Annotated in this window: 56 protein-coding genes, 1 tRNA gene and 1 pseudogene (2 of these 58 cut by a window edge); 34 read left to right on the top strand and 24 right to left on the bottom strand. The window is 68.6% G+C overall.

Annotation, left to right across the window (positions count from 1 at the left end):
• The 3 genes from JAN5088_RS09890 to JAN5088_RS09900 all read right to left on the bottom strand — a co-directional run.
• Positions 1-1143 carry the 5' portion of a TRAP transporter substrate-binding protein gene (locus tag JAN5088_RS09890; RefSeq protein WP_055682657.1) on the bottom strand. It extends 90 nt beyond the left edge of the window, so only the first 1143 of its 1233 coding nucleotides appear in the window; its start codon is at positions 1141-1143; its stop codon lies off the left edge, out of view.
• An 88-nt stretch (positions 1144-1231) separates the two neighbouring features.
• Complete coding sequence (locus JAN5088_RS09895; RefSeq protein ID WP_055682658.1) at positions 1232-4177, bottom strand: L-glutamate gamma-semialdehyde dehydrogenase; 2946 nt, start codon at positions 4175-4177, stop codon at positions 1232-1234.
• A 60-nt stretch (positions 4178-4237) separates the two neighbouring features.
• Positions 4238-4444, bottom strand: coding sequence for a hypothetical protein (locus JAN5088_RS09900; RefSeq protein WP_055682659.1), 207 nt, complete (start codon positions 4442-4444; stop codon positions 4238-4240).
• Between JAN5088_RS09900 and JAN5088_RS19820 the strand changes: the two genes are divergently transcribed.
• The 5 genes from JAN5088_RS19820 (at position 4376) to JAN5088_RS09920 (ending at position 7726) form a co-directional block, all read left to right on the top strand.
• Positions 4376-4630, top strand: coding sequence for a hypothetical protein (locus JAN5088_RS19820; protein ID WP_483403477.1), 255 nt, complete (start codon positions 4376-4378; stop codon positions 4628-4630). The two genes, JAN5088_RS09900 and JAN5088_RS19820, sit on opposite strands and share 69 nt — an antisense overlap.
• A 146-nt stretch (positions 4631-4776) precedes the next feature.
• Positions 4777-6054 carry a flagellin N-terminal helical domain-containing protein gene (locus JAN5088_RS09905; protein ID WP_055683311.1) on the top strand — a complete coding sequence of 426 codons (1278 nt, stop codon included), beginning with the start codon at positions 4777-4779 and terminating at the stop codon, positions 6052-6054.
• Positions 6055-6166: 112 nt separating this feature from the next.
• The gene (gene flaF / locus JAN5088_RS09910; RefSeq protein WP_055682660.1) at positions 6167-6535 is read left to right on the top strand and encodes a flagellar biosynthesis regulator FlaF; all 369 of its coding nucleotides are present in this window, start codon (positions 6167-6169) and stop codon (positions 6533-6535) included.
• 1 nt (position 6536) lies between these two features.
• Positions 6537-6941 (top strand): flagellar biosynthesis repressor FlbT, encoded by a 405-nt coding sequence (locus JAN5088_RS09915; RefSeq protein ID WP_055682661.1) that lies wholly within the window; start codon positions 6537-6539, stop codon positions 6939-6941.
• A complete protein-coding gene (locus tag JAN5088_RS09920; RefSeq protein WP_055682662.1) occupies positions 6938-7726 on the top strand; it encodes a DUF1217 domain-containing protein in 789 nt (262 codons plus the stop codon). The genes JAN5088_RS09915 and JAN5088_RS09920 overlap by 4 nt, the downstream gene beginning before the upstream one ends.
• 268 nt (positions 7727-7994) lie before the next feature.
• Here the strand turns inward: JAN5088_RS09920 and JAN5088_RS09925 are convergent, their stop codons facing one another.
• Positions 7995-9353 carry a FliI/YscN family ATPase gene (locus tag JAN5088_RS09925; protein WP_055682663.1) on the bottom strand — a complete coding sequence of 453 codons (1359 nt, stop codon included), beginning with the start codon at positions 9351-9353 and terminating at the stop codon, positions 7995-7997.
• Between the two features lie 97 nt (positions 9354-9450).
• Between JAN5088_RS09925 and JAN5088_RS09930 the strand changes: the two genes are divergently transcribed.
• From JAN5088_RS09930 to JAN5088_RS09970, 9 genes are read left to right on the top strand one after another with little or no spacing between them, the layout of a single operon-like run.
• Entirely contained in the window at positions 9451-9810 is a 360-nt protein-coding gene (locus tag JAN5088_RS09930; protein WP_055683312.1) for a flagellar basal body protein, read from the top strand.
• Between the two features lie 2 nt (positions 9811-9812).
• Positions 9813-10205 carry a flagellar basal body rod protein FlgC gene (gene flgC / locus JAN5088_RS09935; protein ID WP_055682664.1) on the top strand — a complete coding sequence of 131 codons (393 nt, stop codon included), beginning with the start codon at positions 9813-9815 and terminating at the stop codon, positions 10203-10205.
• A 38-nt stretch (positions 10206-10243) separates the two neighbouring features.
• On the top strand, positions 10244-10501 hold the full coding sequence (gene fliE / locus JAN5088_RS09940; RefSeq protein WP_055682665.1) for a flagellar hook-basal body complex protein FliE: 258 nt from the start codon (positions 10244-10246) through the stop codon (positions 10499-10501).
• 7 nt (positions 10502-10508) lie between these two features.
• Entirely contained in the window at positions 10509-10775 is a 267-nt protein-coding gene (locus JAN5088_RS09945) for a flagellar biosynthetic protein FliQ (protein WP_055682666.1), read from the top strand.
• Between the two features lie 2 nt (positions 10776-10777).
• Positions 10778-11491 (top strand): flagellar hook-basal body complex protein, encoded by a 714-nt coding sequence (locus JAN5088_RS09950; protein WP_055682667.1) that lies wholly within the window; start codon positions 10778-10780, stop codon positions 11489-11491.
• A gap of 10 nt (positions 11492-11501) precedes the next feature.
• Positions 11502-12287, top strand: a complete 786-nt coding sequence (gene flgG, locus JAN5088_RS09955) for a flagellar basal-body rod protein FlgG (RefSeq protein ID WP_055682668.1) — start codon at positions 11502-11504, stop codon at positions 12285-12287.
• Entirely contained in the window at positions 12284-12697 is a 414-nt protein-coding gene (flgA, locus tag JAN5088_RS09960) for a flagellar basal body P-ring formation chaperone FlgA (protein WP_055682669.1), read from the top strand. Before flgG ends, flgA begins: the two co-directional genes overlap by 4 nt.
• A gap of 24 nt (positions 12698-12721) precedes the next feature.
• A complete protein-coding gene (flgH, locus tag JAN5088_RS09965) occupies positions 12722-13453 on the top strand; it encodes a flagellar basal body L-ring protein FlgH (protein ID WP_055682670.1) in 732 nt (243 codons plus the stop codon).
• Positions 13454-13455: 2 nt separating this feature from the next.
• Positions 13456-13917: a hypothetical protein gene (locus tag JAN5088_RS09970; protein WP_055682671.1), complete on the top strand. Its 462-nt coding sequence runs from the start codon at positions 13456-13458 to the stop codon at positions 13915-13917.
• 32 nt (positions 13918-13949) lie between these two features.
• On the opposite strand, the gene JAN5088_RS09975 is transcribed toward JAN5088_RS09970, so the two are convergent.
• The 9 genes from JAN5088_RS09975 to JAN5088_RS10015 form a co-directional block, all read right to left on the bottom strand.
• Positions 13950-14279, bottom strand: coding sequence for a hypothetical protein (locus JAN5088_RS09975; RefSeq protein ID WP_055682672.1), 330 nt, complete (start codon positions 14277-14279; stop codon positions 13950-13952).
• Complete coding sequence (locus tag JAN5088_RS09980) at positions 14276-15349, bottom strand: EscU/YscU/HrcU family type III secretion system export apparatus switch protein (RefSeq protein WP_055682673.1); 1074 nt, start codon at positions 15347-15349, stop codon at positions 14276-14278. Before JAN5088_RS09980 ends, JAN5088_RS09975 begins: the two co-directional genes overlap by 4 nt.
• The gene (locus JAN5088_RS09985) at positions 15346-16098 is read right to left on the bottom strand and encodes a flagellar biosynthetic protein FliR (protein ID WP_055682674.1); all 753 of its coding nucleotides are present in this window, start codon (positions 16096-16098) and stop codon (positions 15346-15348) included. Before JAN5088_RS09985 ends, JAN5088_RS09980 begins: the two co-directional genes overlap by 4 nt.
• Positions 16095-18155 (bottom strand): flagellar biosynthesis protein FlhA, encoded by a 2061-nt coding sequence (locus tag JAN5088_RS09990; protein WP_055682675.1) that lies wholly within the window; start codon positions 18153-18155, stop codon positions 16095-16097. The genes JAN5088_RS09985 and JAN5088_RS09990 overlap by 4 nt, the downstream gene beginning before the upstream one ends.
• A 62-nt stretch (positions 18156-18217) precedes the next feature.
• Positions 18218-19972: a serine/threonine-protein kinase gene (locus JAN5088_RS09995; protein WP_055682676.1), complete on the bottom strand. Its 1755-nt coding sequence runs from the start codon at positions 19970-19972 to the stop codon at positions 18218-18220.
• Positions 19969-20832: a flagellar motor stator protein MotA gene (gene motA, locus JAN5088_RS10000; protein WP_055682677.1), complete on the bottom strand. Its 864-nt coding sequence runs from the start codon at positions 20830-20832 to the stop codon at positions 19969-19971. The genes JAN5088_RS09995 and motA overlap by 4 nt, the downstream gene beginning before the upstream one ends.
• 3 nt (positions 20833-20835) lie before the next feature.
• Positions 20836-21408: a MotE family protein gene (locus tag JAN5088_RS10005; protein ID WP_055682678.1), complete on the bottom strand. Its 573-nt coding sequence runs from the start codon at positions 21406-21408 to the stop codon at positions 20836-20838.
• Entirely contained in the window at positions 21405-21806 is a 402-nt protein-coding gene (locus JAN5088_RS10010; RefSeq protein ID WP_055682679.1) for a hypothetical protein, read from the bottom strand. Before JAN5088_RS10010 ends, JAN5088_RS10005 begins: the two co-directional genes overlap by 4 nt.
• 1 nt (position 21807) lies before the next feature.
• Positions 21808-22302 carry a flagellar basal body-associated FliL family protein gene (locus JAN5088_RS10015; RefSeq protein ID WP_055682680.1) on the bottom strand — a complete coding sequence of 165 codons (495 nt, stop codon included), beginning with the start codon at positions 22300-22302 and terminating at the stop codon, positions 21808-21810.
• Between the two features lie 124 nt (positions 22303-22426).
• Between JAN5088_RS10015 and fliF the strand changes: the two genes are divergently transcribed.
• From fliF to JAN5088_RS10040, 5 genes are read left to right on the top strand one after another with little or no spacing between them, the layout of a single operon-like run.
• A complete protein-coding gene (fliF, locus tag JAN5088_RS10020) occupies positions 22427-24046 on the top strand; it encodes a flagellar basal-body MS-ring/collar protein FliF (RefSeq protein ID WP_055682681.1) in 1620 nt (539 codons plus the stop codon).
• Positions 24043-24654 (top strand): hypothetical protein, encoded by a 612-nt coding sequence (locus tag JAN5088_RS10025; protein WP_055682682.1) that lies wholly within the window; start codon positions 24043-24045, stop codon positions 24652-24654. Before fliF ends, JAN5088_RS10025 begins: the two co-directional genes overlap by 4 nt.
• A gap of 16 nt (positions 24655-24670) precedes the next feature.
• Entirely contained in the window at positions 24671-24946 is a 276-nt protein-coding gene (locus tag JAN5088_RS10030) for a FliM/FliN family flagellar motor switch protein (protein ID WP_055682683.1), read from the top strand.
• A complete protein-coding gene (gene fliP / locus JAN5088_RS10035; protein ID WP_055682684.1) occupies positions 24943-25653 on the top strand; it encodes a flagellar type III secretion system pore protein FliP in 711 nt (236 codons plus the stop codon). Before JAN5088_RS10030 ends, fliP begins: the two co-directional genes overlap by 4 nt.
• 15 nt (positions 25654-25668) lie before the next feature.
• Positions 25669-26658, top strand: a complete 990-nt coding sequence (locus JAN5088_RS10040) for a hypothetical protein (RefSeq protein ID WP_055682685.1) — start codon at positions 25669-25671, stop codon at positions 26656-26658.
• Positions 26659-26673: 15 nt separating this feature from the next.
• Here the strand turns inward: JAN5088_RS10040 and ettA are convergent, their stop codons facing one another.
• Entirely contained in the window at positions 26674-28329 is a 1656-nt protein-coding gene (ettA, locus tag JAN5088_RS10045) for an energy-dependent translational throttle protein EttA (RefSeq protein WP_055682686.1), read from the bottom strand.
• Between the two features lie 111 nt (positions 28330-28440).
• Here ettA and JAN5088_RS10050 point away from each other — a divergent pair, with 111 nt between their 5' ends.
• Positions 28441-29091 carry a nicotinate-nucleotide adenylyltransferase gene (locus JAN5088_RS10050; protein WP_055682687.1) on the top strand — a complete coding sequence of 217 codons (651 nt, stop codon included), beginning with the start codon at positions 28441-28443 and terminating at the stop codon, positions 29089-29091.
• 31 nt (positions 29092-29122) lie between these two features.
• Here JAN5088_RS10050 and JAN5088_RS10055 read toward each other — a convergent pair.
• Positions 29123-29977 (bottom strand): annotated as a pseudogene (locus JAN5088_RS10055) (DMT family transporter); the annotation flags it as partial.
• Between JAN5088_RS10055 and dacB the strand changes: the two are divergent.
• The 5 genes from dacB (at position 29976) to JAN5088_RS18655 (ending at position 33833) form a co-directional block, all read left to right on the top strand.
• Complete coding sequence (dacB, locus tag JAN5088_RS10060; RefSeq protein ID WP_055682688.1) at positions 29976-31424, top strand: D-alanyl-D-alanine carboxypeptidase/D-alanyl-D-alanine endopeptidase; 1449 nt, start codon at positions 29976-29978, stop codon at positions 31422-31424. The pseudogene JAN5088_RS10055 and the gene dacB overlap by 2 nt on opposite strands.
• Positions 31421-31879 carry a TrmH family RNA methyltransferase gene (locus JAN5088_RS10065; protein WP_233489756.1) on the top strand — a complete coding sequence of 153 codons (459 nt, stop codon included), beginning with the start codon at positions 31421-31423 and terminating at the stop codon, positions 31877-31879. The genes dacB and JAN5088_RS10065 overlap by 4 nt, the downstream gene beginning before the upstream one ends.
• A 28-nt stretch (positions 31880-31907) precedes the next feature.
• Complete coding sequence (locus JAN5088_RS10070; protein ID WP_055682689.1) at positions 31908-32186, top strand: DUF5665 domain-containing protein; 279 nt, start codon at positions 31908-31910, stop codon at positions 32184-32186.
• A gap of 349 nt (positions 32187-32535) precedes the next feature.
• Positions 32536-32811 carry a hypothetical protein gene (locus JAN5088_RS18910; protein WP_055682690.1) on the top strand — a complete coding sequence of 92 codons (276 nt, stop codon included), beginning with the start codon at positions 32536-32538 and terminating at the stop codon, positions 32809-32811.
• A gap of 260 nt (positions 32812-33071) precedes the next feature.
• Positions 33072-33833 carry a hypothetical protein gene (locus JAN5088_RS18655; protein ID WP_143114627.1) on the top strand — a complete coding sequence of 254 codons (762 nt, stop codon included), beginning with the start codon at positions 33072-33074 and terminating at the stop codon, positions 33831-33833.
• Position 33834: 1 nt separating this feature from the next.
• On the opposite strand, the gene uvrB is transcribed toward JAN5088_RS18655, so the two are convergent.
• Complete coding sequence (uvrB, locus tag JAN5088_RS10085) at positions 33835-35997, bottom strand: excinuclease ABC subunit UvrB (protein ID WP_055683314.1); 2163 nt, start codon at positions 35995-35997, stop codon at positions 33835-33837.
• Between the two features lie 187 nt (positions 35998-36184).
• Between uvrB and JAN5088_RS10090 the strand changes: the two genes are divergently transcribed.
• Entirely contained in the window at positions 36185-36496 is a 312-nt protein-coding gene (locus tag JAN5088_RS10090) for an ETC complex I subunit (protein ID WP_055682692.1), read from the top strand.
• A gap of 106 nt (positions 36497-36602) precedes the next feature.
• Here JAN5088_RS10090 and JAN5088_RS10095 read toward each other — a convergent pair whose 3' ends face one another.
• The 6 genes from JAN5088_RS10095 to JAN5088_RS10120 form a co-directional block, all read right to left on the bottom strand.
• Positions 36603-36995 carry a hypothetical protein gene (locus JAN5088_RS10095; protein WP_055682693.1) on the bottom strand — a complete coding sequence of 131 codons (393 nt, stop codon included), beginning with the start codon at positions 36993-36995 and terminating at the stop codon, positions 36603-36605.
• Positions 36996-37050: 55 nt separating this feature from the next.
• Entirely contained in the window at positions 37051-38316 is a 1266-nt protein-coding gene (locus JAN5088_RS10100) for a sulfite oxidase (protein ID WP_055682694.1), read from the bottom strand.
• Between the two features lie 167 nt (positions 38317-38483).
• Complete coding sequence (locus JAN5088_RS10105) at positions 38484-39725, bottom strand: cation:proton antiporter (RefSeq protein ID WP_055682695.1); 1242 nt, start codon at positions 39723-39725, stop codon at positions 38484-38486.
• Between the two features lie 84 nt (positions 39726-39809).
• A complete protein-coding gene (locus JAN5088_RS10110) occupies positions 39810-40574 on the bottom strand; it encodes an ATP-binding cassette domain-containing protein (RefSeq protein WP_055682696.1) in 765 nt (254 codons plus the stop codon).
• A complete protein-coding gene (locus JAN5088_RS10115) occupies positions 40571-41653 on the bottom strand; it encodes an ABC transporter permease (RefSeq protein WP_055682697.1) in 1083 nt (360 codons plus the stop codon). Before JAN5088_RS10115 ends, JAN5088_RS10110 begins: the two co-directional genes overlap by 4 nt.
• Positions 41654-41723: 70 nt before the next feature.
• Positions 41724-42734 (bottom strand): sugar ABC transporter substrate-binding protein, encoded by a 1011-nt coding sequence (locus JAN5088_RS10120; protein WP_055682698.1) that lies wholly within the window; start codon positions 42732-42734, stop codon positions 41724-41726.
• Between the two features lie 147 nt (positions 42735-42881).
• Between JAN5088_RS10120 and JAN5088_RS10125 the strand changes: the two genes are divergently transcribed.
• Positions 42882-44078, top strand: coding sequence for an ROK family transcriptional regulator (locus JAN5088_RS10125; protein WP_055682699.1), 1197 nt, complete (start codon positions 42882-42884; stop codon positions 44076-44078).
• 148 nt (positions 44079-44226) lie between these two features.
• Here JAN5088_RS10125 and JAN5088_RS10130 read toward each other — a convergent pair.
• A tRNA-Leu gene (locus tag JAN5088_RS10130) sits at positions 44227-44313 on the bottom strand.
• 125 nt (positions 44314-44438) lie between these two features.
• On the opposite strand from JAN5088_RS10130, the gene JAN5088_RS10135 reads away from it, so the two are divergent.
• Positions 44439-45416, top strand: coding sequence for a complex I NDUFA9 subunit family protein (locus JAN5088_RS10135; RefSeq protein WP_055682700.1), 978 nt, complete (start codon positions 44439-44441; stop codon positions 45414-45416).
• Positions 45417-45426: 10 nt separating this feature from the next.
• Here the strand turns inward: JAN5088_RS10135 and JAN5088_RS10140 are convergent, their stop codons facing one another.
• On the bottom strand, positions 45427-46227 hold the full coding sequence (locus JAN5088_RS10140; RefSeq protein WP_055682701.1) for an undecaprenyl-diphosphate phosphatase: 801 nt from the start codon (positions 46225-46227) through the stop codon (positions 45427-45429).
• A gap of 217 nt (positions 46228-46444) precedes the next feature.
• Here JAN5088_RS10140 and JAN5088_RS10145 point away from each other — a divergent pair, with 217 nt between their 5' ends.
• The 6 genes from JAN5088_RS10145 to fzlA form a co-directional block, all read left to right on the top strand.
• Positions 46445-47911 carry an NAD(P)-dependent oxidoreductase gene (locus tag JAN5088_RS10145; protein WP_055682702.1) on the top strand — a complete coding sequence of 489 codons (1467 nt, stop codon included), beginning with the start codon at positions 46445-46447 and terminating at the stop codon, positions 47909-47911.
• Positions 47912-47941: 30 nt separating this feature from the next.
• The gene (locus JAN5088_RS10150; RefSeq protein ID WP_143114629.1) at positions 47942-48682 is read left to right on the top strand and encodes a hypothetical protein; all 741 of its coding nucleotides are present in this window, start codon (positions 47942-47944) and stop codon (positions 48680-48682) included.
• The gene (locus JAN5088_RS10155) at positions 48679-49092 is read left to right on the top strand and encodes a GFA family protein (protein WP_055682704.1); all 414 of its coding nucleotides are present in this window, start codon (positions 48679-48681) and stop codon (positions 49090-49092) included. Before JAN5088_RS10150 ends, JAN5088_RS10155 begins: the two co-directional genes overlap by 4 nt.
• Position 49093: 1 nt before the next feature.
• Positions 49094-53632 (top strand): glutamate synthase large subunit, encoded by a 4539-nt coding sequence (gene gltB, locus JAN5088_RS10160; RefSeq protein ID WP_055682705.1) that lies wholly within the window; start codon positions 49094-49096, stop codon positions 53630-53632.
• A 92-nt stretch (positions 53633-53724) separates the two neighbouring features.
• On the top strand, positions 53725-54462 hold the full coding sequence (mtgA, locus tag JAN5088_RS10165) for a monofunctional biosynthetic peptidoglycan transglycosylase (protein ID WP_055682706.1): 738 nt from the start codon (positions 53725-53727) through the stop codon (positions 54460-54462).
• 35 nt (positions 54463-54497) lie between these two features.
• Positions 54498-55105: the 5' portion of an FtsZ-binding protein FzlA gene (fzlA, locus tag JAN5088_RS10170; protein ID WP_055682707.1), read on the top strand. 58 nt of this gene lie beyond the right edge of the window; 608 of the gene's 666 nt are visible here — the first part of the coding sequence; its start codon is at positions 54498-54500; its stop codon lies off the right edge, out of view.

The following is a 55105-nucleotide window of genomic DNA, read 5'->3' on the forward strand; positions in this document are numbered from 1 at the left end:
ATCCACGCCGTTCGCCCAATCGTCCAGCCGGGCACGCCATTCCATCCAGGGGGCGGGGTTGAACTCGGGCGCGCACATCTCCTCCGCGATCCTGATCTGGTCGGGGGGCAGGAAGGCCGTCCGCACGCCCTCCCGCGCGAGGATGGTGTCGGGCAGGGGCGGATCGCTGTATCCCACGGTCTTGACCAGCGCCGCCTCGTTCGCGGCCTGCACGTGGACCTGCGCCAGATAGGCCGATTCCATCACCGCGTCCTGCAACTCCCCGTCCAACGCGTCGAAGCGCGAGGCCAGCATCGCCGTATGCTCCGTCCCGCAAAGAAACCTCAGGTCGACCGATTGCGACACCAGCGGCGCCATCCCCGAATAGGCCATGGCCGACGCCCAGGTCTCGGCCCCGTCGATCTGCCCCTTTCGCAGCGCGTCCTGCGTTTCGTCCCACCGCATCGGCACGGGGCCCAGGTCAAGAAGCTGCATGGCGATGCGGCCCAGTTGCGTGTCGGTCACGCGGTTTCGGGTGCCCAGCACCTCCTCCAGCCGGGTGACGGTGGGCCGGTCGGCGAAGGACGCGCCCATCTGCAATCCGCGCAATTCGCAATGGGAGAACAGGAACTTCAGCCCGTGCCGCCGCTCCAGCGGGTCGCGGAGGACGGCCTGCGACACGGGCGAGTAAAGGAAGTGGTACTGCGACGCCCGCCCCGGAAAGACGTAAGGATAGTCGAGGACGTTCAGATAGGGCGCCACGCGGGCCGAGTTCTGGGTCGAGGCGGTGAACATGTCGATCACGCCCGACTGGGTCTTCTCGACGCAGGTTTCCTGGCTGCAGACCTCGTTGTCGCCGATGAACTCGACCCGGATCGCGCCGTCGGTCCGGCTTTCGAGATCCTGGATGAAGGTCAGCGTCCCCGCCCGTTCGATCAGAAGGCTCGCGGCGTTGAACCCCGAGGCGCCCAGCCGCAGCCTGTGCCGCGCGGGCCCCGACAGGCGCCGCGCGCGCGTCGTCTCGGCAGCGCGGGCGACATCCGCCAGCGTCGCGGCCCCGGTCAGCGTCGCGGCACCGAGCAGCACCGACGTCAGGCCGTGGCGCCCCGTCAGCCGCAGAAGATCGCGCCGGGACAGGCCGCGCAGGGCATCGGATGCCGTCATATCCACCCTCCTCCCCCTTTGAGCCGCCCGGGCCGGGCCGTGGGTCCAGTCTGCAACCCCGCGGGGCGTCATGGCAAGCGTGGTGCCCTCAGCGCGCCTCCATCGCGATCAGCGTGGCGTTGCCGCCCGCCGCCGTCGTGTCGGTCGAGATCACGACCTCCTCGACGAAGCGTTGCAGGTAGAGCGGCCCGCCCGCCTTCGGCCCGGTACCCGACATGCCCCGCCCGCCGAAGGGTTGGGAGCCGACGATGGCGCCGATCTGGTTGCGGTTGACATAGACGTTGCCCGCGGGTGCCCGCGCCGTGACATGCGCGATGGTCGCGTCGATCCGGCTGTGCAGGCCGAAGGTCAGGCCGAAGCCGGTCGATTCGATCTCGTCCAGCACGGCATCCACCTCGCCCGCCTTCCAGCGCTTGACGTGCAGGACGGGCCCGAACACCTCCTTGGTCAGGCGCTCGTCGCGGCCAAGCTCGATGATGGTGGGCGGCATGAACAGGCCGTCGGGGGCCTCGCCCTGCCAGATCGGGGTGTGGTCGGCCACATGGGCCCGCAACCGCTCCAGCGCCTCGGCGTCGATGATGGGGCCCACGTCCACCGCGGGGTCGATGGGGTCGCCCATCCGCAGGGTCGCGGCCGCCCCCTCGATCATCTCGATCATGCGGTCGGCCACGTCCTCCTGCACGAACAGGATGCGGCAGGCCGAACACCGCTGGCCCGCCGACCGGAAGGCCGAGGCGACGACGTCGCGCGTCACCTGCTCGGGCAGGGCGGTGGCGTCCACGATCATCGCGTTCACGCCCCCCGTCTCGGCGATCAGCGGCAGGATCGGGCCGTCGCGCTCCCCCAGCGCTCGGTTGATGGCCTTGGCCGTCGCCGTCGATCCGGTGAAGGCAACGCCCGCCAGATGCGGGCTCGCCGTCAGCGCCTGCCCCACGTCGACCCCGCCCGGTGCCAGGATCAGTGCGTCCCTGGGCACCCCGGCGCGGTGCAGGATGTCCACCGCCTGCGCGGCGATGCGCGGCGTCTGCGGCGCGGGCTTGGCCACCACCGCGTTGCCCGCCACCAGCGCCGCCGCCGTCTGCCCCAGGAAGATCGCCAACGGGAAGTTCCAGGGCGAGATGGTCACGAAGACGCCGCGTCCGTTCGCGCGCCACTGGTTCGCCTCGCCCGTGGGGCCGGGCAGCAGACGCGGCTGGCAGAGCGTTTCGGCTTCATCGGCATAATAGCGCAGGAAATCCACCGCCTCGCGCACTTCAGCCACGCCGTCGTCGATGGTCTTGCCGGCCTCGCGCGCCAGCGTCGCCATCAGCAGCGGCCGCTCCTCCTCCAGAAGGTCGGCGGCCCGGCGCAGCGCCGTGGCCCGCGCCCCCACCACCGTGTCGCGCCAGGCGGGGAAGGCGCGCGCCGCGCGCTCCATCGCGGACTCGGCCCCGGCGGCGTCGACCGTCCGGACCTCGGGCGCTTCGGGCGCGGCGCGCATCGCCTCGGCCATGGGGCGCAGCGCGGCGTCGGAGCCGTATTCCAGCCCCTCCGAATTGCGCCGCGCGCCGAACAGGGCGGCGGGCAGGGGAATGCGGGGATGGCGCGGCGTTTCCGCCAGGTCGTCGGGCATCTCCAGCACGCGCTCGACCGGCACGTCCTTGTCGCCCGCCTGCGCGACGAAACTGGTCGAGGCGCCGTTCTCCAGCAGCCGCCGCACCAGATAGGCCAGCAGGTCGCGGTGTCCGCCAACCGGCGCGTAGATGCGGCAGGGCACCCCCGTCTCGCGCATGACCGAGGCATAGAGCGCCTCGCCCATTCCGTGCAGCCGTTGGAACTCGTAGCCGCCGTCGGCCTCGTCGTCTGCCATCTCGACGATCTGCGCGATGGTCAGCGCGTTGTGCGTGGCGAACTGCGGATAGAGATGGGGCCGCAGGTCCAGCATCTTCTTCGCGCAGGCGAGGAAATTCAGGTCGGTCACCGCCTTGCGCGTGAACACCGGGTAATCCCCGTGCCCCTCCACCTGCGCGTGCTTGACCTCCGTGTCCCAATAGGCGCCCTTCACCAGCCGGACCATCATCGTCTGCCCATGCCGCCGCGCGAGATCGCCGGCCCAGTCGATCGCGGCCATCGCCCGCTTGCCATAGGCCTGGATCGCCAGGCCGAACCCGTTCCAGTCGCGCAGCCTGTCGTCGGCGAAGGCGGCCTCCATGATCTCCAGCGACAGCTCCAGCCGGTCCTGCTCCTCCGCGTCCACGGTGAAGTTCAGGTCGTAGCTTTTCGCCTGCGCGGCCAGATCGGCCAGCACCGGGACGATCTCGGCCAGCACCGCCTCGCGGTTGCGCGCCTCGTAGCGGGGGTGCAGCGCCGAGAGCTTGACCGAGATGCCGGGCCGGTCGGGCAGGGCCTTGTTGCCCGCCGATCGCCCGATCACGTCGATCGCATCGGAATAGGCCTTGGCGTAGCGCCGGGCATCGGCCTCGGTCTTCGCGCCCTCGCCCAGCATGTCATAGCTGTAGCGCGATCCCTTGGCTTCCATCTCCCGCGCGCGTTTCAGCGCATCCTGGATGGTCTCGCCCAGGACGAACTGATGGCCCATGAAGCGCATTGCCTGCCGCACACCGGTCCGCACCGCGGGCGCGCCGATCCGCCGCGTCAGCCCGCCCAGCACCCCCGGCACCGAATCGCCCGGCCGCAGCAGCCGGTTCGACAGGCCCAGCCCCCAGGTCGCGGCCGAAACCAGCCAGGCGTCCGACGGCTCATGCCCCTCCCAGTTGCCGGCACCGATCTTGTCGGCGATCAGCGCATCCTGCGTCTTCTGATCCGGTACCCGCAACAGCGCCTCGGCCATGGCCATCAATGCCAGCCCCTCGCGGGTGGAGAGGTCGTAGTCGCGCAGGAAATCCTCCAACCCCCCGATCCGCGTCTGCGCGCCCCTGATCCCCTCGATCAGGCGGGTGGCCAATCGGCGCGTCTCGTCCGAGACTTCCGCCAGCGGCATCAGAGTGGCGATCAGGGTCTCGTCGGCGGGGGCATAAGGGGCGTTCAGGGGCATGGGACACTCCGCTCAAAGGGCTCGCTCTCGACCCGGATACTCCGCCGCGCCCGGGGGGTCTCACCAAATCGGCAGGCGTTGCACAGGAACGACGACGGTATTGGTCAAGACATAGCCGCCGACGGCGAAAAAGCCATGCCGCTTGACCGAACCGACCGCGCCAGTCTCGCGGCCCTGCAGGGCGATAGGCGAAGCGCCCTGGCCGCGCTGGCCGACCGGATCGGCCCGTTGCCCGCCGCCATCGCCGAGCGCGTGCGGCGCCTGCAACGCGACGGGGTCATCACCGGTTTCCGCGCCGTCCGGTCGGAGACCCTTCTGTCGCTGCCTGACGTGCGCGAAACGCGGAGCTATCCGGCGATGGAATGCGTCGTCGAAGGCGGAGGATTCCGACCGTCTGATCGAATGAGTCTCGAATCCTCCGTATTCGAAACTGGCGTCTTAAGGGGTCGTTAGGGCAGTCGTCCTAGCACGGTCACACGCCGAGAATGGCGATCATGGGCCCCCCGATGACGGGCGGGACCCGAGGGCAGAATGTCGGAACACTCCGCGAAGGCGGACGTCACATGCCCGCGAAGCGGGCGCATTCAAAGGAATACACCATGTCCAGCATCCTGACCAACAACGGCGCGATGGTCGCGCTTCAGACGCTGAAATCCGTCAACAAGGGCCTGGGTCAGACCCAGAACGAGATCTCGACCGGCAAGTCGGTCGCCTCGGCCAAGGACAACTCCGCCATCTGGGCCATCTCCAAGCAGATGGACTCGGACGTCAAGGGCTTCAAGGCGATCTCCGAAAGCCTCAGCCTCGGCCAGTCCACCGTGACCGTGGCGCGCAACGCCGCCGAGACGATCACGGACCTGCTGACCAACATCAAGGGCAAGATCGTCGCCGCGCAGGAAGCGAACGTCGACCGCGGCAAGATCCAGACCGACATCGCCGCCCTGACCAAGCAGATCGAATCCGTTGTCGGTGCGGCCCAGTTCAACGGCCTGAACCTGCTCGACGGAACCTCGACCGAGGCTGTCGATGTGCTGTCCTCGCTCGACCGTAATGCCTCGGGCGTGAAGGCGTCCTCCATCTCGGTCGAACGCCAGAACCTTTCGCTGGACGCGACGGCCACGACCGCCACCTTCGGCCCGACCGCGGCGAACGATGCGTCGCTGATCCAGAACGGCGCCGCGGCGGACGACTCCGTCGTCGCCGTCGCCAGCGGCGCAGGCCAGGAGATCAGCATCGAGAGCGTGCAGAGCGGGGCAAGCTATCGCATCGTTCTGGGCGACGTTCAGCTCAAGGCCGACGGCGGCGGCACCGCGGTGGGCGCGCGGACCTTCGAGTACGTCGCCAATACCGGTGACAGCGCCGAAACGGTCTCGCGCAATCTGCGGTCGCAGGTCTCGGCCTACCTCGGGGCCTCCACTGACAACGGTGACTATACGGTCGTGTCCAATGGCACCGATCCGTCGAAGTTCACGATCAACAACGCGTCCGGAGTGGCGCTGAACGTGAACGTCGAGGCGGCGACGGGTGGCACTCCCGGCACGTCGGCCACCGGCAACGGCCTCGGCGCGTTGAAGGCCATCGATGTCAGCAGCGAAGTCGGCGCCGGCAACGCCTTGGCCGCGATCGACGATCTGATCGAAACGGCCATCGATGCCGCCGCGTCCTTCGGCTCGGCCCAAGGCCGGATCGAGACGCAGTCGGACTTCGTGTCCAAGCTGTCGGACTCGCTCAAGTCGGGGATCGGCGCGCTCGTCGATGCCGACATGGAGGAAGCTTCGGCCCGTCTGCAGGCGCTCCAGGTCCAGCAGCAGCTTGCGACCCAGTCGCTGTCGATCGCCAACCAGGCGCCGCAGTCGATCCTGTCGTTGTTCCGCTGATCTGATCGCACCCGCCCCGGTATTCTCCGGGGCGGGCTTTCCGGGCCAAGGCGCAAAGCGCCGGACCTTCGCGCATCACCGCGAAGCTCGCTAAAAGTGAGAAACCTGCACCATGGGATACCCCCAGGCCGCCGCCGCATACGGCGCAATCGACCCCTCCCTCATCTCGCCCGGACGGGCCGAATCCTTCGTCTTCGCCAAGGTCACCCGCCGGATGGAGGAAGTCTTTTCCGACGATGCCGCATCCTCCGCCTCCCGCGTCTCGGCGCTCCACGACAACCGCCGTCTCTGGCAGGCTGCCGCCGTGGCTTGCGCAGACGATGCCAACACGATGACGCCGCAATTGCGTGCGGGCCTGATCGGTCTCGCCGGTTTCGTCGACCGTCACACCAGTGCCGTCATGAACGGATCCGCCAAGCCCGACCCCCTGTTCGAAATCAACCGCCGCATCGCCGCCGGTCTGTCCGCGGGGGGCATGTGACATGGCCGGCCTGATGCTCAAGTTTCCGGCAGGTGACCGGATCGTCCTCAATGGCGCCGTCATTGAGAACGTCGGACGGGGGGCCCGCCTTCGCGTCCTCACTCCGGAGACGCAGCTCCTGCGCCTGCGCGACGCCATCGATCCGGCGGCAGCGACCACCCCTGTCGGCCGGCTCGCCCATACCGTGCAGATGATGCTGATCGGGGAGCTCGCGCCTGCCGAAGCGCTGCCGGACACGATCGCCGCGCTGGGACCGTTGCGTCACGCCTTCGTTGCCGGAGACGATCGTACGCTGATCGATGAATTGACCGTGCACCTTCGGGGCGGCCAGTTCTATCAGGCGCTGCGCCTCCTCGGTCGCCTGCGTCAGAGAGAGGCGGTGCTCCTCTCCGTCGCGCGGGCATGACCTTCCAGCCCTTTGTGCCGACCGGCGGCCTTGCCGGTTGGCGCTTCCTCCAGAACACGGTGGAAAGCCAGCGGAAGGCCCACGGCGACAGTCCGACCCTGCAGCGCGACCTCGACTACTTCCGTGAGAAGATCGGCTCGGTGCAGACCGCCGAAGACCTGGTGCGGGATTTCCGGCTCCTGTCGGTCGCGCTTGGGGCTTTCGGGCTCGACGACGACGTCGGTAACAAATTCCTGATCCGCAAGGTGCTGGAGGAGGGGACCACCGACCCGAAGGCCCTCGCCAACCGGCTCAGCGACAAGCGCTACCGCGACCTGTCGCGTGCCTTCGGGTTCGGCGACTTTCCGGTTCCCAACACGGGGCTTTCGGATTTCGCCGACCGCATCGCCGCCCGTTACAAGTCGCAGAAGTTCGAATCCGACATGGGCCAGACGAACGAGACGATGCGTCTTGCCCTGAATGCGGAGCGCGAACTTCCGGCGCTGGCCATGGCCACGGGATCGAACCGCACCAAATGGTTTACCGTCATGGGGACAGCGCCGCTGCGCAAGGTGATGGAAACCGCGCTCAACCTGCCGCAAGCCTTCGCCACGCTTCCCATCGACCGTCAGATCGAAACCTTCATGGAGCGGTCCGAAAGTGTCTTCGGCACGCGCGACGTCTCCGAACTGGCCAGTCCCGAAACCTTGGGGCGGCTGCTCGACCGTTATACGGCGATGGCCGGCATGGCCGATCAGGCCTCGGCCGTAACCTCGCCCGCGCTCGTCCTCCTCCGCGGGTTCTGAACGCTTCGGCGGCGCCGACGTTTGCGCCGCGGAACCATCGAAGCGAAGCGGCGGGCGGGCCGTTCCGTCGGACGATAAGGCAGAACTTGGCTGACACATCGGGTCGCGCTTGGGGGCGCGGGCAGACACGGTGCCCGAACCCACAACATCATCAGTCGTCAGGCGCCGATGCCATCGCACCTGCCATGCGCAGCTCACATCACCGGGCGGCGCCGTCCTTGCGCCACTTTGGACTTGCCCGAAGCACCCGTTAGCCGCCGCCCGCCCCCTAGGCCGTCGCTGCCCCGCCCGAATAGGGTCGCCCCAGAAGGCCGGCCAGAAGGCGGAACCCGTCGGAGGGCCGGGTCAGGCCACGTGCCGTGAAGACCTCGTTCAGGCGCGGCACGAGAGCGGTGGCCCGGTCCACCTCCGGGTTCGACCCGCGCTCATAGAGTCCCGACGTGACCATCAGGTCAGTCCTGTCATGGACGCCCAGGATCTTGCGGACTTCGCCGATCAGGACGTTTTCCTCCGCCGCGGCGCAGCCCGGCAGGCTGCGCGACACCGACCGCAGGACGTCCACGGCCGGGAACCGCCCTGCCTCCGCGATCTCGCGCGAAAGGACGACATGGCCGTCGAGCTGCCCGCGCACGATGTCGGCCACCGGCTCCTCCATGTCCGACCCGGCCACCAGCACGGTGAAGACGGCGGTGATGTCGCCTTGCGCCCCTTCCCCCGGACCGGCCCGTTCGCACAGCGATGCGAGCAGCGGCGTCAGGCTGGGGGGATGGCCACGCAGCGATGCCTCCTCGCCCGCAGCGGTCGCCACCTCCCGGTGGGCCTCCGCCAAACGGGTCAGGCTGTCGCACAGGAACAGGACGCGACGCCCCCGGTCGCGGAAATGTTCCGCCACCGCCAGCGCGGTGAAGGCGCACCGGCGGCGCATGTTGGCGGGCATGTCCGACGTCGCGGCGACCACCACGGTGCGCGCCATGCCTTCCGGGCCCAGCACCTTGCGGACGAAATCCGACACCTCCCGCCCCCGTTCGCCGACCAGGGCCAGGACGCAGACGTCCGCCTCCATGTTGCGGGCCAGGTCGCCCAGCAGGGTCGATTTCCCGACCCCCGATCCTGCGAACAGGCCGATCCGCTGGCCCATGGCAATGGGCAGCATGGTATCGAAGACGGCAAGGCCCGTGGACAGGCGGGCGCCCATGCCCCTGCGGCGGGCGGGCGCGGGCGCGGGTGCGCGCAGCGACACCGGAACGCCGGGCGCAAGGGGCCGGTCGTCCAGCGCGCGACCGAAGGGATCGACGATCCGCCCGATCCATCCGTCGTGCGGGCTGACGCGCGGCCCGCCCGCGGGCCGGACCGGCAACCCGATGCGCAGGCCATCGGCCGCGCCGAAGGGCGTCGCCCGCAGGCTGCCGCGGTCCAGGCGCGACACCTCGGCCCGCTGCACGGCGCCGGCGGCGTCCTCGTAGACCAGCTCATCGCCCAGCAGGGCATGGTCCGACAGCCCCTCGACCACGAACCCCGAAGGATCGAGGCTGGCGATCCGGCCGAGCGGACAGGCCGCCCGGATCGACGCGACCTGCGCGCGCAGGGAGGCGAAGGGGTCGGCGGGCGGGACGTCGGTCTGGGTCACGGCGGGAACTCCGGTTGGGCGCTTGAAACGATTTCTAAAGGAATCAGTCTTAAGGCTTCGTTTCACGGACGACGAAGGAGTTGCCCACGTGAACGAGATGCCCGCCATTCTTGGCCTTGCCGCCAGTGCCGCCCGACATGCGGCCAGCCGTCAGGCCGTGATCGCCACGAATGTGGCGAACGCCGATACGCCGGGCTTCCGCGCCCGCGACATGGATGCCTTTTCCCCCGACGACGGCTTCGCCCTGCGTCGCACCAGCGCCGCCCACTTCGCCGGCGCGACCCGCACGGATGCCAGCCATGAGATCCGCGACGCGGGCGCCGACCCCAACGGCAACACCGTCGATCTGGAGGATCAGGTGTTGCGCGGGATCGAGGCGGCACGTGTCCACGACCGCGCCATCACCGTCTACCGCAGCAGCCTCGACATGCTGCGCGCCAGCCTCGGGAAGAGATAGCCATGGCTGAGTTCTCCGACGCCCTGGGCGTCCTGTCATCGGGCATGCGCGGGCAGGGCCAGCGCCTGCGCCACATTGCCGAGAACATCGCCAACGTGGACACGCCCGGCTATCGCCGCAAGACGGTCGAGTTCCGCGCCGAGGTCGAGAACGGCCACCGCAGCGGCGCGATCGAAACGGGGCCCGTGCGCCTGCAACAGGGCGTCCTGCCCCGTATCCACGACCCTGCACATCCGATGGCGGATGCCGACGGCTATCACGACGGCTCCAACGTGGAGATCGTCACCGAACTCGCCGACGCGCGCGAGGCGCAGCGCAGCTACGAGGCGAACCTCAAGATGTTCGAGCAGGTGCGGCGCATGTCGTCCCAGCTCATGGACGTCCTCAAGCGGTAGGACCCGCACCCCACGACCCACCACATCAGGAGGCCAGAATGGACCTTAACCCCATCCAGGCGGGACCGGGCGGAAGCCCCGTGTCCCGACCGAACCCCGCAGCCGAGGCCGTGTCCGGCTTCACCGACATGCTCGCCCGCGCCGAGACGCAGGCCGGCGCCGCCGTCACCGGGGGCGCGGACCCCCACGCGCTCGTCACCGCAATGGCGGAAGGGCAGCTCGCCATCGACACGGTGACGACGATCCGCGACCGCGTGGTCGAGGCCTATCAGGAAATCCTGCGGATGCAGGTCTGACAGACGCATGTCCGAGCTTCTGTTCTATGACACCCTGCGACAGGGCCTCTGGATCGCGGTGATGATCTCCGCCCCGATCCTGGGCGTGGCGCTGGCCGTGGGCCTCGCCATCGGCCTCCTGCAGGCGCTCACCTCCATCCAGGAGATGACGCTGACCTTCGTTCCCAAGATGGCTGCAATCCTCGGCGTCTTCTGGGTGTCGATGGGGTTCATGACGCTGACGCTCGGCCGTTACTTCACCGACACGCTCGTCCCGATCATCCAGGGGTACTGACCATGGCAGACGGCATCTATCCGACACTGGGCCGACAGGCCGGGCTGTTGCGCGAAATGGAGGTGATCGCCCAGAACATCGCGAACGCCAATACCACCGGCTACCGCGCCGAAGGGTTGATCTTCTCCGAACACGTCATCGGAGGTGACCGCCATTCCCCATCGGTGTCCTTCGCCCATGCCACGGGGCGCCAGACGCGCTTCGAGCAGGGCGGGCTGGACCTCACCGGCGGCACGCTCGACCTCGCGATCGAGGGCGAGGGCTATTTCCTCGTCGACGTCGCGGGCACTCCGCATCTGACGCGGGCGGGCTCCTTCGTGGCCGGACCGGACGGCGGCGTGCAGACGGCCGAGGGCCACCCCTTGCTCGACGAGAGCGGCGCGCCTGTCTTCGTACCCCCCGATGCCCGCGCCGTCAGCGTCGGCGCCGACGGCACCGTGTCGGCCGACGGTCAACCCATCGCCCGCGTGGCGGTTGTGATGCCCGCCGATCCGGGTGCCATGTCCCGCCGCGCCGGCACCATGTTCGCGGCCGAGGACTACACCCCGGTCGAGACCCCCGGCGTCAAGCAAGGGTTCCTGGAATCGTCGAACGTGAACCCCGTGATGGAGGTGGCCCGCATGGTCGCCGTCCAGAACGCCTACCAGATGGGGCAGGGGTTCATGGACCGTGAACACGAGCGGATGCAGGCCATGCTCCGCCTTATGGATCAATGAGGAGGCACCCATGCGTGCACTGAGTATCGCGGCGACCGGCATGGCCGCCCAGCAGACGCGGGTCGAGGTGATCTCGAACAACCTCGCGAACATGAACACCACCGGCTACAACGCCCGCCGTGCCGAATTCGCCGACCTGCACTACCAGCAGGTGACGCGCGCCGGCGCCATCGCCGCCTCCACCGGCGCCATCGTGCCCGTGGGCGTGCAGCTGGGCCTCGGCGTGCGCCCCACCGCCGTCACGATGGAGGTGGCGCAGGGATCGCTCGGCCAGACCGGCGGCGATCTCGACCTCGCCATCGAGGGGCGCGGCTACATCGAAGTCACGATGCCCTCGGGCGCGCCGGCCTATACCCGCGACGGCGCGCTCAAGCGGACGGGCGACGGCCTGCTCGTCACCTCCGACGGCCATCCGGTCGTGCCCGACATCACGATCCCTGACGACACGCGCTCCATCACCATCAACCCCGAAGGCGAGGTCTATGCCTATTTCGCCGACCGGGTGGAGCCCGAGCTTCTGGGCCAGCTGAGCCTCGTAGGCTTCACCAACGAGAAGGGGCTCGAGGCGCTCGGCTCCAACCTTTACGGCGAAACCGGCGCCTCGGGCGCGCCCCTCGTGGGCTTTCCGGGCGAGGACGGGCTCGGCTTCTTCCGTCAGGGATACCTCGAGGACAGCTCCGTCGACGCCGTGCGCGAGATCACACAGTTGATCGAGGCGCAGCGCGGCTACGAGATGAACGCCAAGGTCATCACCGCCGCCGATCAGATGATGTCGGCCACGACGCAGATCCGATGATCCGCGCGGCCCTCCTCCTCGCGTTGCTCGCCGGTCCCGCGGCCGCGCAGTCGGTCACCGTGGTCCACCCCGTCCGCGCAGGCGCCATGCTGTCGTCCGACGACCTGGCCTTCGGCGAGGTGGAAAACGCCGACGGTTTCGCCGACCCCCGCGACCTCATCGGGATGGAGGCGCGCGTGAACCTCTATCCCGGCCGTCCCGTGCTCGTCCGCGACGTGGGCCTGCCCACCGTGGTCGAACGCAACGCCGTCGTGCCCCTCGTCTTCCGGCGCGGCGGCCTCGTCATCACGCTCGAAGGCCGGGCCCTCGGCCGCGCGGGCGAGGGCGAGGCGGTGCGCGTCATGAACCTCTCCTCCCGCTCGACCGTGACCGGCGTCGCCACCGCGACCGGCGCGGTCGTCGTCAACTGACCCCTTTCCAGAACGGAGCCCCCGATGAAATCCACCCTCCCGATCCTGCTGGCCGTGCTGATCGGCACGACCGCCTGCGGCCGCCTCTCCGACGTGGGCCAGCCGCCCGAGATGACGCCGGTCACGCGCAGCAACGAAAGCCTTGCCATGGCGGCCCCTCCGCCCGTGGACATCCTGGCCGAGCGTGACCCCCTGCGCGCCTCCTCGCTCTGGACGGGGAACCGCCAGTCGCTGCTGGGCGACCGCCGGGCCAGCGTGCGCGGCGACATCCTGACCGTCGTGGTCGAGATCGACGAGCGCGCCGAGATCGACAACGCCAGCAACCGCTCGCGAAGCGGCTCCGAATCGCTCCAGATGCCCGAGCTGTTCGGGCTGCCCCAGGCGGTACAGGACAGCATGCCCGAGGGGTCGAGCCTGGCCAATGCCGTCGGCACCTCGTCGCAGAGCTCCTCCAAGGGAGCGGGCGGCGTGCGCCGCAAGGAACGTCTGATGCTGCGCGTCGCGGCCACCGTCGTCGACGTCCAGCCCAACGGCGTTCTGCGGATCGAGGGCCGGCAGGAAGTCCGTGTGAACTTCGAGCTGCGCGAGATGCTGGTCACGGGCTACGTCCGCCCGGGCGACATCTCGCGCCAGAACGAGATCACCTACGACAAGATCGCCGCCGCGCGCATCTCCTATGGCGGACGCGGCCAGATCACCGACGTGCAGCAGCCCCGCTACGGCCAGCAGGTCGCCGACATCGTGCTGCCGTTCTGATCATGGGCAAGCTCCTGCCCATCCTCGTCGTGGTCCTGTCGCTCGGTGGCGGGGCCGCGGCGGGCCATTTCCTCCGGCCCGCTCCCGCGGCGTCGGAGGAGGCGGAGGTCCCGCACGACCCCGCCCCCAACGCGCCGACGCAGGATGTCGTCGTGACCTTCCGCGACGGCTTCGTCGTGCCCGTCCTGCGCGACGGCCGGGTCTGGAGCCACGCGATCCTGTCGCTGGGCGTCGAATCCGGCCGCTCGACCGAGGAGAAGATCTACCTGCGCGAGCCGGTGATCCGCGACGGCCTGAACGAAGCGCTGTTCCTGCATGCGAGCCTCGGCGGCTTCGACGGCGACTTCACCGACCCGCTGTCGATGAACCGCCTGCGTGCCCGGCTCGACGACGTGCTGGCCCGCACCCTGGGCGACGACAGCGCGCGCATCCTGATCGTGTCGATGGCCCGCCAGGCGGGCTGACGCGCCGCAATCGGCAACCAAGGGCCCGTCGTTCAGCGGCGGGCCTTTTTCTTCAGCCGCTCCAGCACCGCCTGCCGCGCGGCGTCGCGGGCATGGGCCTCCCGGTGGGGCTGGGCGATCCCCTCCAGTCGCGCGATCTGCAGGTTCAGCTCCGCGATCTGCCCGGCCCGCCAGCGATGCCAGCGGTCGCGCATGACCGCCTCCGCGATGGAGCCAGGTGTCCCCGGCGCCGCATTCCGCAGCGCGTCCAGCTTGCCCTGCAGCCGGTCGATCAGCACCTGCACCTTCGCCAACCGCGCGGCCGAGCGGTCGGCGCGCAGTCCCGCAAGCTGCCCCAGCATGTCCAGCGGATCACGGGTCATCTGCGGCCCTCACCCGACAGCGCGCGGGCGAAGCGGATCGCCACGGCGACGGCGGCGAAATGCTCCCGGTCGATGGGAGAGCCCACATCGACCGCGGCATGCAGCGCGCGCGCCGTGGGTGGGTCGCTGAAGATCGGCACGCCTGCCTCGGTCGCTGCCTCGCGGATGCGCGCGGCCACGTGGTCCACCCCCTTGGCCAGGCAGACCGGCGGCGAAGGGTCGAGCGGCGACCACTTGAGCGCCACGGCGTAATGCGTCGGGTTCACCACGATCACCGTCGCATCCGGGACGTCACCCAGCATCTGGTTCATCGCGATCTCCTCGGCCTTCTGACGGCGCTTGGCCTTCAGGTGCGGATCGCCGTCGGACTGCTTCATCTCGTCGAGGACCTCCTGCCGGGTCATCCGGTTCTTGGCGAGGTGGGTGTGACGCTGCCAGAGGTAATCCACCGCCGCGATGACCCCCGACAGGATGACGACGACGATGACGAACTCCGCCAGAAGCTGCGGCATCAGCCCCGGAATGGCCCTCGGGTCGCCCGTGGCGGCGATCACGAAGCGGTCGGCGTGGCGCACCATGAACCAGACCATCAGCCCGCCGAACAGCATCATCTTCACCGCCGACTTGGCGAATTCGAACAGGCCCGAGGGCCCGAACTTGTTCTTGGCGTTGGCCAGCACCGAAATCCGTGACAGCTTGAAGCCCAGTTTCTCCGGCGCTACCACGATGGCGCCCTGCGCGATCAGTACCCCCAGCACCAGCGCCGCGCCCGGAAGGGCCAGGAGGCCGATCACGGTCATCGCCTCGACGAGGACGGCGCCGCCTTGCCCCGGACCGCCCGTTCGCAGCGGCATCGACAGGGTGTCGGCCCGATCCAGCAGCGTGCCGCCCAGATCGACCAGCCGCCGCCCCGCGCCGGGCGCGACCAGCACCAGGCAAAGCAGCGCGCCCAGGTATCCGGCCCAGGCGGCAAGATCCTGCGACTTGACCAGCTCCCCCTTCCGCCGCGCCTCCTGCAGCTTCTGGGGTGTCGCCTCGTGGCTGCGTTCGGCGCCGTCGTCCTGGCTCATGGCAGGCCGCCCATCGGGTCGCCCAGCACCGACAGCATCGCGCCCTTCCACACCGACAGCATCAGCGGCGCGGCCAGCATCAGCAGCACCATGCTGGCCCAGGTGATCGCAGGCGCGCCGACCATGGCGACCATCAGTTGCGGCATGGCGCGGTTGATGACGCCCATGGCCGCGTTGTAGACCAGTGCCGCCAGCGCGAAGGGGGCCGCCAGCGCGAAGGCCAGCGCGAAGGCATGCGCCATCCGCCCCACGCCCCAGGCTGCGAGGTCGCCGGCCGGCAGTGCCATTCCCTGCGGCAGCACGTCATAGCTGCGGATCAGCAGGTCCACCACCATCAGCGGCAGGCCGGACGCCATCAACAGTGCGAGTCCAGCTAGGTTGAGCAGGTTGCCCATGGCCGACGACGGCTCGACCCCGCCGAAAAGCTGCGAGAGCGACGTGAGTTGCGCGGCCATCATCCCCGCCATCGATAGCGCCCCGGCGGTGAAGCGCAGCACCGCCCCGAAGGCGAGGCCCACCGTCACCTCGACGGCGATCAGGCCAATGCCCGTCGCTTCGGGCAGGGGCACCGACGGCGCCACCGCGGCCGAAAGCGCGAAGGCCGCCATCAGCCGCACCCGCATTGGGATCAGCCGGTCGCCCAGCCCCGGCAGCAGCAGCATCATGCCACCCACCCGCAGGAACACCGCGAACAGCTGCGCGAGGATCGGCGCGGCCAGGTCGTGAAGCGTCAGTGCCGCCTCGATCATGCGGCGACGGAGCCGAGGATGGCGGGGGTGTTGCCCGGTCCGATCTCCTCGTAGGCGATGACCGGGTTGGACAGGCCGCGCGCAGCCATCACCTCATGGAGGAACCGCCGCCGTCGCGCCGAGGTCACGATGGCCGCATGGCTGCCCTGCTCGGCGGCCTGACCCAGGCTCTGCGACAGGCCGACCGCCAGCTTCTGGAACAGGTCGGGCGGCAGCGCCACGTCGCTGCGCCCGGCCGCCCCGTCGAGCTGGTGCCGCTCGAACGCGGCTTCCCATTCGGGCGACAGCTGGATGAGCGGCAGCGTCCCGTCCGCGCGCTTGAGCTCGGCCGTGATCTGCGCCGACAGGCGGTGACGGACATGCTCGGCGATCTCGTCCGGTGACATGCCGCTGTCGCGCCGCTCGGCGATGGCCTCCAGGATCACGGGCAGGTTGCGCACCGACACCCGCTCCGCCAGCAGAAGCCGCAGCACCGAGAGCAGAAGCTCCGGCGACACCTTCGAGGGCACGAGGTCCTCCAGCAGCCGCCGGTTGGCCACGGACTTCTCGGGCGAGGAGACCTTGGTGAAGGCGTCGAGCAGGCGTTGCAGCCCCTTGAGGCCCAGAAGGCGCGGGAAGTTCGACTTGATGACCTCCAGCAGATGCGTGGCCAGCACCTCGCCCGGTGTGACGATCGTCTCGCCCAGCAGCTCGGCGGCGGCGGAGGCCGGGATCCAGCGTGCGGGTGCGCCATAGACCGGCTCCTTCACGGCGCGGCCCGGCACTTCCGCCGGCGTGCCCGCGCCCGTCAGGAGCAGCACATGGTCGCGCTCCAGCCGGTCGCGTGCCGCCTCGACGCCTTGGATGCGGATGACATAGGTGCCCGAGGGCAGGCCCTGGTCGTCGGTCAGCCGGATCTCGGGAAGGATGATGCCGAAGCGTTCCGCGATGTGGTTGCGAAGGCCGGTCATGCGCCCCTCCAACCCGTTCGACGGATCGAGCGCCAGGTCCACGAGATCAAGCGCGAACTCCACCCGGATGTCGTCGAGCGCCAGCACGTCGCCGATCTCCCGCTCCATGGGGACTGGCGCCAGGTCGTCGATCTCGGGCCTGTCGGGTTTCGCCAGCGTCCGGAACCGCAGGAAGGCCGCACCTCCGAGGATCGCCGCGCCCACGGTGAAGGGCAGGAACGGAAGCCCCGGCACCAGCGCGAAGACCATCATGATGAGCGCCACGGTACAGAGCGCGGCGGGGTGCCGGCCGATCTGCGCCACGATGTCCTTGTCCACCGCTCCCTTGCCGCCGCCGCGCGCCAGCAGAAGACCCGAGGCGATCGAGATGATGACCGCCGGGATCTGCGACACCAGCCCGTCGCCCACCGTCAGGATGGCATAGGTCTCGACCGCCTGGCCGATGGGCATGCCATGCGCGATCATGCCCGCCGACAGGCCCACGATGAGGTTGAGCAGCGTGATCAGAAGGCCCGCGATGGCGTCGCCCTTGACGAATTTCGACGCGCCGTCGAGCGATCCGAAGAACGTCGTCTCGGCCAGTTCGACCTCGCGCCGGCGCTTGGCCTCCTCGTGGTCGATGGCGCCCGCCGACATGTCGCTGTCGATGGCGAGCTGCTTGCCCGGCATGCCGTCGAGTGCGAACCGCGCCCCCACCTCGGCCATTCGCGTGGCGCCCTTGGTGATGACCATGAAGTTCACGATCAGCAGCACACCGAACACGACGAGGCCCAAGGCGATGCTTCCGCCCATGACGAAGCTTGCGAAACCCTCGATCACCTTGCCTGCCGCGTCCGTCCCGGTGTGGCCCTGCCCGATGATGAGCTTGGTCGACGACACGTTGAGCGACAGCCGCAGCATCAGCGAGGCGAGCAGGATCGTGGGGAATGCAGAGAAATCCAGCGGACGTTCGATGAAGAGCGTAGTGGTGAAGATAAGGATTGCGATGGCGAAGCTGGCCGACAGACCCACGTCCAGAACCCAGGACGGCATCGGCAGGATCATCATCAGGATGATCGCCATGAGGGCCAGCGCCATCAGGACCGTCGGTTGGAAAAGCGATCTCATGCGGCGACTCCCTCGTGCGGCGATTCCCTTCTGGACGACGGGTAGTTAACGGGCGGTTACGCTCAGGGTGTCGCCAGCAGCGCGGCGATCCGCTCCGACAGGACGCGGCTGCGGTCGAGCGCGTCGGCCGCGCGGGCCAGATCGGTCTCGGGCGTCTCGGCCGCGTTCTGCGCGACGATGGTTCCGGCAAGCCGGCTGCGCGCGTCGCGGTCTTCCTCCGGAACGGCGGCCACAGCGGTCAGATCGCGCGCCAGCCAGGGGTCGCGCGGACCGCCGTCCTCCCGTGGCGGGGCAGGCTCCGTTACCCGGCCCGGGGCCACGAAACCACGCGCCGCCTCCACAACGCCCAACTCGCGGAAGAGATCGGCCGCGACCGACCGCTGCGGCGCCCCACCCGCCAGATGGGGACGAAGGCGCACGGCGAATTCGGCTGCTGCCGCTGGCTCCAGTCGAGAGAGCGCGAGATCCACGAGACGGGCGGCATCGGCTTGCCCCCGTGCGACCATCTCGACGGCCTCCGCCGGGCGGCGCGACAGCACGAAGGCCGTGGCCAGCGCTTCCTCCAGCGCGGTCCGATCCTCCCCCTCCGGGGTGGAGGGCAGAAGCGCCACCGCGTTGACCAGATGCGTCTCGGACGAGGGTTCGTCGCGGGCGTTTGCCGTCCGCAGCAGGTCGGTCGCGGCGCGGATCGCGGCAAGATCCGTCCCTGCCGCACGGTCGGCCGCATCCTTCGGCGGTTCCGTATCACGGTTCGGCGCGGGCCCGAGGCCCACCAGAAGTTCTTCTCGGCCGAGGGGCCGGAGTGCGGCACGCAGGTCCGGCTCCACGGCCGTCCACCGCGCCGGCGGCAGACTGTCGAGAAAGGCCACGAAGGCCGGCTCGTCGGCGCGATCCCAATCGGGAACCGGGCCGCCCAGCAGCAGGGAGATCAGCGCGGTGGCCGGGCCGCAGCCGGGGTCCACCGCCATGTCGGGACTCCGCGGCTCCCCGTCGAGTGCGGCGGCCACCGTGTCGATGGCCGGCCGTTCGCCCGTCACCATCCGTGCGACCATGGACGCCTCGGCCCCCCAGCCCACCCTCAGATAGGCCTGCGAGAGATCGAGGATGCCACGACCGTCCGGCAGATGTTCGTCCGTCAGCACGCCCGCTGCCATCCCCGTCAGTTCCCTCAGCGCCGTGGACGGGTCGGACTGGAGCGACTGGACCGCCAGCGTCTCGATCGGGCATGCGTCCAGCGGCTGCGCGGGGGCCTCCGCAGCCGCGAATTCCGGCAGCAGGGGCACTTCTCCCATCGGATGCATGCGCACCTGCAACGGTCCATCGGCGCGGGTCGCGGCATGGCCCTTTGCCACGCGGTAGAGGGGGTCCAGGGGACCGGGCTGCATGTCGGTCTGGATGACTTGCGGCAACAGGGGGGCCGCTGCGAGCGGGCCTGGTCGGGGGAGCGTTCCATCGTCCGAGACGTCGACGACGATGTGACCGGAGGCGACGCGCATCACCGACACGCCGCAGTCGCACCCCAGGTCGAGTATCAGCGCACCCTCGGTCTGCCGCAGGTCGCGGATGCGAGTCCTGGGAATAAGACGGAACACCTCCGACAGGTCGAGGGGCGGCAGGCCGCCCATGAACCGGATCGCCACGCTGCGGAAGGGTCTGCGGTCGATCCGCCAGTCGCGCATGCCGCGCTCCGCGAAGACCAGCCGCGAGAAGCCCGCGTGTTCCCCCGACTGGACGCGCACGTCCTGCGCCGGGGCGGCCAACGGCGCGAGCAGGAGGGCCGCGACCGCGAGGGGGGCGAGGGCGGCGCGGCGCATCATGCCGCCTTCCGCGCCTTCAGCGCTTCCTCGAGTTCCGCATAGCTCGGGCGCATGTGGGTGGGCGTCGACTGGCGCCCGACCTCGATGCAGATGTTGGTTGCATGATTGTGCAGGTTGGCCACCAGCACGTCCTGGATCAGCGCGTAGAAATGGGCGTCCTGTTCGCAGATGGCCTTGAGCCGCAGGGCGAAGGGCCCGACGATGCCATAGGCCAGGAACACGCCCAGGAAAGTGCCGACCAGCGCGCCGCCGATGAGCTTGCCCAGCACCTCGGGCGGCTGGTCGATGGAACCCATCGTCTTGATGACGCCCAGCACGGCGGCGACGATGCCCAGCGCCGGCAGGCTGTCGGCCATGGATTGCAGCGCATGGCTCGAATGCATGGCGTGGTGGTGGTTCTCCTCCAGCCGGGCGCCCAGCACCTCCTCGACCTGGTGGGGGTCGTCGTAGTTCATCGACACGGCCCGCAGGGTGTCGCAGATCATCGCCACGGCCTCGCGGTCGGCGGTGATCTTCGGATAGGCGCCGAAGATGTCCGACTCCTCAGGTGTCTCTATATGCTCCTCCAGCGCGACGGCATTCTGACGGCCAAGGCGCACCAGTTCATAGAGCAGGCACAGAAGGTCGCGGTAGTCGCCGGGCGCCCACTTCGGCCCCTTGAAGACCTTGGCCACGTCCTTGAGCGTATGCTTCACCTCGGCCATGCTGTTGCCCACGAGAAACGCGCCCACGGCCGCGCCGCCGATCATCGTCATCTCATAGGGCAGCGTCTTCATGATGATGGCCATCTTGCCGCCGGCCAGAAGGTAGCCGCCGAAGACCATCACGAAGATGCAGAGGATTCCTGCGATGCCGACCATGTCCTACTCCGTCGCCGCGTTGGCGTTGCGCCCGGCCATGATCGCGCTCAGCGCGTAGGCTTTGTCGGGCGACAGGTTCGAGAAGAGCGCCGCGGCCGCGTCGGAACTCATGCGGGCCAGGAACCCGGCCGCGAAGACCGGCTCCATCGATTCGAACAGGGCCGCGGCGTCTTTCGGTTTCATTCCCTCGTAGACCTGCACGAGACGGTCGATGTCGGCGTCGGACGCCGTCGATGACCGTTCCATCCGGGCGGCGAGCCGGGTCTCTGCCTCCTCCATCCGCACGAGCGATGCGGCGATCTCCTGGCGGGCGACGACCACGTCCTGCTCGCGCAGCGCCAGCGCCTCCTCGCGCGCCTCCAGTTCGGCGTCGCGGCGGGCGATCTGGTTGAGAAGTGTCGCCACCTCGTCCGAGGGCGGGCAGAGCGCGGGCGCGCGGGTGGAGGTCTCCGCCTCGTCCTCCGGCAGGGCGGTGAGGCCGGCCGAGACGATCCGGCTCAACGCTGACAGCACCAGGAGCGCGACGAGCGCCACGAGCGACAGCCGTCTGAGCGGGCGCAGGATCCCGAGGCTCATCGTCCCGACCCCGCCGCGTCGCCGGTGCGTGCCGCACGGAAGCCCGGGATCGGCCCGACGGCGACGTCGACCATCGCGGCCTCCGCCAGACGCTCCGCTCCCCGGTCCTCGAGGTCGCCGAGGCTGATCATCAGCATCTCCATCCGGCCGGTCCGGTCGTCGGCGGCGACGATGGCCGCGCGCAGGCTTTCGGCGGCCGCATCGGTGGCGCGCGTCGTGGCGGCGACCCGTTCGGCCAGCGCGTCGACCTGCACCTTGAGATCGGCGATGGCGGCGCCGGGCCCCTTTTCCGCGTCGTCGAAGCCGCGCAGGCGCCGGGTGAGGAGGTGACACCACAGCGCCATGCCCAGCGTGGCCGAGAGCAGCAGGATGTCCGAAAGAAGGCTGAAGATCTGCATGTCAGGTAATCACGAAGTCGATGATGAGAAGGTCGCGCACCGCCTCCGGCCCGGCCAGAAGCTGGACCCGCCGAAGAAGCTGCGCCCGGAGCGTCACGAGCGCGGTCGGATCCTCCAGGCGGTCCACGGGCACGGCGCGCAGGTAGGTGGCGAAGATGTCGAGGATGCGCGGCTGCAGCGCCGCCACGTCCATCCGCTCCCCCTCCGTCTGGAGGAAGGCGCGGAAGCGAAGCTGCCGGATGGAGCCCTGTCCGCCCACCGTCACCATCAGCGGGTCGAGCTCCAGGAAGCTCGGCGCATCGGCGGCGGGGGTGCCGTGGTCGGCGGCCACCTCGGACGGGCGCAGCAGGTCGTCCGCCAGCCCCGACCAGGTGACGTAGAAGCCCCCGCCGCCCAGCGCCAGCGCGCCGACGAGCGTGGCGATCCAGCCCTTCGCGCCCATGCCCCGCTTGGGGTTGGCTTCGGGTTCCTCAGGGGAATCGGCTGGCTCGGCCATGGGCGTATCCTCGTGATTTCGAAGATGTTCCTAACCTGCCGGTGACTAACCGAATGTTAATGGAATTGCGGAATTGTGCCCCTCGACACCCAGAACGGGTGGCTCGCATCCCGGAGGAGCGCACATGGAGAATCTGACAACCTTCTGGCAGGGCCAGGACAAGCGCCGTCTCGCGGTGCTGGCCGTGGCGACGCTGGCGGCGTTCCTGTCGGTGTTCTTCCTGACCCGCCTCGCCACCGCCCCCACGATGGAGCTTCTGTTCGCCCGGCTCGAGCCCGCCGCCGCTGCCGAGGTGGTCGCCAGCCTCGATGCGCGGGGCATCCCCTATGAGGTGCAGGGCGATTCGATCTACGTGGACGGCGTCCAGCGCGACGCGCTCCGGATGCAGCTCGCCGGCGAGGGGCTGCCGAGGATGGACGGCACGGGCTACGAACTCCTTGACGGACTCAGCGGTTTCGGAACCACATCGCAGATGTTCGACGCCGCCTACTGGCGCGCGCGGGAGGGGGAGCTGACGCGCACGATTCTGGCGTCGCCCGGCGTCCGCATGGCCCGCGTGCATCTCGCCACGGCCGATTCGTCGCCCTTCGCACGCGACCGCACGGCGACGGCCTCCATCACCGTGCAGATGACTTCGGGCGCGGTGGGAACCTCGCTGGCCCGCGCGATCCAGTCGCTGGTGGCGGGCGCGGTGCCGAACCTCGCCCCCGAGGACGTCACCGTCGTCGATGCCGCCAGTGGCCGCGTGGTCGGCGGCGGCGCGGTCGACACCGAGGAGGAGGCCCGCGATTCGCGCATGGCCGAAATGCGCGCGTCGGTCGAGAACCTGCTCGCGGCCCGCGTCGGCCCCGGCCGCTTCGTGGTCGAGCTGGCAGTCGAGACCCGCAAGGACCGCGAGACGATCACCGAGCGCCTGCTCGACCCCGACAGCCGCGTCGTCATCAGCACCGACACGGAGGAACGCTCCGCCAGCGACCGGGGCGCCCCCGGCGCGGGCGTGACGGTGGCCAGCAACCTGCCCGACGGTGAGGCGGCGGGCGGCGAATCCGAGAGCAGCAATGCCGAGACGCGCGAGCGGGTGAACTACGACTTCTCGGCCACGCAGCGCCAGATCGAGCGCGCCCCAGGCGCCATCGAGCGCGTGACCGTCGCCGTCATGGTCGACGGCCTGCGGGCCGACGGCGCCGACTGGACCCCCCGCCCCGAGGAGGAGCTGGCCGTCATCCGCGAGCTGGTGCAATCGGCCGTGGGCTTCCGCGAGGATCGTGGCGACGTCGTGACCGTCCGCACCATGCAGTTCGAGTTGCCGGAGGCGTCGGATGCCGCGCCGGGCCTTGCCCTGCCGTGGTTCAGCGGCGGGCAGGTGGCGCAGATGGTGACGGCGGCACTTCTGGCGCTGGTGACGCTGGGGCTTCTGGCCTTCGTCGTCCGCCCGGTCCTCAACCGCGTGATGATGCCCGCGCAACTGCCGCCGCCGCCGGAGCCCGAAACGCGCGGCTTCGCCCCCGGCGTCCCACGCGAACTGCCGGCGCCGACCGCCGAGAACCGGTTCGGCCTGGCCGACATGTCCGACATGCCCGAGATCGCCGCGCCCTCGACCCTGCCTGCCAGGCAGGAGGCTGCGCCCGACGCGGCCGAGGGCGACCCCGTAGACCGCCTGCGCCGCCTGATCGAGGACCGGCGGGAGGAGACGATCGAAGTCCTGCGCGGCTGGATGGACGACACGCCGGGGGCCGCCCGATGAGCGCCCTCAGCCTGGAGGATTTCGGCAGCGCCGATGTGCGGCCCGCGGGGCCCGGGGCCGCCCCGCAGTCGATCGACCGCTTCGACGACGGCTACAACGCCGGCTGGGACGACGCGATGGCGCAGATGGAGGCCACGCAGATGCGCGTCGGCGACCGCCTGGCCGAGCGGCTGGAGACGCTGGAACTCGGGCGGCGCGCGGCGATGGCCGAGTCGCTCGGAGCGCTGGAGCCGGCGCTGCGCGACATCTTCGACCGGCTTCTGCCGCGCACCGCAGGGCGCGCCTTCCTCCCCCTTCTGATGGAGGAGATCGGGGCGGTGCTGGCGGCTGGCGGCAATGCCCTCAACATCCTTGTGACGCCCGAGGAGGTACCCGCCCTGACCCGCCTGCTGGAGCGTGCGGAGATCGGCCCCGACCGCGCCACGGTGCGGGCCGAACCGGCGCTGTCGATGTCGCAGGCCCTGATCCGCTGGCCAGGGCAGGAACGGCGGCTCGACCTCGAAGGGGTGCTGGGCGCGCTGGACGATGCGCTCGAAACCTTCCTCGCGACCATGGACCGCGGCCCCGAAGCGGCGGCTGCGGACGACGACAAGACCGCTCAACTCTGACCCAAGGACATCCAGAATGGCTGACCAGACCCATGACGCCCAATCCGCGCTGTCGCGCGTGCCCGTCGAGATCACGATCTCGGTCGGCCGCGCGCACCCGACGGTGGCCGAACTCCTCGCCATGCGTCGCGACGCGATCCTGCCGCTCGACCGTGGCGTGAACGACCCGGTGGAGCTCTATGCCGGCGACCGCCTGATCGCGCGGGGAGAATTGCAGGAGGTTCCGGGCGACCCCACCGGCCGCCTCGCCGTGCGCCTGACCGAAGTGGCCGAGACGGACGCCTCCGCGTGAAGCCGCTCGCCTGCCTGGCGCTTGCCGTCGCGTTGGCCCTTCCGGGGACCGCGCTGGCGCAGGACCTGAGCCTCGACCTCGGCGGCGAGGGCAGCCTGACGCTGCGGTCGGTGCAGCTCATCGCGCTCCTGACCGTGCTGAGCCTCGCGCCCGGCATCGCGGTGACGGTGACCTGCTTTCCGTTCATCGTGACGGTGCTGTCGATCCTGCGCCAGGCGATCGGGCTGCAGGCCTCGCCGCCCAACATGCTGATCGTGAGTCTCGCGCTGTTTCTGACCTATTTCGTCATGGAGCCCGTCGCCACCGCCGCCTGGGACGCAGGGATCGGCCCGCTCAGCCGCGGCGAGATGGATGTGGCGACCGCCGTGCCGCTCGCCGCCGAGCCGTTCCGCGCCTTTATGTCGAACCGCGTCGACGCCGACACCCTCGCGCATCTGCAGGCGCTGCGTCCCGCGGCCGAGCCGGAGGCGTTCTCGGTGCTGATCCCCTCGTTCCTGCTGTCCGAGATCAGTCGCGCGTTCCAGATCGGCTTTCTCGTCTTCATGCCGTTTCTCATCATCGACATGGTGGCGGCGGCGATCCTCATGTCCATGGGCATGATGATGGTGCCGCCGGCCATCGTGTCGCTGCCCTTCAAGCTCGCCTTCTTCGTCGTGGTGGACGGCTGGACCCTGGTGTCCGGTGCCCTCGTTCGAAGCTATCTCTAGGAAAGGTTCCTGCCCATGCAACCGATGCTCCGGCCGCCGAAGACGCGGGTCCCGGCCGCGGCCGTCGCCGCGAACGCCGAGAAGGCCCGCGCCCTGATCGCCCTGATCGACGGCGGCGACCCCGACGAGGAGACGCCCGAGGTCGAGGCCGCGCGCCTGCGCGACTGGGCCCGCGACCTGGTCGAGGCGGTGGAGGGGCGCACCGCGCCCGAGGCCCCGGCGCCGCGCGCCGCGCCCGCCTTGCCGGCGCCCGGAGCAACGGCCGGCGACCCGCCCCCCGCGACACCGATGGCCGCCGCGGCGGACCCTGCCGCGCCGAAGGCCCCCGCGCCCGCGCCCGAAGCGAAGCATTCTGCCGCGTCGGAGGCCGTGGACGCCCCGTCGGCCGACAACCTGTTCACCTCCGTCGCGCCCGAGATCGCCGACTGGGACATGCCGGCCCCCGCGTTGCGCCGTCCGAAGGTCCGCAAGGTCGCGGCCAAGCGCGTGGCGGTCGAGCCCGCGCCCAAGGCGAAGGCCGACCCCTCCCGGCGCGCGCGTCCGGCCAACCTGTTCACCGCGGCGGCTCCCCGGATGGCCGACTGGAAGGTGCCGGTGACGCTGCCGGTGCAGCGCATCCCGCAGCAGGCCTACATGCGTCCGGCACTCCTGTTGACGGACCCTGTCAAGGTGCCGCCGAGCGACGCGGCCACCCCCGAACCCGCCGCAGCGCCCGAGACGCCGCCCGAGGCCGAGGCAGCCCCGCAGCCCGAGGCGCGTCGCCCCCTGCCGCCGCCGCTGCCCGAGCCGCCCTTCGTCAAGCCCGCCAACTGGGACGAGGTGCGAAGCATGATCGGGCGCACGGTCGACCCGGTCGCCATGGCGCGGGAGCATCCGGCCGTGATCGCGATGACGTTGGTGGGGCGGCCGACGCTCGACCAGGCGGCGGCGTTCCGGGGGCTGCCGGCGGGTCAGGTCCGGGCCGTGCACCGGGTGCTGCGGCAGATGGAGCAGGGGGCGCGCTGAGGCGCCCCCGCCGGTTCAGCGGCTGAACTTCTTGTACTTGACCCGCGTGGGCTCCAAGGCGTCGGCGCCCAGGCGCCGGGCCTTGTCGGCCTCGTAGGCCTCGAAGTTGCCCTCGAACCATTCGACATGGCTGTCGCCCTCGAAGGCGAGGATATGCGTGCAGAGGCGGTCGAGGAAGAAGCGGTCGTGGCTGATGACCACGGCGCAGCCGGCGAAGTTCTCGATCGCATCCTCCAACGCGCGCAGCGTCTCGACGTCGAGGTCGTTGGTCGGCTCGTCGAGAAGCAGCACGTTGCCCCCGTCCTTCAGCAGCCGCGCCATGTGGACGCGGTTGCGCTCACCCCCCGACAGGATGCCCACCTTCTTCTGCTGGTCGGCGCCCTTGAAGTTGAAGGCGCCGCAATAGGCGCGGCTGGCGATCTCCGCATCGCCCAGCTTGATGATCTCGGCCCCGCCCGAAATCGCCTGCCAGACGTTGTCGTCGGGGTTCAGGTCGTCGCGCGACTGATCGACATAGGACAGCTTGACGGTGTCGCCGAACTCCACGGTGCCGGTGTCGGGCTTCTCCTGCCCGGTCAGCATGCGGAACAGGGTCGACTTGCCTGCGCCGTTGGGGCCGATCACGCCGACGATGCCGCCGGGCGGCAGCGAGAAGCTCAGGTTCTCGAACAAAAGCTTGTCGCCGTAGGCCTTGGACAGGTTCTCGACCTCGATCACCTTGTTGCCCAGGCGCGGGCCGTTCGGAATGATGATCTGCGCCTTGCCCACGAGCTGGCGCTCGGACTGGTCGGCCATCTCATGATAGGCGGCGATGCGGGCCTTGGACTTGGTCTGCCGGGCCTTCGCGCCCGACCGCATCCAGGCCAGTTCGCGCTCCAGCGTCTTGCCGCGCGACTTGTCCTCCTTGGCCTCCTGCTCCAGCCGCTTGGCCTTCTGCTCGACCCAGGAGGAATAGTTCCCCTCGTAGGGGATGCCGCGCCCGCGCTCCAGTTCGAGAATCCACGAGGTGATGTCGTCGAGGAAATAGCGGTCGTGCGTCACGATCAGGATCGTGCCCTTGTAGTCGATGAGGTGCTTCTGCAGCCAGGCGATGGTTTCCGCGTCGAGGTGGTTCGTCGGCTCGTCCAGAAGCAGCATGTCGGGCGCTTCCAGCAGCAGCTTGCACAGCGCGACGCGCCGCCGCTCGCCGCCTGAAAGGTTCGCCGGCATCGCGTCGTCGGGCGGGCAGCGCAGCGCCTCCAGCGCGATGTCCACGCGGCTGTCGAGATCCCAGAGGTTCTGGCTGTCGATCTCGTCCTGCAGCTTGCCCATCTCCTCGGCCGTCTCGTCGGAATAGTTCATTGCCAGTTCGTTGTAGCGGTCGAGGATCGCCTGCTTCTCGGCCACGCCCTCCATCACGTTCTCGCGGACGGTCTTGCTTTCGTCGAGATGCGGCTCCTGCGGGAGATAGCCGACCTTGGCGCCCTCGGCTGCCCAGGCCTCGCCCTGGAAATCCTTGTCCTGGCCGGCCATGATCCGCATGAGGGACGACTTCCCGGTGCCGTTGACGCCGACGACGCCGATCTTGACGCCGGGAAGGAACGACAGGCGGATGTTCTCGAACACCTTCTTGCCGCCGGGATACTGCTTGGACACGCCGTCCATGTGATAGACGTATTGATAGCTCGCCATGCTCGAAAGCCTCCGGAATTTCGGGTATGCGCGCCATGTATAGTGCCGGTCGCGTCGGGGCAATGGAGGGCGCCCCTTGCGCCGGGGGCGCCGCGCGGTGTTGATGGCGCGATGCAGACGGGCTTTCCCATCGCGCGGCCGGGGCAGGTGATCGGCCTTCTGGGCGGGTCCTTCGATCCGGCCCATGGGGGTCATGTCCACATCACGTTGCAGGCGCTGGCACGGCTGGGACTCGACCGGCTGTGGTGGGTGGTGAGCCCCGGCAACCCGCTCAAGCTGCGGGGACCTGCGGCGCTGGACCGGCGGATGGCGGAGGCGCGGCGGCTGATGCGCCACCCCCGGGTTACCGTGACGGATGTCGAGGCGCGGTTGGGCACGCGCCACACCGCGGACACGCTGGCCGCTTTGCGGGCGCGATACCCTGGCGTGCGCTTTGTCTGGATCATGGGAGCGGACAACCTGGCGACCTTCCACCACTGGGACCGCTGGCGCGACATCATGGAGGGTGTGCCCGTCGCGGTTCTGGCGCGGCCGGGGCAGGGGTTGGCCGCGCTCCGCTCGCCGGCGGCGACGATTTACCGCCGCTTCCGCGTGGCGCCGGGTGCGGCGCAGGGGCTAGGCCTCAGGGCGCCCCCGGCCTGGACGTTCCTGACGGTGCCGATGCACGGGGCATCGTCGTCGGCGATCCGGGCGGGCGGGGGCTGGCCCGCCGCGCCAGCACCGACCCCACCCCCGCGAGGACCAGCACCGCCAGCCCCATGAGCGCCGGGCGGTCGGGGAAGGTGCCGAAGACGGCCATACCGAGCACCATTGCCGAGACGAGCTGGAAATAGACGAAGGGTGCGAGCACCGCCGCGCCCGTCCGCCGGTAGGCCACCACCAGCAGCAGGTTGGCCGCGGCCGAGGCCAGCCCCGACAGAAGGGTCAGCCCGGCCACGGCGGGCGTCGCCTGCGGCACCTGTGTCAGACCCCAGGGGGCCAGAAGCACCATGCCCAGCACCACCTGCGACAGCATCAGCTGACGCGGCGGAGCCATGGCTGACAGCCAGCGCGAGGCGGTGAGGAACGCACCGTAGAAAAGGCCGGCCAGCACCGCGAAGGCCAGCCCCGGCGTCATCCCGAGCCCCGGCCGCACCACCAGGAGCACGCCGCAGAACCCGAGCGCGAGGCAGACCGTCTGCGCCCGGTTGACCCCCTCCCCCAGCAGCCGCACCGACAGGACGTAGCTGAAGATCGGGCCGATGAAAAACGCGCCGAAGACGGTGGCGATATCCTCGGTCCGCAGCGCCGTCAGGATGGAGGCGATGCCCGCCGAGATCAGCGCGGCCCGCAGCCAGATCCGCCAGTCGCCATAGAGCCGCCACATCACCCGCCCGCGCAGGATCGCAGCGACCATCAGGGCGCCCACGGCGAAGCGGCTGAAGGCCACGAAGACGGGCGCGACGCCGTGACCCGTCGCCAAGAGCTTGCCCGCCGTGTCCCCCAGCGGGATCAGCGACATGGCGACGATCATCAGCGCCACCGATCCGAGGGTCTCGCGGTCCATGCAGCAGGGGCTAGCACCGGCGCGCCGACCTGCCCAGAGGCATCCGGCCTTCACATCCGCCCGCGCGGGATGCAAAAAGGGCCGCGATGGAGGTCCGCCCATGAAACGACGCCTTTTTCTGTCCGCCGCGCTCGGAACCCTGGCGCTGCCGGCCTGCGCCGGGGCGCCCGAACGGTCGTCGCGCCCGGTGGCCAAGCCCGGCGATGCGCTGGCGCGGTCGGCGGCGGATGCCGACCGGCTGGTGACGCGGGCAGGGCTGGGCGGGCGCGTGGGGTTTTCCGTGGCCGACGCGCAGACCGGCGAGATCCTGGAGACGCACAACCCCATCCGTCCCCTGCCGCCCGCGTCGGTGGCCAAGGCGGTGACGGCGCTCTATGCGCTCGAGACGCTGGGCGCGGACTTTCGGTTCACCACGCGGCTGGTGGCGACGGGGCCGATCCGCGGCGGACGGCTCGACGGCGATCTGGTACTGGTGGGCGGCGGCGATCCGGCGCTTGACACCGACGGGCTGGCCGACCTTGCGGCGCAGGCCGCGGCGGCTGGCCTGCGCGAGGTGGGGGGGCGGCTGCTGGTCGACGGATCGGCCCTGCCCGCGATCGAGCGGATCGACCGGGAGCAGCCCGATCATGTCAGCTACAACCCGGCCATCGGCGGCGTGAACCTGAACTTCAACCGTGTCCATTTCTCGTGGCAGCGGTCGGGCGCGGCCTATGCCACCGCCATGGAAGCGCGGACCGAGAGGTTCCGGCCGGGTGTCAGCACCTCGACCATGGCCGTCGCCGACCGCTCGCTGCCGGTCTATACCTACGACCGCCAAGGTGGCGCCGATGCCTGGACCGTCGCGCGGGGGCAGCTGGGCGGGGAGGGGTCGCGCTGGCTGCCGGTGCGGAACCCGGATCTCTATGCGGGCGACGTGCTGCGCGGGATGCTGCGGGCGAACGGCATCGCCGCGCCCGCCGCACAGCCGGGGCGGGGGCAGGGGTCGACCGTCGCGCAGGTGCAGAGCGCAACGCTCGACCGGATCGCGGCCTCGATGCTGCGCTATTCGACGAACCTCGTGGCGGAAGTTATCGGCCTGACCGCCACAGCGCGCCTTGCCGGCCGGCCCGGGTCGCTCGCCGCGTCGGGGGACGTCATGTCGCAATGGCTGGCGCAGCGCACTGGCACGCGACAGCCCGATTTCGACGATCATTCCGGCCTGAACGGGACGAACCGGATCGCGGCAAACGACATGGTGCGCCTGTTGACGGCGCCGGGGGCGATGGCGCGGCTGCGCCCGCTGCTCAAGGAGATCACGCTGGAGGGTCCCCCCCGGCAGGCGGTGCAGGCCAAGACCGGCACGCTCAACTTTGTGTCGGGGCTGGCGGGGTATTTCGACGCGCGGTCGGGGCGCAGCCTCGCCTTCGCGACCTTCGTGGCCGACACCGACCGCCGCGCCGCCCTGCCCGTGTCGGAGCGCGAGCGTCCGGCGGGCGGGCAAGGCTGGGCACGCACCGCCCGATCGTTGCAGTTCGACCTGATCGAGCGCTGGGCGGCCGTCCACGCGTGAGGCCCGCCATCGTCCTGGTCCGCCCCGAGATCGCGGGCAACACCGGGTCCGTGGGCCGGACCTGCGTGGCGCTCGACCTCGACCTGTGCCTGATCCGGCCCTACGGGTTCGAGATCACCGACCGCAACGTCCGCCGCGCGGGGCTGGATTACTGGAAGCACGTCCGCCTGCAGGAGTTCGACGGTTGGGACGACTTCCTGGCCCGTCGCGCACCCCGGCCCGAGGCGCTGTTCCTGTTCGAGGATTTCGGCGCGCGGAGCGTCTATGACGTCGAGTTTCCCACCGACTTCCACCTCGTCTTCGGGCAGGAGACGGTGGGCCTGCCGCAGGCCGTGCTGGACGGGCGGGACGATCGGTTGGTGCGCCTGCCGATGCGGTCGCCGTACATCCGGTCGCTCAACCTCGCCAATGCGGCGACGGCGGCGGCCTATCAGGCGCTTCGCGGCACCTTGTGAGCCCGGCGATTTCGGCTAGGTGTGCGGAATGGACACGAACGCCCTGCAAGAAGAAATCGCGAGCCTGCGCCGCGAACTGGCCCGGATGAACCGCAACCGGTTCATCCAGGTGCACAATTCCATCCCCCGCCTCGTGCTGTTCCAGCTCTACCGCGGGATCGCCTTCGGGTTGGGAACCGTACTCGGGGCGACGGTCGTGCTGTCGGTGCTGGTCTGGTCGCTGAGCCAGATCGACTTCATCCCGGTGATCGGCGACTGGGCGAGCGAGATCCTTCAGGCGATCGAGCCGACGATGGACGGCCAGTAGCCCGGCACGCCGCATCGTCGCCGGGCGGTGAGGTCAAGGCGTCGAAGGCGGTGTCGGACCGCATCTCTCGGGATCGGGTCATCGTCGTCGGCGCCGCGTTTGCATGGGCAAACGGACGGGTCGTGCCGGCCCCCGGTCGGGGGACGGTCCCTGCTTTCCGGGGTTGACCCCGGAAGATGCCGGCGGGCAGGAGGGCCCGTCATTTCGATGATCGGGACACGGGCCGGACGCTTCCGGCCACCCGCACCCCTGCGCGCAGGAAGGGTTCTGGGCGTGAGCGGTCAACGGAGGGTTGACGCGCCGGACGGAAGCCTGCGCTATCGAGGCCGAGACATTCAGGAGAGACGAGATGGAAGAATTTCTGCAAGGTTTGGGCATGGTGGCATTCACCCTGCTGGTACTGACCGGCCTCGTCGTCGGCGCGCTGGCCGGGGCGCTGACGGGCCGCAGCAAGCTGCTCTACGCGCTGATCGGAGCGGTCGCGGCCATCGCCACGCCCTTCCTGCTCGCCGCGCTGGGGATCACGGTGCTGGCGGCGGGCGGCGTGCTTTTGGTGCTGGTCGTGGGGGCCGTGGGGGCGGCGGTGGTCGTGGCGATTGTGCGGGCGGTAAGCAGGCGGGTGTAGGGGAAGAGTATCACTTCATCATTCCGAACTGAGGCTGTGATATGAGTTGTTCTTTAAGTCTTCTGACCAAAAAAGACGTTAGCATAACTATTGGAAAGTGTGACTACTGCCGTATAAAACGCGCCAAGAATTTAATAGATGATTTGATGAAAATAGAAAGACTATTTCGTGTCTATGTTGCGTCTCTACGAGAATTCGAGGCCTATCTTCTTTTGTCGTCCCTAGATTCAGCTATAGGGTGGAATGATAAATCCGAGACTATGGATGATTTATATGACAGCGTGTTTTGCAATAACGTGGACGTCAACTATCGCGTGCTGAGCGTTCTGACTGCTGCTGGCGCCTACCACGATCAAAGAAAGGCTTGGCTGAAAGGAAAAGAATATCGTGAGGAAATTGAAAAGGTATTCTCGATAGAATATGATAAAAAGTTAAGTTATAGAATTATAGAAATTCTTCGGAATCATGCTAAACACCAAGATCTACCGATCGGTAATATATTGTATGATTCAAGTAACAAGTATCAACATCCGCGCCCAGAGGGGGCATCCCGTCTCCGAGAAGCTATCGAACCTCGTGTTGTTATTTCAGAGTTAATCAAGAATGGTCGTTTAAAGTCAGCAACAAGAACTGAAGTTGGCAACATCGATAAAGGCTATATCTGTTTGAAATCCCTTCTTAGAAACTACGCGGCTTCAATGGCGCGTGGCCATGAAAAGGTTCGACAACAAACGTCAGATGCGCTCACAGCCGCCAAAAACGAGATTGATGCCGCTCATCATCGTTTTCAGCAAGAGTTTCCCGGCGAAGAGAAACGTTCAGAATATTTTCTCGGTGCAACGACAACAGACGTACATGGCGAAGAAGAGGTGCATGTTGGCAAGGTTTTCTATCGGCGACTTGATCGCGCACGTGCCCAATTCCAAGGACTTGAAAGCTTTGAGCGCTTCTATGTCTCCTCAGAGATGATCGACAACCCGGAGACTTATTACTGTGATGTAGGCGAGGTCCTACGGGATTAACTCACCCCCCCTTCCGCTTCCGCTTCACATTCCCCCCGCGCTGCCCCGGCCGTCCCGCCGTACTCCGCCCTTCGGCCTTCCGCGCGTCCTCGACGGCCTGTTCCACCGCCGACTGGCGCGTCAGGGGGTCGTCGGACACCAGCAGGTCCACGGTCTCCAGCCGCTTGACCTCGTCTCGGAGGCGGGCGGCTTCCTCGAATTCCAGATTCTCGGCGGCCTTGCGCATCCGGTCGCGCAGGCCGGCGAGGTGGGCCTGGAGGTTGGCGCCGGCCATGGGCTTGTCGATCTTGGCGGTGACGCGGTTCATGTCGACGTCGCCCTTGTAGAGACCGGCCAGCACGTCCTCCACGTTCTTTCGGACGGTCGCGGGGGTGATGCCGTGTTCCTCGTTGTAGGCCTGCTGGCGGGCGCGGCGGCGGTCGGTCTCCTTCATCGCGCGTTCCATGGAGCCGGTGATGCGGTCGGCGTACATGATGACGCGACCGTCGGCGTTGCGCGCGGCGCGGCCGATGGTCTGCACGAGCGAGGTTTCGGAGCGCAGGAAGCCTTCCTTGTCGGCGTCCAGAATGGCCACGAGACCACATTCGGGAATGTCGAGCCCCTCGCGCAGGAGGTTGATGCCGATCAGCACGTCGAAGGCACCGAGGCGCAGGTCGCGCAGGATCTCGATCCGCTCGATCGTGTCGATGTCGGAATGCATGTAGCGGACCTTGATGCCCTGTTCGTGCAGGTATTCGGTCAGGTCCTCGGCCATGCGCTTGGTCAACGTGGTGCAAAGCGTCCGCATGCCGCGCGCGGTCACGCGGCGGATCTCGTCGAGCAGGTCGTCCACCTGGGTGGTGACGGGGCGGATCTCGATCACCGGGTCCAGAAGTCCGGTGGGGCGGATCACCTGTTCGGTAAAGACGCCGCCGGTCTGGTCCAGCTCCCACGCCGCGGGGGTGGCCGAGACGAACACGGACTGGGGGCGCATGGCGTCCCATTCCTCGAACTTGAGGGGGCGGTTGTCCATGCAGGACGGCAGGCGGAATCCGTGTTCGGCCAGCGTCATCTTGCGGCGGAAGTCGCCTTTGTACATGCCGCCGATCTGCGGCACCGAGACGTGGGATTCGTCGGCGAAGACGATGGCGTTGTCGGGGATGTATTCGAACAGCGTGGGGGGCGGCTCGCCCGGCGCGCGGCCGGTGAGATAGCGCGAGTAGTTCTCGATCCCGTTGCAGACGCCGGTCGCCTCCAGCATCTCCAGATCGAAGGTCGTGCGCTGCTCCAGCCGCTGCGCCTCCAAGAGCTTGCCCTCGCCCGTGAGCTGATCGAGGCGAACCTGAAGCTCCGCCTTGATGCCCTTGATGGCCTGCTGCATCGTCGGGCGCGGCGTGACGTAGTGGCTGTTGGCGTAGATGCGGATCCGGTCCATGTCGCCGGTCTTCGCGCCGGTCAGGGGGTCGAATTCGGTGATGGACTCCAGCTCCTCGCCGAAGAACGACAGGCGCCAGGCGCGGTCCTCCAGGTGGGCGGGCCAAATTTCCACGCTGTCGCCGCGCACGCGGAAGCTGCCGCGCGCGAAGGCGGCGTCGTTGCGGCGGTATTGCTGCGCCACGAGGTCGGCCATCACGCGCCGCTGGTCGTAGTCGTTGCCGGTGATCAGGTCCTGCGTCATGGCGCCGTAGGTCTCGACCGAGCCGATGCCGTAGATGCAGGAGACCGAGGCCACGATGATCACGTCGTCGCGTTCCAGAAGCGCCCGCGTGGCCGAATGGCGCATGCGGTCGATCTGTTCGTTGATCTGGGATTCCTTCTCGATGAAGGTGTCGGAGCGGGGGACGTAGGCTTCGGGCTGATAGTAGTCGTAGTAGCTGACGAAATATTCCACGGCGTTGTCGGGAAAGAAGCCCTTGAACTCACCGTAGAGCTGCGCGGCCAGCGTCTTGTTGGGCGCGAGGATGATGGCGGGGCGCTGCGTCTCCTCGATGACCTTGGCCATGGTGTAGGTCTTGCCGGTGCCGGTCGCGCCCAGCAGCACCTGGTCGCGCTCGCCATCCTTCACGCCCTGCGACAGTTCGACGATTGCGGTCGGCTGGTCGCCGGCCGGACGGAACTCGGTCGCCATGCGGAACCTGCGCCCCCCCTCCATTTTCGGACGGGCGGCGGGGGCGCGCTGCATCATCGGCAGGGTATCGAGATCGACATCCGCAGGCGGCTTGTTGGTATTGTTGTGGGCCATCGGCACCTCGGCAGGAGAACGCCCCATTATCTATGGCACGCGCGCCCTGTCACAACCCCGTCCGGGCCGCCTTGCCTTCGGCCCCCGACTGACTGATATTGCGGGCCACCGATCCGAGAGGGACCCGATCATGCGCGCCCGCATCTACAAGCCTGCCCGCACCGCCATGTCGTCGGGCACCGCCCGTACCCGCAACTGGGTTCTGGAGTTCGTGAACGAGACCCCGCGCGAGATCGACCCTCTGACCGGCTGGACCGGATCGCGCGACACCCAGGCGCAGGTCCGCCTGCGGTTCGAGACGAGGGAGGAGGCGGAGGATTACGCCCGCGACCACGGCATCGACGTGATCGTCCTGCGCCCGCACCGCCGCAAGGCCAACCTGCGCCCGGGAGGCTATGGCGAGAACTTCGCCACCAACCGCCGTGGATCCTGGACGCACTGAGGCTTCAGGGGCCGCTGGGGGTGTGAACCCCGTTCGGAAAGATCTGAGTGACCTCGCACTGCGCATAAGCCGCGAACTGGCGCCATCGACGGAGTCCGCCCTTGGCCTAGCGCTCCGATGAGAAGTGCGTCTTGAGGTAGGTGAGGATCACGTCGGTCGTCTCGGGTTCGGGCTCGTACATCCCCTGCTCCTCGATCATCCATGTCCACAGATAGTCCCAGCGTTCGTCGGTCAACCGTTGCTGTCGGATGATGGCGGTAGAATGGCAGGCGACGCATTGGTAGTACGTATCCTCCGCGCCCGGCCCGACTGGCAGGTTGCCCAGCTCGGGGTCCGTCTCGACCGCCGGCGCGGCGGAGGCCGGCGCGGATGTCGGCGGGGCAAGCGGGTTCGCGGCCGGCCGCATGGGGTCGTAGGCCTGCTGCGCCAGGGCGGCGGTGGCCGCCAGGACGGCCGGGGCAAGCAACCCGGCGCGCAGGAAGATGGTCTTGACGGTCATGGTCGTCCTCCTCGGACAGGGTGGCCGCGGCAGGGTCCGCGGCCCGGATCCGGGGTCAGGTGGCGATCATCGCGATGCGATGCTGCATGTTGTTTCCGTACCCACGCGGGTTCCATCCGGGGACCACGGGCGGCTGCGCGACGCCGGCCATGTCGGTCGCGCGCGCCCAGACCTCGTAGTAGCCCGCCTCGGGCAAGGTCACGTCGGCCCGGAACCGCTGCCAGGCGAACCTGTTCTTTGGCGGGTCCAGGCTGGCGGGGATCCACGTCTGGCCGAAGTCGATGGACACGTCGACCGACGCGATGTCGCCGCTGCCCGCCCAGGCATGGCCGCGCACCTCGGTCGGTGCGCCCGCCGGCGTTTCGCTGCCGGTCTGCGGAAAGGTGATCAGCGATTTCACCGGCATGTCGGTCATGATGACCATGTCCTCCTCGGGCACCTCGGTGCCCGGAGCGACGGGATAGGCCGGAAGGCGATAGGAATAGCCGGTCATCTTCGCCCCATCGTGGACCTGATCGCGGATCCAGATGCGGTTGAGGTATTTCTGGGAGGCCGAGCCGGGATAGCCGGGGATGATCACGCGCAGCGGGAAGCCATGGATGGCGGGGATGGGTTCTCCGTTCATCTCCCACGCGATGAGTCCGTCCTCGGTCAGCGCCTTCTCGATCGGAACCCCGCGCGAGATGGGGTTCTTGTCGGGGTCGCCGGACAGATGGGGGTCGTTGCCGTAATGGGCGGTGTAGACGGCGCTGTCCTTCACCCCGGCCGCGTTCAGCACGTCGCGGAGCCGCACCCCGGTCCAGTCGGCGCATCCCACGGCGCCTGTCGTCCATTGGTTGCCCGAGGCGCCGGGCTGGAAGAAAGCCCGTCCGTTGCCGCCGCATTCCACGACGAGGCGGCGGGTCACCACCTCGAACCGCTCCCTGAGGTCGTCGATGCTCAGTTCCAGCGGCGTGTCCACCTCGCCGTCGATGGTGAGGGTCCAGCCCTCGGCATTCTGATCGAGCGCGGTATCGGGGACGAGGCCGTTGTTGCGGACGAAAAAATGTTCGTAGGGCGTGACGTCGGCATCGAGCAGATGGGCCGGCGTCTCGGCGTTGAGGGGGCGGTCGTTCATCAGGATCAGACCGTCCTTGCCGGCCATGATGTCCTCCTCGCTCATGCCTTGGGCGAGCGCCATGAGGTTCCCGGCAAACGGAATGTTCATACCCAGATGGGCCCCGAGCGCCGCCAGCCCGGTGGTCTTGAGAAAGCCCCGGCGGTCGGTTCCGTCGCCGGTGGCGGATTCGGCTGCGTCAGGCTGCATGATCTCGTCGGTCATTGGTAAGGTCCTCCCCCTTGTTGCCCGAAAGCCTATCGGACGGGAGTGCGTTTTCAAGCGTTTCCTTCGAATCGGGCCTTGGGTCGCAGTCGTCCGGGAGGGAGACCGTCATCCCCTTGGGGCAGAAATGGCGAGGGCCGATGGTATCGCGAAGCCGCACGCCCCGGTCATTGTCCGATCCGGTGCATCGCTCGTCCCACGGTGAAGCCGTGCAGGACGGTGGAGGCGAAGATCGTGAGCGCCGCGATGGTCCAGAGGTCCGCGATGTCGGCAAGGTCGGCATGGCCCGCCGCGTAGGCGAGGTAATAGATCGAGCCGATACCACGCACGCCGTAGATCGCGACGATGCCGCGCTCGGATCGTCCCAGCGTGGTTCCCCCCAGTGCCAGCCATCCGGCGATGGGACGCACCGCCAGGATCAGGATTGCCGCCATGAAGACGTGGCGCCAATCGAGGTCGGCCATGAGCGCGGGCAGCGCGGCCCCGAGGGCGATCAGAAGGAGGGCCGTCAGTGCGTGTTCGATGGCCTCCGAGAAGCTGTGCAGGTTACGGTGGTATCCGTGATCGCTCTCGATGCGGCGCAGGGACAGGCCCATGACGGCGACGGCGATGAAGCCGTAGCCCTCGATGAGTTCGGTCGAGCCGTAGCACAGGAAGACCCCCGCGATGGCGATGACGCCGGAGCCGGTGTCGGCCAGGCGGCTGCCGCGGGGCAGGTTGAACAGCACCTGCCCCAGTGCCCACCCCCCGGCCCAGCCGGTCAGGGCGCCCACGCCGATGCGGTAGAAGACGTCCTGAAGCAGCCATTGCAGGCCCCAGTCGCCGAACGACAGCCCCTGCACCGCGATAAGGAGACCGAGGTAGACGAAGGGAAAGGCGAGCCCGTCGTTCAGCGCGGCTTCGGTCGTCAGGGCGAAGCGGACGGGATGTTCTCCACCCTCCTGCGGGGGAGCGATTTGCACGTCGGCGGCGAGAACCGGGTCCGTGGGCGCCAGCACGGCCGCCAGGATCACCGCCCCGGCCACCGTCAATCCGCCGACGAGGACGCCCAGAAAGGCGATGGCCAGAATGGTCAGGGGCATGGCCACGATCAGAAGCCGCATCGTGGGGATCCATTTCCTCGCTGGTCCGATGTCGTCCACCCGCATGCCCGCGCCGAAGAGCGCGACGATCACCGTGATCTCGGCCACGATTTCCCATATCTTCGGCACCTCGCGGGGGTCGGCGGGCAAGGGCAGGTCGGGAAGGGCGAGGGCCGCCAGCGCCCCGAACAGGATCATCAAGGGCGCGGCCGTGGGCTCGCCCGAGGAGACCAGTCGGGGGAGCCAGCGGGCGAGAATCACGATGGCGCCGACGAGGGCCAGCACGACGTGATAGGCGCTGAACGAAAAGAAGGCGTCGTCGATCATAGGGTCCGATCTTCCGTTCCGCGCGCAGGCTGCGTTCGTCGGTGCCTATGCCGAACGCAGCGGATCGGGCAACCCTGTCCGTCGTCAGGCCGCCGGCGGCTCCTTCGCGCCGGTCATGAAGGCCACGGCGTCGGACATGGTGTAGTCCTTCGGGTCGATCACGCAGAGGCGCCGGCCCAGCCGGTGGATGTGGATGCGGTCGGCCACCTCGAAGACGTGGGGCATGTTGTGGCTGATGAGGATGATCGGGATGCCGCGGGCGCGGACGTCCTGGATCAGTTCCAGCACCTTGCGGCTTTCCTTGACGCCGAGCGCGGCGGTCGGTTCGTCCAGGATGATGACCTGGGACCCGAAGGCCGCCGCCCGCGCGACGGCCACGCCTTGCCGCTGTCCGCCCGACAGCGTCTCGACCGCCTGGCTGATGTTCTGGATCGTGGCGAGGCCCAGGTCGCTCAGCTTGTCGCGCGCGATCCGCTCCATCCGGGCGTGGTCGAGCTTGCGAAAGACCTTGCCCATGATGCCGGGCTTCCGCAGCTCGCGGCCCATGAACATGTTGTCCGCGATGGAAAGGGCAGGCGACATGGCGAGCGTCTGGTAGACGGTTTCGATCCCGTGGCCGCGGGCGGCGAGGGGGGTCGGGATGACGACCTTTTCGCCATTGAGGTGGATTTCGCCGCCGTCCGGCTGAACCGCGCCGGACAGCGCCTTGATGAGCGTGGACTTTCCGGCGCCGTTGTCGCCGATCACGGCCAGAATCTCGCCCGGGCGCAGGTCGAAGTCGCAGCGGTCGAGGGCGGTGACGCGGCCGTAGCGCTTGGTGAGGCCCTTGGCGGCGAGGACGGGGGTCATGAGGAGATCCTCCGGATCCACTGGTCGAGCGCGACGGCCAGGATGATGAGGCAGCCGCTGGCGAACAGCACCCATTGCGGATCGGCGCCGGCGAGCTTGAGGCCGGTTGCGAAGACGCCCACCGTTAGCGCGCCGAACAGGCTGCCCAGGATGGTGCCCCGCCCACCGAACAGCGACGTGCCGCCGATGACGACGGCGGCGATGCTGTCGAGGTTGGCCTCGAAGAAGGACGAGGGCGAGATGGAGCCCACGCGCCCGATGGCCGCCCAGGACGCCAGCGCCGCGATCAGCCCCGCGACCACATAGACCGACAGCAGCGTCGCGTCGGCGCGCACGCCCGCAAGCTCCGCCGCTTCCTTGTCGTCGCCCACCGCGTAGACGTGGCGGCCCCAGGCGGTCTGCGTCATGACATAGGCCAGCACGGCGAAGACCGCGACCATGAGCACCACCGCCCAGATCACCGGCGCGCCGAGGATCGTCACCGGATAGCCCCCGATCACCACGCGTTCACCGAAGACCTTGAGAAGCGGCGCCTCTGCGTCGAGGGTCTGGCTGCGGATCGATTGGGACCCGGTGTAGAGATAGACGGTCGCCAGGACGATCTGCCACATGCCCAGCGTCACGATGAAGGGGGGCAGCTTGACCCGCGTGACCAGAAGGCCCGAAATCATCCCGAGGATGCCGCCCGTGGCGAAGCCGCCGAGCACGGCAAGGGGCGAGGGGACGCCGTAGGTCACGGCGAGATGCCCCATGGCGACGTAGCTGAGCACCATGACCGCGCCGATGGACAGGTCGATCCCGGCGGTCAGGATCACCAGCGTCTGCGCCGCGGCGAGGATGCCGACGATGGAGACCTGCTCCAGCGTGATCTTGATGGCCAGTCCCGACAGGTTCCGGCCATCGGTCAGGGCCGCGAAGATCAGCAGCGACAGCGCGAAGATCAGGACCGGCACGATGGCCGGATGGTTGTGCAGGACGTGCTGGACCTTTTGCAGGACCGAGCGGTTCGGCTGTTCGAACTCCGGCGGCGGGTCGGCCGGGGGTCTGGCGGCCGTTGCATGAGTGATGTCGCTGGGCATCGCCCCCTCCCAAGATGCGATCCGCGGGGGCCGCGACGGCGCCCCCCGCTTCGGTCGGTGCGTCAGGCCGTCAGCCCCAGCAGCGGTCGAGCCCTTCCTCGACCGAGATCGACTCGATCCCGTCGACCGGCGCGTCGGTAACGAGGTTGACGCCGGTGTTGAAGAAGTCGAGGCCCTCGGTCGGCTCCGGCACGGTTCCGTCCGCCGCGTATTGCACGATGGCCTCGATCCCGAGACGCGCCATGTCGAGTGGATATTGCTGCGACGTCGCGCCGATGACGCCGTCCCGCACGTTCTGGACGCCGGGGCAGCCGCCGTCGATCGACACGATCAGCACGTCGTCGCGCCCGGCCGATTGCAGCGCCTCGTAGGCGCCCGCGGCGGCGGGTTCGTTGATGGTATAGACGACGTCGATCTCCGGGTCCTGCAGCAGCAGGTTCTCCATCGCACGCAGGCCGCCTTCCTCGTTGCCCTGCGTGACCTCGTGGCCGACGATGCGGGGGTCGTCCTCGTCGCCCCACTTGGTCTCATCCTTGATGTCGATGCCGAAGCCGGTGAGGAACCCCTGGTCGCGCAACACGCCCACGGTCGGCTGGCTTTCGTTGAGGTCGAGCATCGCGATCTTCGCGTCGTCGGGGTTCTCCAGCGTTGCCGCGGCCCAGGCGCCGATCAGGCGGCCCGCCTCGAAGTTGTCGGTGGCGAAGGTCGCGTCGGCCGCATCGATCGGGTCGAGCGGCGTGTCGAGCGCGATCACCAGGATGCCCTGCTCACGCGCCCGGCCGATCACGTCGGTAATCGCGGCGGTGTCGGAGGCGGTGATCAGGATGCCGTCGGCGCCTTCCGCGATGCAGGTCTCGACCGCATTCACCTGGGCCTCGTGGTCGCCGTCGACCTGGCCTGCATAGCTGGAGAAGCCGATCCCGGCCGCCTCGGCCGCGGCCTGTGCGCCTTCCTTCATCTTGACGAAGAAGGGATTGATGTCGGTCTTCGTGATGAGGCAGGCGGACACATCGTCCTGCGCCGCTGCCGTTCCGGCCATCGCGATGGCCGCGATCGCCGTCCCTGCGAATAGTCTTTTCATCTTATCCTCCCAGATCGCTTTCGTTGGCCCTGCCGGGCCCCGAGCAGCATCAGGAAACACGGCGACCCCGCCGCCGTCAATGAATTAGTAAACTTTCCTTAGTAAACCGTAACCGCTATCATCGGGGCCAACCAGCAAGGCAAGGCCATGAGAGGCGCGGTCGTCACATCCATCAGCCCTGGCCTGAGCCAGAAACGCGTGCGCGACCACAACGCCCGGCTGCTGCTGTCGCTGCTCCTGCGGCACGGGGATCTGCCGGGCAGCGATCTGGCACGGCTTTCGGGGCTGTCGGCGCCCACGGTGTCGGACATCCTGCGCGGTCTGGAAGCGGACGGGTTCCTCAAGCGGGGCGATCCCGTCCGGGGCCGGGTCGGCAAGCCGTCGCTGCCCATGCGGATCGACCCGGAGGGCGCGCTTTCCTGGGGGTTCAAGATCGGGCGGCGTTCGGCGGAACTGATCCTTCTCGACCTCGCCGGTGCGATCCGGGCGGAACGACGTCTGCCCTACGCGGAGCCGCATCCGGACGAGGTGCTGGCGTTCCTTGCCGCTGCGACAGCCGAAATCTGCGCGGGACTGTCGCCGCGACAGGTCGCGCGCATCGGCGGCATCGGCGTCGCGGCCCCGTTCGAGCTCTGGTCGGGCGACGAGGTCCGCCACCGCAGCCGGACGTTCCGCCACTGGTCGGGCGTCGACCTGCGCGACCGGATCGCCGGCTTCTCGGACCTGCCGGTGTCGATCATCAACGACGCCACCGCCGCCTGCCGGGCCGAACACATCTATGGGCGCGGCAGGGAGTTCAGCGACTACGCCTGTTTCTTCGTCGGAACCTATATCGGCGGCGGAATCGTCCTGAACAATTCGGTCTACGAGGGGCGGCGCGGCAATGCCGGGGCGCTGGGGTCGCTGCGGACGGTCGGACCGCACGGCGAAGGGCTGCAACTGGTCGATGCGGCGTCGATCCATCTGCTGGAGGACCGGCTGAGCGAGGCGGGTCTCGACCCGGAGGCGCTATGGCGGCAGCCACAGGATTGGTCCGCCCTGGCGCGCCACGTCGACCCGTGGCTGGGCCGGGTGGCGCAGGAACTGGCGGGCGCCTGCCTGTCGACCTGCGCGGTCGTGGATTTCGAAGCCGTCCTGATCGACGGCGCCTTCCCCTCGTCCATCCGGTCCGATCTGGTTGACCGGGTCCGACGTTACCTTGTCCACCAGGACAGTCGGGGCCTGATCCTGCCGCGGATCGAAGCCGGCACCATCGGCGCCAAGGCCCGCGCCATCGGCGCCGCGGCGGGACCGATCTCGTCGCAGTACCTGCTCGACACCAACGTCGGAATGGCGATCGCCTGAGCGTCGGACCGGCCGGCGCGCCGTTCGTTCCCGGAACGGACAAGCTTTCGTCGCATGGCCGGACGCGGCGTTGGCGCAGTGGTCCGCCGGACCCCGAAAACACGAACCCCCGGAAGCCGAGACTTCCGGGGGTTCCCGTGGTAGACCGTGGTGCCCAGGAGAGGACTCGAACCTCCACTCCCTTGCGAGAACTGGCACCTGAAGCCAGCGCGTCTACCAATTCCGCCACCTGGGCATCCACGGTGCGCGGTGGGTATCCCTGGCAAAAGGGACTGTCAATCGGTCAGTTGCGAAAATCGGCGCCCTTGCCCGGACCTTCCTCCGACGGTATCCGAGGTTCGAACAAGCGAGAGGCGCCCCATGCAGAAGCTCGTCACAATCTTCGGCGGTTCCGGTTTCATCGGCCGCTATGTCGCGCAGCGCATGGCCCGGGCCGGATGGCGCGTCAGGGTCGCCGTCCGCCGCCCGAACGAAGCGCATTTCGTCCGCATGTACGGGGCCGTGGGCCAGGTGGAGCCGGTCTTCGCCAACATCCGCGACGATGCTTCGGTCGCGGCGGCGCTCTCCGGAGCGGATGCTGTCGTCAACTGCGTGGGCATCCTGGCGCCGTCGGGCAAGAACGGCTTCGACAGCGTCCAGGCCGAGGGCGCAGGCCGTATCGCGCGGTTGGCAGCCGCGGAAGGCATCGACCGGATGGTGCAGATCAGTGCCATCGGTGCCGACGCTGACAGCCACAGCGACTATGCCCGCACCAAGGCCGAGGGCGAAGCGGCGGTGCTGGAGCATATGCCGGGGGCCGTGATCCTGCGCCCGTCGATCGTGTTCGGCCCCGAAGACGAGTTCTTCAACCGCTTCGCCGGCATGACCCGGCTGTCGCCGTTCGTGCCCCTGGTCGGCCCCGATACGAAGTTCCAGCCGGTCTATGTGGGCGACGTGGCCGAGGCGGTCGAGGCGGCGCTGGAGGGGCGCGCGCAGGCGGGCATCTACGAGTTGGGCGGCCCGGACATCCATACCTTCCGCGAGTTGATGCAACTGATGCTGCGCGTGATTCATCGCCGCCGGCTGCTCCTGCCGATGCCGTTCTTCGCGGCCCGGATCATGGCGAGCGTCCTTGACATGGGGCAGGCGGCGACGGGGGGGCTGTTGCACAACGGCACGCTGACCCGCGATCAGGTGCAGAACCTCAGGCACGACAACATCGTGCGCGAACGGGGGTTCGAGGCGCTGGGCATCGTGCCCACGTCGATGGAGGCCGTGTTGCCCGACTATCTGTGGCGGTTCCGGCCGTCGGGGCAGTACGCCGACATCAAGGACAGTGCCCGCAACCTGAAGCCGTGACGCGGCGGGGTCAGAGATAGGCCCAGCCGAGCAGGAAGGCCCCGAGCGCTAGTCGGTAGATGACATAGGGCGTGAAGCTGACCGACCGGAGCAGCCGCATCATCAGCGCCAGCGCACCGAGGGCCGCCAGGAACGACAGCCCCGCCGCCACGGCCGCATCGCGCAGGAGTGCGCCGCCCGGGTCGGCCGCCACGTCCAGCATCAGGAGCGCCGCGCTGGCCAGGATCGTCGGGATCGACATGAGCATGGCGATGCGCGCCGCCTCCTGGCGCTCGTATCCCATTGCGCGGGCGGCGGTGATGCAGATCCCCGACCGCGACGTGCCGGGAATGAGCGCGATTGCCTGCCAGAGTCCCATGACGAGAGCGTCGCGCAGGGACCAGTCGTCGATCGCCCGCCGCTGAGCTCCCACACGGTCGAACCACCAGAGGAGAAGGCCAAAGCAGATTGTGGACCAGCCGATGACGGCGACCGACCGCATCACCTCGGTCCCGAGGGTCAGCTTGAGGGCCAGGCCGGCGAGGATGACCGGCACCGTCGCCACCGCGAGGGCTGCGGCCAGCCGTTCGTCCGGCCCGCGCCGTCCGCGCATCAGCCCCCCCACACCACTCAGCGCGCGGCCCACGTCGCGGCGGAAATACAGCACCACCGCGCCCAGCGTCCCGAGATGGAGCGCGATGTCGAGTGCCAGTCCCTGATCGTCCATCCCCGTCAGCGCCGGCAGAAGGATCAAATGACCGGAGGAGGAGACGGGCAGGAACTCGGTGATGCCCTGCACCAGCGCAAGGAGGATGAGATGCCACAATGCCATGGTGATTCGCCTTTTTTCGGCGCACCATGAATCACCGCCGGGGGCAGGGAAAGGCAGCAAGTAAGACCGAAGCGGACCCTTATTTCTTCAGAACCGGGGGCTAGAAGGGCGCAAGCGGGAAAAAATCGTGAACTAGGTCAGCACGGTTGACTTTATATCGGATTCGCCATCAGCTAAGCGACGTTTCAGGAAAGCGCATTTGCAGAAGGGGGTCGGGATGGCGGCGAACAGGATGCTGAAGTTCGTGACGACGGACAGACACATGCCCGACAAGCGCGCGGCCGAGGATCGCCGTACCGATTTCGGCGAGATCTACCGCGAGTTCGCGGCGGAGCGTGCCGCCGAGCAGGCATCCCGCTGCAGCCAGTGCGGCGTTCCCTATTGCCAGACGCACTGCCCGCTGCACAACAACATCCCCGACTGGTTGCGCCTGGTGGCCGAAGGACGCCTGCGGGAGGCCTACGAGGTCAGTCAGGCAACCAACACATTTCCCGAGATCTGTGGCCGCATCTGCCCGCAGGACCGCCTGTGCGAAGGCAACTGCGTGATCGAGCAGTCGGGCCATGGCACCGTCACCATCGGCGCGGTCGAGAAATACATCACCGATACCGCCTTCGAGATGGGCTGGGTGCCCGCGATCCGCCCCCGGGCGGAGCGGACGGAATCGGTGGGCATCATCGGCGCGGGGCCGGGCGGTCTGGCCGCCGCCGACGTGCTGCGGCGGGCGGGGGTGCAGGTGACGGTCTACGACCGGCATGACCGCGCGGGCGGCCTGATGATCTATGGCATCCCCGGCTTCAAGCTGGAGAAGGACGTCGTGATGCGTCGCAACGCGCAGCTGGCCGACGGCGGGGTCGAGTTCCGGCTGAACACCGAGGTCGGGCGCGACATCACCTTCGACGAGATCCGCGCGCGCCATGACGCGGTGATCGTGGCCACCGGCGTCTACAAGTCGCGGGAGCTTCAGGGCGACAACCACGACGCGGGCGGGATCGTGCGGGCCATCGACTATCTGACCGCATCGAACCGGTACGGTCTGGGCGACGACGTGCCGGGGTTCGTGTCGGGCGAGTTGAACGCCGAAGGGCGGCGGGTCGTGGTCATCGGCGGCGGCGATACCGCCATGGACTGCGTCCGCACCGCCATCCGGCAGGGCGCGAGCAGCGTCCGATGCCTGTACCGCCGAGACCGCAGCAACATGCCCGGCAGCCAGCGCGAGGTGGCCAATGCCGAGGAGGAGGGGGTCGAGTTCGTCTGGCTGACCGCCCCCGCGGGGTTCGAGGCGGGATCGCAGGCGGCGATGGCGGGCGGCGTGGCCGTGAGCGGCGTGCGCGTGCAGACCATGCGACTGGGCGAGCCCGACGCGACCGGCCGCCAGAGCCCGGAGGCCATCGAAGGCGGCGATTACGTCGAAGGCGCCGACCTCGTCATCAAGGCGCTGGGGTTCGAGCCGGAGGAGTTGCCGACGCTGTGGTCGAAGCCGGAGCTGGAAGTGACCCGATGGGGCACGATCAAGGCCGATTTCCGTACCCATGCTACCCCGCTCGACGGGGTCTATGCCGTGGGCGATATCGTCCGGGGGGCATCGCTGGTGGTCTGGGCCATCCGCGACGGGCGCGAGGCCGCGGATGCGATTCTGGAGCGGTTCGATGCCCGGCAGGCGGCGCCCATCGCGGCGGAATAGACACCGGATCCGGCAATCCGAAAGGTCAGCTTGGCTGACGCATTCACCGTCGACGAGAGAGACATGGCGCTGACCATCGAGACCGTGCTGAAGGACGAGGAACTGGCCCTGCGCTGGCTGCCGGGCTCTGCACGGCGGATGGTCGTCGTCTTCACCGGCCTCAAGGCCAGGTTCGGCGGGCAGAAGCTCGATGAATTTGCGATGTCGGCGTCGCAAGGCGGCGAGAACAACGTCCTGTTCGTCACCGACCGCAGGGGCGGCTGGTATGCCGGACCGGATCTGTGGACCCGGATCGTGGGTCTGATCGGGTATCTGCAACGCGACGAGCGGATCGAGGAGATCGTGACGCTGGGCAATTCCATGGGCGGCTACGGCGCGCTGTTGCTGCCCCGTGACCTGCGGGTCACACGCGCCATCGCCTTTTCGCCGCAGGTCTCGATGGACCCGGCGCTGTCGGGCGACCGTCGCTGGCCCGACGTGGAGGCGACGGTCGGTCCCCTGCCGGAACGCGATCTGCCCGGCACGGTCGCGGCGAGCCGGACGCAGTACTATCTGGTCGCGGCACGCGGCTGCGCGGAGGACGTCGCACATCTGGCGCTGATGCCGGGGCATCGCCGCGTCCATCGCTGGATCCTGCCGGGGGGACGGCACAACATTGCGGGCGGGCTCAAGACGGCGGGCCTGCTGCCCGATGTGATCGACGCCCTCGTTCGCGGGCGAAAAGCGCGGGCGGACGCACTTCTGTCGCGCTATGCGGGGGAACTGGCATGAGCGGCGTGCTGGAAGGGCGGTGCCTGTGCGGCGCCGTGACGATCGTGGCGCGGGGCGTGCAGCGCGACATCGGCGCCTGTCATTGCGCCATGTGCCGCCGGTGGACTGGTTCGGTCTTCCTGGCCTTCACCGCCGAGGAGGTCACGGCAACGGGCGAGGTCACGCGCCATGCATCATCGGATTTCGCGGAGCGGGCGTTCTGCCCGCGTTGCGGCAGCCACCTCTGGATGCGGGACAAGGATGGATCCTGCGACCTGATGCCGGGTCTGTTCGACGGCACGTCGGACTGGCCGCTGACCTCCGAAATCTACGCCGACAGTGCGCCTGCGTGGTGCCGTCTGTCAGGCGACCATCCGCGCCGGACCGGCGCCGAATACGAACGCGACAACCCCTTCGTGGAAGGAAGCTGACATGACCCATTACTTCACCGACGCCGAACGCGCCGAAGTCGAACGCCGCCGGGCCATGGCGGATGCGAGCCTCTACCACGAGGAGAGCGAACATTCCTCCTGCGGGGTCGGGCTGGTGGTCAACGTCGACGGGCGCCGGTCGCGCCGGGTGGTCGAGGCGGGGATCGCCGCGCTCAAGGCGATCTGGCATCGGGGCGCGGTTGATGCCGACGGGATGACCGGGGACGGCGCGGGCATCCACGTCCAGATCCCGGTCGAGTTCTTCCGCGACCAGATCCGCCGCACCGGCCACGAGCCGAAGGCGGGCGTCCGCATCGCCGTGGGGCAGGTGTTCCTGCCGCGCGACAACTTCGCCGCGCAGGAGGTTTGCCGCACCATCGTGGAATCGGAAGTGCTGCGGATGGGGCACCACATCTATGGCTGGCGGCATGTTCCGGTGAACATCGAGTGCCTGGGGGAAAAGGCCAACGCGACGCGTCCCGAGATCGAGCAGATCCTGATCTCCAACGCCAAGGACGTGGACGAGGACACCTTCGAGCGGGAGCTCTATGTCATCCGCCGCCGGATCGAGAAGGCCGCCATCGCCGCGCAGGTGGGGGGGCTGTATCTGGCGTCGCTGTCGTGCCGGGGCGTGATCTACAAGGGGATGATGCTGGCCGAGCAGGTTGCGGAGTTCTATCCCGATCTCAAGGACGAGCGGTTCGAGAGCGCCTTCGCGATCTATCACCAGCGGTATTCGACCAACACCTTCCCCCAGTGGTGGCTGGCGCAGCCGTTCCGGATGCTGGCCCACAACGGCGAGATCAACACCCTGAAGGGCAACGTGAACTGGATGCGGAGCCATGAGATCCGCATGGCCTCCGCCACGTTCGGAGACCTGGCCGAAGACATCAAGCCCATCGTCCCCAAGGGCGCGAGCGACAGCGCGGCGCTCGATTCCGTGTTCGAGGTGATGGTGCGGGCCGGGCGGTCGGCGCCCATGGCCAAGACGATGCTCGTGCCCGAAAGCTGGTCGCAGTCGGCGGTCGAACTGCCGCAGGCCTGGCGCGACATGTACTCCTATTGCAACGCGGTGATGGAGCCCTGGGACGGGCCGGCGGCGCTTGCCATGACCGACGGGCGCTGGGTCTGTGCGGGGCTCGACCGGAACGGGCTGCGGCCGATGCGCTATGTGCTGACGGGCGACGGCGTCCTGATCGCGGGGTCCGAGGCGGGAATGGTCCCTGTGGACGAGGCCACGGTGGTCGAGAAGGGCGCGCTCGGCCCGGGCCAGATGATCGCCGTGGACATGGAGACCGGCACCCTGTTCCGCGACGCCGGGATCAAGGACAAGCTGGCCGCCGACCGCCCCTTCGGCGAATGGGTCGAGCGGATCACCGACCTGGAGGAGGTGACCAAGGGCGTGGCCGAGGCCGCCGTCCATTCGGGTGACGAATTGCGGTCGCGGCAGGTCGCGGCGGGATATTCGGTCGAGGAGCTGGAGCAGATCCTCGCGCCCATGGCGGAGGACGGGAAGGAAGCGTTGGCCTCGATGGGCGACGACACGCCGGCCGCGGTCCTGTCGGAACAGTATCGCCCGCTGAGCCACTTCTTCCGCCAGAACTTCAGCCAGGTGACGAACCCGCCCATCGACTCCCTGCGGGAGTTCCGGGTGATGAGCCTCAAGACCCGGTTCGGGAACCTCAAGAACGTGCTCGACGAGTCGGGGGCCCAGACCGAGATCCTGGTGCTGGAAAGCCCCTTCGTCGGCAACGCCCAGTTCCAGGCCATGTTTGCCCATTTCGAGGGGTCGGTGACGACCATCGACTGCACCTTCCCGGCGGGGGCTGAGCCGGGCGCGCTCCAGGCCGCACTGGAGCGGGTGCGCCAGGAGGCGGAGGACGCGGTGCGGTCGGGGGCGGGGCACCTGGTCCTGACTGACCGGATGCAGGGCCCGGACCGGGTGGCCATGCCGATGATCCTGGCCACCAGCGCCGTCCATTCGTGGCTGACGCGCAAGGGGCTTCGGACCTTCTGCTCGGTCAACGTGCGGTCGGCGGAATGTATCGACCCGCATTACTTCGCGGTGCTGATCGGCTGCGGGGCGACTACGGTGAACCCCTATCTGGCGCAGGATTCGCTCGCCGACCGGATCGACCGGGGCCTTCTGGACGGGACGCTGGACGAGGCGGTGGCGCGCTACCGCGCGGCCATCGATGCGGGGCTGCTCAAGATCATGGCCAAGATGGGCATTTCCGTCGTGTCGTCCTATCGCGGCGGCCTCAACTTCGAGGCGGTGGGTCTGAGCCGGGCGATGGTGGCCGAGTATTTCCCCGGCATGCTGAGCCGGATCAGCGGCATCGGCGTCACCGGCATCCAGCGCAAGGCCGAGCAGGTCCACGCGAAGGGCTGGCGGGGCGTGTCGAACGTGCTGCCCATCGGTGGCTTCTACAAGCAGCGGCGCACCGGCGAAAAGCACGCCTGGGAGGCGCAGACGATGCACATGCTGCAATCGGCCTGCGACCGGGGCAGCTATGAGCTGTGGAAGAGGTATTCGACGGCAATGCAGGCCAACCCGCCCATCCACCTGCGCGACCTGCTGGCGATCAAGCCCAAGGGCGACCCCATCCCGATCGAGGAGGTGGAAAGCATCACCTCGATCCGCAAGCGGTTCGTGACGCCCGGCATGTCGCTGGGCGCGCTGAGCCCCGAGGCGCACAAGCTGCTTAACGTCGCCATGAACCGGATCGGCGCCAAGTCGGATTCGGGCGAGGGGGGCGAGGACCCGGCTCATTTCGTGCCCGAGCCGAACGGCGACAATCCCTCGGCCAAGATCAAGCAGGTGGCCTCCGGGCGCTTCGGCGTGACCGCCGAATACCTGAACCATTGCGAGGAGCTTGAGATCAAGGTCGCCCAGGGCGCCAAGCCCGGCGAGGGGGGGCAGCTGCCCGGCATGAAGGTCACGGACCTGATCGCGCGGCTGCGGCACTCGACCAAGGGCGTCACGCTCATTTCGCCGCCGCCGCACCACGACATCTATTCGATCGAGGATCTGGCGCAGCTCATCTACGACCTCAAGCAGATCAACCCGCGCGCCAAGGTCACGGTCAAGCTGGTGGCGTCGTCGGGGGTAGGCACCATCGCGGCGGGGGTGGCCAAGGCAAAGGCCGACGTCATCCTGATCTCGGGCCACAACGGCGGGACCGGGGCATCGCCCGCCACCTCGATCAAATACGCGGGCCTTCCGTGGGAAATGGGGCTGACGGAGGCGCACCAGGTCCTCGCCATGAACAAGCTCCGCGACCGCGTGACCCTGCGGACGGACGGCGGCCTGCGGACCGGGCGCGACATCGTCATGGCGGCGATGATGGGCGCCGAGGAATACGGCATCGGCACCGCTGCGCTGATCTCCATGGGATGCATCATGGTGCGCCAGTGCCAGTCGAACACCTGTCCCGTGGGTGTCTGCACGCAGGACCCGGCGCTGCGGGCCAAGTTCACGGGGACGGCCGACAAGGTGGTCAACCTCATCACCTTCTACGCGCAGGAGGTGCGCGAGATCCTCGCCCAGATCGGGGCGCGCAGCCTCGATGAGGTCATCGGCCGCGCGGACCTGCTGACGCAGGTGTCGCGGGGGTCGGCGCATCTGGACGATCTGGACCTGAACCCGCTCCTTATCACCGTCGACGGGGCGGACCGGATCACCTACGACCGTAACCGCCCGCGCAACGCCGTGCTGGACACCCTCGACGCGCAGATCGTGGCCGATGCGGCCCGTTTCCTGGACGAGGGCGAGAAGATGCAGCTTTCCTACGCGGTGCAGAACACCCAGCGGTCGGTGGGCACGCGCACGTCATCGCATATCGTGAGCCGCTTCGGGATGCGCAATTCGTTGCAACCCGATCACCTGACGGTCAAGCTGCAGGGGTCGGCCGGACAATCGCTCGGCGCCTTCCTCGCCCCCGGCCTGAAGCTCGAGGTGTCGGGGGATGCCAACGACTACGTGGGCAAGGGCCTGTCGGGCGGCATGATCGTGGTGCGCCCGTCGATGGAATCGCCCCTCGTGGCGTCCGAGAACACCATCATCGGCAACACCGTCCTCTATGGCGCGACCGACGGCTTCCTGTTCGCGGCCGGACGCACGGGCGAGCGGTTCGCCGTGCGCAACTCCGGCGCGCAGGTGGTGATCGAGGGCTGCGGTTCGAACGGTTGCGAATACATGACCGGCGGCGTCGCGGTGATCCTGGGCCGGGTCGGGGCCAACTTCGGCGCGGGCATGACCGGGGGGATGGCGTATCTTTACGATCCCGATGGCCGCGCGCCCGCCCTGATGAACCACGAGACGCTTGTCACCTGCCCCGTCACCCATCCCCATTGGGAAGGGCAGCTTCGCAATCTGGTCGAACGCCACGCGGAGGAGACCGGCTCGAAACTCGCCCGCCGCATCCTGTCGGACTGGGAGGGGGAGGTCGGAAACTTCCTCCAGATCTGCCCGAAGGAGATGCTCCCGCATCTCAAGGTGCCCCTTGTCGTCGAAGCGGGCGCGATCCCCGCGGAGTGACGGGGGCCGAGGGGCGGCGTCGCCGCACGCCCCTCGGCCGCAACGCCCCTCATCCATCTTGACCCCGAAGCGGATCGCCTGTCTTTGGCCCCGTGGCGAAAAAATCGAGGAAACCGGCCCGCAGGGCATCGAAGCACGGGCTGCGGGCGCGCGGGGCGGCGGGGCTTCGGCGAGTCCGGCGCTGGCTGGTGCGGGGGGCGGCCGCAGGCGTGGTGCTGCTTCTGCTCTGGGTGTTGGCCTATCGCTGGATCGATCCGCCGACGACACCCTACATCCGGTCCGAAGCCGGGCGTCTGGGCGGGGTCAAGCGGACCTGGGTCGATCTGGAAGACCTTCCCGGCGGCGTGGCGCGGTCTGTGGTCGCGGCGGAGGACGCCAACTTCTGCCGCCATTGGGGCTTCGATGTCGCCGCCATCCGCGAGGCCATCGCAGACGGCGGCACGCGCGGTGCCTCGACCATCAGCCAGCAGGTCGTGAAGAACGTCTTTCTGTGGCAGGGCCGGTCCTGGCCCCGCAAGGCGCTGGAGACGACGCTCACCCCGGTGATGGAAACGCTCTGGCCCAAGCGGCGGGTGATCGAGGTCTATCTGAACGTGGCCGAGTTCGACGAGGGTGTCTTCGGTATCGAGGCCGCGGCGCGGCGATATTTCGGGCGCGGGGCGGCCGACCTGACCGACCGGCAGGCGGCGCTTCTGGCCGCGATCCTGCCCAACCCAAAGGAGCGAGACGCCGCCCGGCCCACCGATTTCATCGACCGCCGCGCCCGGTCCATCGCCAGCGGAGCGGCCACGATCCGCGCCGATGGGCGCGCGGTGTGCTTCGAGGATTGAAAAGCGCGACGGGGCAGGGCATGCCCTGAGGCACCATGATACAGCTCTATCAATTCGCCCTGTCGCCGTTCTGCCGCAAGGTCCGGCTCGTCCTCGCCGAGAAGAAGCTCGAGGTGGAGCTGGTCGACGAGCGCTATTGGGAGGCGTCGTCGGAATTCCTGCGCCGCAACCCTGCCGGAAAGGTGCCCGTGCTGCGCATCGACGGGCTGACGCTCTCGGACAGCACCGCGATCTGCGAATACCTGGAGGAGACGCACCCCGAGCCGGCGCTGATGCCGCGCGAGGCCGGGCCGCGTGCCGAGGTGCGCCGGCTGGTCGCCTGGTTCGACGACAAGTTCCATCAGGAGGTGACGTCGAAGCTGGTCTACGAGCGGGTGAACAAGAAGCTGACGCGGGCGGGATACCCGGACGGCGCCAACGTCAAGAACGGCGTGAAGGCGATCAAGTTCCACCTCGACTACATGGGCTGGCTGCTCGACCGGAACCGCTGGCTCGCGGGGTCCGACCTGACCCTCGCCGATTTCGCGGCGGCGGCGCACCTGTCGTGTCTCGACTATTCGTCGGACGTGGACTGGAACCGCAACCAGGCGGTGCGCGACTGGTACGCAAAGATCAAGTCACGCCCGGCCTTCCGGTCGATCCT

This window comes from Jannaschia rubra (assembly GCF_001403735.1).
Classification (GTDB): domain Bacteria; phylum Pseudomonadota; class Alphaproteobacteria; order Rhodobacterales; family Rhodobacteraceae; genus Jannaschia; species Jannaschia rubra.

Excerpts from the sequence above, each read along its gene's own strand:
- JAN5088_RS10100 (WP_055682694.1), bottom strand. The coding sequence starts at position 38,316 with ATGACCGACGAGATCATGCAGCCTGACGCAGCCGAATCCGCCACCGGC.
- JAN5088_RS10040 (WP_055682685.1), top strand. The coding sequence starts at position 25,669 with ATGCAACCGATGCTCCGGCCGCCGAAGACGCGGGTCCCGGCCGCGGCC.
- uvrB (WP_055683314.1), bottom strand. The coding sequence starts at position 35,997 with ATGATGCAGCGCGCCCCCGCCGCCCGTCCGAAAATGGAGGGGGGGCGC.
- ettA (WP_055682686.1), bottom strand. The coding sequence starts at position 28,329 with ATGGCGAGCTATCAATACGTCTATCACATGGACGGCGTGTCCAAGCAG.
- JAN5088_RS09975 (WP_055682672.1), bottom strand. The coding sequence starts at position 14,279 with ATGACCCGTGATCCGCTGGACATGCTGGGGCAGCTTGCGGGACTGCGC.
- JAN5088_RS09920 (WP_055682662.1), top strand. The coding sequence starts at position 6,938 with ATGACCTTCCAGCCCTTTGTGCCGACCGGCGGCCTTGCCGGTTGGCGC.
- flaF (WP_055682660.1), top strand. The coding sequence starts at position 6,167 with ATGGGATACCCCCAGGCCGCCGCCGCATACGGCGCAATCGACCCCTCC.
- JAN5088_RS09970 (WP_055682671.1), top strand. The coding sequence starts at position 13,456 with ATGGGCAAGCTCCTGCCCATCCTCGTCGTGGTCCTGTCGCTCGGTGGC.
- dacB (WP_055682688.1), top strand. The coding sequence starts at position 29,976 with ATGAAACGACGCCTTTTTCTGTCCGCCGCGCTCGGAACCCTGGCGCTG.
- JAN5088_RS10115 (WP_055682697.1), bottom strand. The coding sequence starts at position 41,653 with ATGCCCAGCGACATCACTCATGCAACGGCCGCCAGACCCCCGGCCGAC.
- flgH (WP_055682670.1), top strand. The coding sequence starts at position 12,722 with ATGAAATCCACCCTCCCGATCCTGCTGGCCGTGCTGATCGGCACGACC.
- flgC (WP_055682664.1), top strand. The coding sequence starts at position 9,813 with ATGGCTGAGTTCTCCGACGCCCTGGGCGTCCTGTCATCGGGCATGCGC.
- JAN5088_RS10015 (WP_055682680.1), bottom strand. The coding sequence starts at position 22,302 with ATGGCCGAGCCAGCCGATTCCCCTGAGGAACCCGAAGCCAACCCCAAG.
- JAN5088_RS09990 (WP_055682675.1), bottom strand. The coding sequence starts at position 18,155 with ATGAGATCGCTTTTCCAACCGACGGTCCTGATGGCGCTGGCCCTCATG.
- JAN5088_RS10155 (WP_055682704.1), top strand. The coding sequence starts at position 48,679 with ATGAGCGGCGTGCTGGAAGGGCGGTGCCTGTGCGGCGCCGTGACGATC.
- JAN5088_RS10010 (WP_055682679.1), bottom strand. The coding sequence starts at position 21,806 with ATGCAGATCTTCAGCCTTCTTTCGGACATCCTGCTGCTCTCGGCCACG.
- flgA (WP_055682669.1), top strand. The coding sequence starts at position 12,284 with ATGATCCGCGCGGCCCTCCTCCTCGCGTTGCTCGCCGGTCCCGCGGCC.
- JAN5088_RS10030 (WP_055682683.1), top strand. The coding sequence starts at position 24,671 with ATGGCTGACCAGACCCATGACGCCCAATCCGCGCTGTCGCGCGTGCCC.
- JAN5088_RS18910 (WP_055682690.1), top strand. The coding sequence starts at position 32,536 with ATGGAAGAATTTCTGCAAGGTTTGGGCATGGTGGCATTCACCCTGCTG.
- JAN5088_RS10145 (WP_055682702.1), top strand. The coding sequence starts at position 46,445 with ATGGCGGCGAACAGGATGCTGAAGTTCGTGACGACGGACAGACACATG.
- gltB (WP_055682705.1), top strand. The coding sequence starts at position 49,094 with ATGACCCATTACTTCACCGACGCCGAACGCGCCGAAGTCGAACGCCGC.
- flgG (WP_055682668.1), top strand. The coding sequence starts at position 11,502 with ATGCGTGCACTGAGTATCGCGGCGACCGGCATGGCCGCCCAGCAGACG.
- JAN5088_RS09950 (WP_055682667.1), top strand. The coding sequence starts at position 10,778 with ATGGCAGACGGCATCTATCCGACACTGGGCCGACAGGCCGGGCTGTTG.
- JAN5088_RS09995 (WP_055682676.1), bottom strand. The coding sequence starts at position 19,972 with ATGATGCGCCGCGCCGCCCTCGCCCCCCTCGCGGTCGCGGCCCTCCTG.
- JAN5088_RS10135 (WP_055682700.1), top strand. The coding sequence starts at position 44,439 with ATGCAGAAGCTCGTCACAATCTTCGGCGGTTCCGGTTTCATCGGCCGC.
- JAN5088_RS09980 (WP_055682673.1), bottom strand. The coding sequence starts at position 15,349 with ATGAGCCAGGACGACGGCGCCGAACGCAGCCACGAGGCGACACCCCAG.
- JAN5088_RS10110 (WP_055682696.1), bottom strand. The coding sequence starts at position 40,574 with ATGACCCCCGTCCTCGCCGCCAAGGGCCTCACCAAGCGCTACGGCCGC.
- JAN5088_RS09895 (WP_055682658.1), bottom strand. The coding sequence starts at position 4,177 with ATGCCCCTGAACGCCCCTTATGCCCCCGCCGACGAGACCCTGATCGCC.
- JAN5088_RS10025 (WP_055682682.1), top strand. The coding sequence starts at position 24,043 with ATGAGCGCCCTCAGCCTGGAGGATTTCGGCAGCGCCGATGTGCGGCCC.
- JAN5088_RS10005 (WP_055682678.1), bottom strand. The coding sequence starts at position 21,408 with ATGAGCCTCGGGATCCTGCGCCCGCTCAGACGGCTGTCGCTCGTGGCG.
- JAN5088_RS10120 (WP_055682698.1), bottom strand. The coding sequence starts at position 42,734 with ATGAAAAGACTATTCGCAGGGACGGCGATCGCGGCCATCGCGATGGCC.
- JAN5088_RS10095 (WP_055682693.1), bottom strand. The coding sequence starts at position 36,995 with ATGACCGTCAAGACCATCTTCCTGCGCGCCGGGTTGCTTGCCCCGGCC.
- JAN5088_RS09905 (WP_055683311.1), top strand. The coding sequence starts at position 4,777 with ATGTCCAGCATCCTGACCAACAACGGCGCGATGGTCGCGCTTCAGACG.
- fliE (WP_055682665.1), top strand. The coding sequence starts at position 10,244 with ATGGACCTTAACCCCATCCAGGCGGGACCGGGCGGAAGCCCCGTGTCC.
- JAN5088_RS10050 (WP_055682687.1), top strand. The coding sequence starts at position 28,441 with ATGCAGACGGGCTTTCCCATCGCGCGGCCGGGGCAGGTGATCGGCCTT.
- JAN5088_RS10105 (WP_055682695.1), bottom strand. The coding sequence starts at position 39,725 with ATGATCGACGACGCCTTCTTTTCGTTCAGCGCCTATCACGTCGTGCTG.
- JAN5088_RS10125 (WP_055682699.1), top strand. The coding sequence starts at position 42,882 with ATGAGAGGCGCGGTCGTCACATCCATCAGCCCTGGCCTGAGCCAGAAA.
- JAN5088_RS10140 (WP_055682701.1), bottom strand. The coding sequence starts at position 46,227 with ATGGCATTGTGGCATCTCATCCTCCTTGCGCTGGTGCAGGGCATCACC.
- JAN5088_RS18655 (WP_143114627.1), top strand. The coding sequence starts at position 33,072 with ATGGATGATTTATATGACAGCGTGTTTTGCAATAACGTGGACGTCAAC.
- JAN5088_RS10090 (WP_055682692.1), top strand. The coding sequence starts at position 36,185 with ATGCGCGCCCGCATCTACAAGCCTGCCCGCACCGCCATGTCGTCGGGC.
- JAN5088_RS10070 (WP_055682689.1), top strand. The coding sequence starts at position 31,908 with ATGGACACGAACGCCCTGCAAGAAGAAATCGCGAGCCTGCGCCGCGAA.
- motA (WP_055682677.1), bottom strand. The coding sequence starts at position 20,832 with ATGGTCGGCATCGCAGGAATCCTCTGCATCTTCGTGATGGTCTTCGGC.
- JAN5088_RS09985 (WP_055682674.1), bottom strand. The coding sequence starts at position 16,098 with ATGATCGAGGCGGCACTGACGCTTCACGACCTGGCCGCGCCGATCCTC.
- JAN5088_RS09945 (WP_055682666.1), top strand. The coding sequence starts at position 10,509 with ATGTCCGAGCTTCTGTTCTATGACACCCTGCGACAGGGCCTCTGGATC.
- fliF (WP_055682681.1), top strand. The coding sequence starts at position 22,427 with ATGGAGAATCTGACAACCTTCTGGCAGGGCCAGGACAAGCGCCGTCTC.
- JAN5088_RS09930 (WP_055683312.1), top strand. The coding sequence starts at position 9,451 with ATGCCCGCCATTCTTGGCCTTGCCGCCAGTGCCGCCCGACATGCGGCC.
- JAN5088_RS09915 (WP_055682661.1), top strand. The coding sequence starts at position 6,537 with ATGGCCGGCCTGATGCTCAAGTTTCCGGCAGGTGACCGGATCGTCCTC.